52 protein-coding genes (2 of these 52 only partly in view) are annotated in these 57,671 nt (G+C 47.9%); 32 read left to right on the top strand and 20 right to left on the bottom strand.

Translation table 11 applies throughout. From position 1 onward, the window contains the following. Both ACO6UX_RS03970 and ACO6UX_RS03965 read left to right on the top strand, forming a co-directional pair. Window positions 1-128 carry the 3' portion of a DUF3081 family protein gene (locus ACO6UX_RS03970; protein ID WP_163372621.1) on the top strand. 127 nt of this gene lie to the left of the window's left edge, so only the last 128 of its 255 coding nucleotides appear in the window; the start codon falls outside the window, past its left edge; the stop codon is at window positions 126-128. Window positions 129-238: 110 nt separating this feature from the next. Next, a complete protein-coding gene (locus ACO6UX_RS03965; protein ID WP_422445065.1) occupies window positions 239-1,291 on the top strand; it encodes an aldo/keto reductase in 1,053 nt (350 codons plus the stop codon). 616 nt (window positions 1,292-1,907) lie between these two features. Here ACO6UX_RS03965 and ACO6UX_RS03960 read toward each other — a convergent pair. From ACO6UX_RS03960 to ACO6UX_RS03940, 5 genes are all read right to left on the bottom strand, one after another. Further along, window positions 1,908-2,930: an ETS domain-containing protein gene (locus ACO6UX_RS03960; RefSeq protein WP_422445063.1), complete on the bottom strand. Its 1,023-nt coding sequence runs from the start codon at window positions 2,928-2,930 to the stop codon at window positions 1,908-1,910. Window positions 2,931-3,078: 148 nt separating this feature from the next. Continuing rightward, window positions 3,079-3,705, bottom strand: a complete 627-nt coding sequence (locus tag ACO6UX_RS03955; protein WP_422445061.1) for a hypothetical protein — start codon at window positions 3,703-3,705, stop codon at window positions 3,079-3,081. 391 nt (window positions 3,706-4,096) lie between these two features. Beyond that, window positions 4,097-4,666, bottom strand: coding sequence for a hypothetical protein (locus tag ACO6UX_RS03950; protein ID WP_422445059.1), 570 nt, complete (start codon window positions 4,664-4,666; stop codon window positions 4,097-4,099). A gap of 143 nt (window positions 4,667-4,809) precedes the next feature. After that, window positions 4,810-5,562, bottom strand: a complete 753-nt coding sequence (phnP, locus tag ACO6UX_RS03945; protein ID WP_422445057.1) for a phosphonate metabolism protein PhnP — start codon at window positions 5,560-5,562, stop codon at window positions 4,810-4,812. Between the two features lie 20 nt (window positions 5,563-5,582). Next, the gene (locus tag ACO6UX_RS03940) at window positions 5,583-6,062 is read right to left on the bottom strand and encodes an Lrp/AsnC family transcriptional regulator (RefSeq protein ID WP_422445055.1); all 480 of its coding nucleotides are present in this window, start codon (window positions 6,060-6,062) and stop codon (window positions 5,583-5,585) included. A 320-nt stretch (window positions 6,063-6,382) separates the two neighbouring features. Here ACO6UX_RS03940 and hppD point away from each other — a divergent pair, with 320 nt between their 5' ends. The 5 genes from hppD to ACO6UX_RS03915 all read left to right on the top strand — a co-directional run bounded on the left by hppD (window position 6,383) and on the right by ACO6UX_RS03915 (window position 11,489). Then, window positions 6,383-7,462 (top strand): 4-hydroxyphenylpyruvate dioxygenase, encoded by a 1,080-nt coding sequence (gene hppD / locus ACO6UX_RS03935; protein WP_422445053.1) that lies wholly within the window; start codon window positions 6,383-6,385, stop codon window positions 7,460-7,462. 141 nt (window positions 7,463-7,603) lie between these two features. Then, window positions 7,604-8,404, top strand: a complete 801-nt coding sequence (gene phhA / locus ACO6UX_RS03930; RefSeq protein WP_422445051.1) for a phenylalanine 4-monooxygenase — start codon at window positions 7,604-7,606, stop codon at window positions 8,402-8,404. 518 nt (window positions 8,405-8,922) lie between these two features. Then, the gene (locus ACO6UX_RS03925) at window positions 8,923-9,780 is read left to right on the top strand and encodes an alpha/beta fold hydrolase (protein ID WP_422445049.1); all 858 of its coding nucleotides are present in this window, start codon (window positions 8,923-8,925) and stop codon (window positions 9,778-9,780) included. Between the two features lie 41 nt (window positions 9,781-9,821). After that, on the top strand, window positions 9,822-10,739 hold the full coding sequence (locus ACO6UX_RS03920; protein ID WP_422445047.1) for a DUF4892 domain-containing protein: 918 nt from the start codon (window positions 9,822-9,824) through the stop codon (window positions 10,737-10,739). Window positions 10,740-10,946: 207 nt separating this feature from the next. Continuing rightward, window positions 10,947-11,489, top strand: coding sequence for a hypothetical protein (locus ACO6UX_RS03915; RefSeq protein WP_422445045.1), 543 nt, complete (start codon window positions 10,947-10,949; stop codon window positions 11,487-11,489). 312 nt (window positions 11,490-11,801) lie between these two features. Here the strand turns inward: ACO6UX_RS03915 and ACO6UX_RS03910 are convergent, their stop codons facing one another. Next, window positions 11,802-12,041: a YecH family metal-binding protein gene (locus tag ACO6UX_RS03910; protein WP_163372612.1), complete on the bottom strand. Its 240-nt coding sequence runs from the start codon at window positions 12,039-12,041 to the stop codon at window positions 11,802-11,804. 198 nt (window positions 12,042-12,239) lie between these two features. On the opposite strand from ACO6UX_RS03910, the gene ACO6UX_RS03905 reads away from it, so the two are divergent. After that, window positions 12,240-13,295: an ADP-ribosylglycohydrolase family protein gene (locus tag ACO6UX_RS03905; protein ID WP_422445043.1), complete on the top strand. Its 1,056-nt coding sequence runs from the start codon at window positions 12,240-12,242 to the stop codon at window positions 13,293-13,295. A 121-nt stretch (window positions 13,296-13,416) separates the two neighbouring features. Here ACO6UX_RS03905 and ACO6UX_RS03900 read toward each other — a convergent pair whose 3' ends face one another. Next, the gene (locus tag ACO6UX_RS03900; protein WP_422445041.1) at window positions 13,417-14,082 is read right to left on the bottom strand and encodes a potassium channel family protein; all 666 of its coding nucleotides are present in this window, start codon (window positions 14,080-14,082) and stop codon (window positions 13,417-13,419) included. 216 nt (window positions 14,083-14,298) lie between these two features. On the opposite strand from ACO6UX_RS03900, the gene ACO6UX_RS03895 reads away from it, so the two are divergent. The 7 genes from ACO6UX_RS03895 (at window position 14,299) to ACO6UX_RS03865 (ending at window position 25,702) form a co-directional block, all read left to right on the top strand. Then, window positions 14,299-16,722, top strand: a complete 2,424-nt coding sequence (locus ACO6UX_RS03895) for a DNA translocase FtsK (protein ID WP_422445039.1) — start codon at window positions 14,299-14,301, stop codon at window positions 16,720-16,722. 23 nt (window positions 16,723-16,745) lie between these two features. Then, complete coding sequence (gene lolA, locus ACO6UX_RS03890; protein WP_422445037.1) at window positions 16,746-17,465, top strand: outer membrane lipoprotein chaperone LolA; 720 nt, start codon at window positions 16,746-16,748, stop codon at window positions 17,463-17,465. After that, a complete protein-coding gene (locus ACO6UX_RS03885; RefSeq protein WP_422445035.1) occupies window positions 17,462-18,787 on the top strand; it encodes a replication-associated recombination protein A in 1,326 nt (441 codons plus the stop codon). The genes lolA and ACO6UX_RS03885 overlap by 4 nt, the downstream gene beginning before the upstream one ends. Before the next feature lie 161 nt (window positions 18,788-18,948). Continuing rightward, window positions 18,949-19,350 (top strand): fluoride efflux transporter CrcB, encoded by a 402-nt coding sequence (gene crcB / locus ACO6UX_RS03880; RefSeq protein ID WP_422445033.1) that lies wholly within the window; start codon window positions 18,949-18,951, stop codon window positions 19,348-19,350. Between the two features lie 148 nt (window positions 19,351-19,498). After that, entirely contained in the window at window positions 19,499-20,785 is a 1,287-nt protein-coding gene (gene serS, locus ACO6UX_RS03875) for a serine--tRNA ligase (protein WP_422445031.1), read from the top strand. A gap of 112 nt (window positions 20,786-20,897) precedes the next feature. Continuing rightward, window positions 20,898-23,345, top strand: a complete 2,448-nt coding sequence (locus ACO6UX_RS03870; protein WP_422445029.1) for a hypothetical protein — start codon at window positions 20,898-20,900, stop codon at window positions 23,343-23,345. 206 nt (window positions 23,346-23,551) lie between these two features. Next, entirely contained in the window at window positions 23,552-25,702 is a 2,151-nt protein-coding gene (locus ACO6UX_RS03865; protein ID WP_422445027.1) for a hypothetical protein, read from the top strand. A 146-nt stretch (window positions 25,703-25,848) separates the two neighbouring features. Here the strand turns inward: ACO6UX_RS03865 and ACO6UX_RS03860 are convergent, their stop codons facing one another. Continuing rightward, complete coding sequence (locus ACO6UX_RS03860) at window positions 25,849-27,228, bottom strand: MATE family efflux transporter (RefSeq protein WP_422445025.1); 1,380 nt, start codon at window positions 27,226-27,228, stop codon at window positions 25,849-25,851. Window positions 27,229-27,624: 396 nt separating this feature from the next. On the opposite strand from ACO6UX_RS03860, the gene cysG reads away from it, so the two are divergent. Further along, window positions 27,625-28,998, top strand: a complete 1,374-nt coding sequence (gene cysG / locus ACO6UX_RS03855; RefSeq protein WP_422446133.1) for a siroheme synthase CysG — start codon at window positions 27,625-27,627, stop codon at window positions 28,996-28,998. On the opposite strand, the gene ACO6UX_RS03850 is transcribed toward cysG, so the two are convergent. Then, complete coding sequence (locus ACO6UX_RS03850) at window positions 28,984-30,375, bottom strand: hypothetical protein (RefSeq protein WP_422445023.1); 1,392 nt, start codon at window positions 30,373-30,375, stop codon at window positions 28,984-28,986. The two genes, cysG and ACO6UX_RS03850, sit on opposite strands and share 15 nt — an antisense overlap. A 44-nt stretch (window positions 30,376-30,419) precedes the next feature. After that, entirely contained in the window at window positions 30,420-31,235 is an 816-nt protein-coding gene (locus tag ACO6UX_RS03845; RefSeq protein WP_422445021.1) for a hypothetical protein, read from the bottom strand. A 172-nt stretch (window positions 31,236-31,407) separates the two neighbouring features. Here ACO6UX_RS03845 and nfuA point away from each other — a divergent pair, with 172 nt between their 5' ends. The 3 genes from nfuA (at window position 31,408) to ACO6UX_RS03830 (ending at window position 33,122) form a co-directional block, all read left to right on the top strand. Then, window positions 31,408-31,989 (top strand): Fe-S biogenesis protein NfuA, encoded by a 582-nt coding sequence (gene nfuA / locus ACO6UX_RS03840; protein ID WP_422445019.1) that lies wholly within the window; start codon window positions 31,408-31,410, stop codon window positions 31,987-31,989. 90 nt (window positions 31,990-32,079) lie between these two features. Beyond that, on the top strand, window positions 32,080-32,568 hold the full coding sequence (greB, locus tag ACO6UX_RS03835; protein WP_101747351.1) for a transcription elongation factor GreB: 489 nt from the start codon (window positions 32,080-32,082) through the stop codon (window positions 32,566-32,568). A gap of 158 nt (window positions 32,569-32,726) precedes the next feature. Further along, the gene (locus tag ACO6UX_RS03830) at window positions 32,727-33,122 is read left to right on the top strand and encodes a hypothetical protein (protein ID WP_422445017.1); all 396 of its coding nucleotides are present in this window, start codon (window positions 32,727-32,729) and stop codon (window positions 33,120-33,122) included. Between the two features lie 16 nt (window positions 33,123-33,138). Here the strand turns inward: ACO6UX_RS03830 and ACO6UX_RS03825 are convergent, their stop codons facing one another. Together ACO6UX_RS03825 and ACO6UX_RS03820 are read right to left on the bottom strand one after the other, a co-directional pair. Then, complete coding sequence (locus ACO6UX_RS03825) at window positions 33,139-34,209, bottom strand: 3-deoxy-7-phosphoheptulonate synthase (protein WP_422445015.1); 1,071 nt, start codon at window positions 34,207-34,209, stop codon at window positions 33,139-33,141. Between the two features lie 208 nt (window positions 34,210-34,417). Further along, window positions 34,418-35,188 carry a sulfite exporter TauE/SafE family protein gene (locus ACO6UX_RS03820; RefSeq protein ID WP_422445013.1) on the bottom strand — a complete coding sequence of 257 codons (771 nt, stop codon included), beginning with the start codon at window positions 35,186-35,188 and terminating at the stop codon, window positions 34,418-34,420. Window positions 35,189-35,401: 213 nt separating this feature from the next. Here ACO6UX_RS03820 and cysB point away from each other — a divergent pair, with 213 nt between their 5' ends. After that, complete coding sequence (cysB, locus tag ACO6UX_RS03815) at window positions 35,402-36,376, top strand: HTH-type transcriptional regulator CysB (protein ID WP_101747347.1); 975 nt, start codon at window positions 35,402-35,404, stop codon at window positions 36,374-36,376. A 21-nt stretch (window positions 36,377-36,397) separates the two neighbouring features. Here the strand turns inward: cysB and ACO6UX_RS03810 are convergent, their stop codons facing one another. After that, a complete protein-coding gene (locus ACO6UX_RS03810; RefSeq protein ID WP_422445010.1) occupies window positions 36,398-36,676 on the bottom strand; it encodes a hypothetical protein in 279 nt (92 codons plus the stop codon). A gap of 168 nt (window positions 36,677-36,844) precedes the next feature. Between ACO6UX_RS03810 and thrH the strand changes: the two genes are divergently transcribed. Continuing rightward, the gene (gene thrH / locus ACO6UX_RS03805; protein ID WP_269674403.1) at window positions 36,845-37,447 is read left to right on the top strand and encodes a bifunctional phosphoserine phosphatase/homoserine phosphotransferase ThrH; all 603 of its coding nucleotides are present in this window, start codon (window positions 36,845-36,847) and stop codon (window positions 37,445-37,447) included. Between the two features lie 63 nt (window positions 37,448-37,510). Here thrH and ACO6UX_RS03800 read toward each other — a convergent pair whose 3' ends face one another. After that, complete coding sequence (locus ACO6UX_RS03800; protein ID WP_422445008.1) at window positions 37,511-37,720, bottom strand: hypothetical protein; 210 nt, start codon at window positions 37,718-37,720, stop codon at window positions 37,511-37,513. 85 nt (window positions 37,721-37,805) lie between these two features. Here ACO6UX_RS03800 and ACO6UX_RS03795 point away from each other — a divergent pair, with 85 nt between their 5' ends. Next, entirely contained in the window at window positions 37,806-37,964 is a 159-nt protein-coding gene (locus ACO6UX_RS03795; RefSeq protein WP_422446131.1) for an IS66 family transposase, read from the top strand. Window positions 37,965-38,039: 75 nt separating this feature from the next. Here the strand turns inward: ACO6UX_RS03795 and ACO6UX_RS03790 are convergent, their stop codons facing one another. Then, window positions 38,040-39,431 (bottom strand): hypothetical protein, encoded by a 1,392-nt coding sequence (locus tag ACO6UX_RS03790; RefSeq protein ID WP_422445006.1) that lies wholly within the window; start codon window positions 39,429-39,431, stop codon window positions 38,040-38,042. 695 nt (window positions 39,432-40,126) lie between these two features. Here ACO6UX_RS03790 and ACO6UX_RS03785 point away from each other — a divergent pair. Further along, on the top strand, window positions 40,127-42,151 hold the full coding sequence (locus tag ACO6UX_RS03785; protein ID WP_422445004.1) for a 3'-5' exonuclease: 2,025 nt from the start codon (window positions 40,127-40,129) through the stop codon (window positions 42,149-42,151). Here ACO6UX_RS03785 and ACO6UX_RS03780 read toward each other — a convergent pair. Next, a complete protein-coding gene (locus tag ACO6UX_RS03780; RefSeq protein ID WP_422445002.1) occupies window positions 42,148-42,459 on the bottom strand; it encodes a hypothetical protein in 312 nt (103 codons plus the stop codon). The two genes, ACO6UX_RS03785 and ACO6UX_RS03780, sit on opposite strands and share 4 nt — an antisense overlap. A 149-nt stretch (window positions 42,460-42,608) precedes the next feature. Between ACO6UX_RS03780 and ACO6UX_RS03775 the strand changes: the two genes are divergently transcribed. Genes ACO6UX_RS03775 through tnpC form a run of 3 tightly spaced genes read left to right on the top strand, consistent with a single transcriptional unit; the run spans window position 42,609 to window position 44,211 of the window. Then, window positions 42,609-42,881 carry a hypothetical protein gene (locus tag ACO6UX_RS03775; RefSeq protein WP_422445000.1) on the top strand — a complete coding sequence of 91 codons (273 nt, stop codon included), beginning with the start codon at window positions 42,609-42,611 and terminating at the stop codon, window positions 42,879-42,881. Window positions 42,882-42,897: 16 nt separating this feature from the next. Further along, window positions 42,898-43,266: a hypothetical protein gene (locus ACO6UX_RS03770; RefSeq protein WP_422444998.1), complete on the top strand. Its 369-nt coding sequence runs from the start codon at window positions 42,898-42,900 to the stop codon at window positions 43,264-43,266. Window positions 43,267-43,278: 12 nt separating this feature from the next. Continuing rightward, a complete protein-coding gene (gene tnpC / locus ACO6UX_RS03765) occupies window positions 43,279-44,211 on the top strand; it encodes an IS66 family transposase (RefSeq protein ID WP_422446129.1) in 933 nt (310 codons plus the stop codon). 74 nt (window positions 44,212-44,285) lie between these two features. On the opposite strand, the gene ACO6UX_RS03760 is transcribed toward tnpC, so the two are convergent. Next, complete coding sequence (locus ACO6UX_RS03760; RefSeq protein WP_422444996.1) at window positions 44,286-44,474, bottom strand: hypothetical protein; 189 nt, start codon at window positions 44,472-44,474, stop codon at window positions 44,286-44,288. On the opposite strand from ACO6UX_RS03760, the gene ACO6UX_RS03755 reads away from it, so the two are divergent. Further along, complete coding sequence (locus ACO6UX_RS03755; protein ID WP_422444994.1) at window positions 44,469-45,296, top strand: hypothetical protein; 828 nt, start codon at window positions 44,469-44,471, stop codon at window positions 45,294-45,296. The two genes, ACO6UX_RS03760 and ACO6UX_RS03755, sit on opposite strands and share 6 nt — an antisense overlap. A gap of 8 nt (window positions 45,297-45,304) precedes the next feature. Here the strand turns inward: ACO6UX_RS03755 and pabB are convergent, their stop codons facing one another. Beyond that, entirely contained in the window at window positions 45,305-46,705 is a 1,401-nt protein-coding gene (gene pabB / locus ACO6UX_RS03750) for an aminodeoxychorismate synthase component I (protein WP_422444992.1), read from the bottom strand. A 266-nt stretch (window positions 46,706-46,971) separates the two neighbouring features. Here pabB and ACO6UX_RS03745 point away from each other — a divergent pair, with 266 nt between their 5' ends. From ACO6UX_RS03745 to prpF, 5 genes are all read left to right on the top strand, one after another. Continuing rightward, on the top strand, window positions 46,972-47,139 hold the full coding sequence (locus tag ACO6UX_RS03745; RefSeq protein ID WP_422444990.1) for a hypothetical protein: 168 nt from the start codon (window positions 46,972-46,974) through the stop codon (window positions 47,137-47,139). 806 nt (window positions 47,140-47,945) lie between these two features. After that, window positions 47,946-48,785: an isocitrate lyase/PEP mutase family protein gene (locus tag ACO6UX_RS03740; protein ID WP_422444988.1), complete on the top strand. Its 840-nt coding sequence runs from the start codon at window positions 47,946-47,948 to the stop codon at window positions 48,783-48,785. Window positions 48,786-48,813: 28 nt separating this feature from the next. Continuing rightward, the gene (prpC, locus tag ACO6UX_RS03735) at window positions 48,814-49,980 is read left to right on the top strand and encodes a bifunctional 2-methylcitrate synthase/citrate synthase (RefSeq protein WP_422444986.1); all 1,167 of its coding nucleotides are present in this window, start codon (window positions 48,814-48,816) and stop codon (window positions 49,978-49,980) included. Between the two features lie 95 nt (window positions 49,981-50,075). Further along, a complete protein-coding gene (gene acnD / locus ACO6UX_RS03730) occupies window positions 50,076-52,697 on the top strand; it encodes a Fe/S-dependent 2-methylisocitrate dehydratase AcnD (RefSeq protein ID WP_422444984.1) in 2,622 nt (873 codons plus the stop codon). A 66-nt stretch (window positions 52,698-52,763) separates the two neighbouring features. Next, window positions 52,764-53,936 (top strand): 2-methylaconitate cis-trans isomerase PrpF, encoded by a 1,173-nt coding sequence (gene prpF / locus ACO6UX_RS03725; RefSeq protein WP_422444982.1) that lies wholly within the window; start codon window positions 52,764-52,766, stop codon window positions 53,934-53,936. A gap of 46 nt (window positions 53,937-53,982) precedes the next feature. Here the strand turns inward: prpF and ACO6UX_RS03720 are convergent, their stop codons facing one another. Next, window positions 53,983-55,929: a hypothetical protein gene (locus ACO6UX_RS03720; protein WP_422444980.1), complete on the bottom strand. Its 1,947-nt coding sequence runs from the start codon at window positions 55,927-55,929 to the stop codon at window positions 53,983-53,985. 260 nt (window positions 55,930-56,189) lie between these two features. Continuing rightward, window positions 56,190-57,671 carry the end of a hypothetical protein gene (locus ACO6UX_RS03715; protein WP_422444978.1) on the bottom strand. Its footprint extends 1,881 nt past the window's final position, so only the last 1,482 of its 3,363 coding nucleotides appear in the window; its start codon lies beyond the right edge, outside the window — the gene reads right to left on this strand; the stop codon is at window positions 56,190-56,192.

The following is a 57,671-nucleotide window of genomic DNA, read 5'->3' as shown; positions in this document are numbered from 1 at the left end:
CCGTTATGCTGGGCAATAGGGATTGTCAGCTGTCCATCTATTTTCATAATAAATTCGGGATTGAGTCCCCCAGCCAGAAAAGTACAGACGCTTTTATTAAGCTGCTTTATCGCATTGCCGAGCAATAGTTTGCTGTTCACCAGGACCAGTCAGCAGTGTTGATTTGATTATTCTCCTGATTGTGTTTTTCTATTACTGTAATATGCATTAACCCTTAAAAATACCGGGGAGTCGGTCAGTGAAAAAAATTAAACTGGGATGCAGTGAACTGCAGGTGACAGAGGTCTGCCTGGGATCCATGACCTGGGGACAGCAGAACTCTCTGAATGAGGCGTTAGAGCAGATTGACTTCGCGCTGGACCAGGGAATTAACTTTATCGATACGGCCGAGATGTATCCGGTTCCCCCTGATGAGCAGACCAGCGGTGAAACTGAGCGCTGCATTGGTGAATGGATCCGGGCCAATCCGGGCAAGCGTGATGAGGTTGTCATTGCCACGAAAATTGTCGGTGTGGGACTACCGTGGATACGTAATGGCAGCCCAATCAGTGGTCAGCGTATTAAAGAAGCGGTGGAAGGTTCTCTGAAACGCCTGAATACAGACTGTATTGATCTTTACCAGCTGCACTGGCCAAACCGGGTCTCTCCCCATTTTGCCAGACACTGGCCAGGGATGGTTCCCCATACCCAGGTGGATCGAGCGCGGCAGGAAGCGGAAATGGTGGATATTCTTCAAGGGCTGGATGATTGTATTAAAGCGGGGAAGATTCGTTATTGCGGCCTTTCAGATGATACGCCCTGGGGCATTGGTGAGTATGTGCGGCTGAGTGAGAAGTATGATTTGCCCAGGATGGTATCTATCCAGAACGAGTTCAGCTTAATACATGCCAAGGACTCACCCTATGTATTGGAATCCTGTGTATTAAATGATGTCGCTTATCTGCCCTGGTCGCCACTTGGCGGTGGAGTGCTGTCTGGCAAGTACCGAAATGGACAGATTCCGTCGGGTTCCCGTTGGTCTTTTCAGCAGAGAAATGGTCTCTTCCGCAATACCCCAATGACTCACAAGGCGATTGAAGGCTATCATGGGGTAGCTAAGCGCCATGGGTTCTCCCTGGCACAGATGGCACTGGCCTGGGTATATCAAACAGAGGGTGTAACATCGACGATTATCGGAGCCAGTTCACTGACGCAGCTTAAGGAAAATATTGATGCCTGCCAGCTGAAATTATCAAAAGAGGTGCTGGGCGAGATCAATGCTGTATTCCGTCAATACCCGGTACCTTTTTAAAGCAATCGGTCGCTGAGGGTGTTTCTCCCAGCCAACAATGTTCAGATACAGATAAATGCCAGGTCAACTTCATCGGTTTACTCCTTTTCCATTATTTCCATCTGCAGGGAAAGGGTTTCAACCTGATCAAGTTCCTCTGAAGACAATGGGCGATAAAAACGTGGATACTCCCAGCCAAATCCCCCAGCGGAACGGTGTGGGCCATAATGGACTGCCGCCAAACCGAACTCCGGCATACATTACAGCGCCAATCCGGGGATGGCCCGCTTCTCTGAGACACTGTCGCAATGTCTGGTCTGAATGTAATCGGCCTTCTTCGGTGCCGCCCTGGCAGTAAGTAAAATCATGACTAACACAGCAGTGCAACCATTGATCAGGCTGGGATAATGTGCCATTCGGAAACAGGCTGCAGCCATCACTGACAAAGGGTTTTAACTCACTTTGATAATAATTGTTGTTATTTTCATAAATTCGTCTTTGTGGGGTTATAACTCAAGCACTCCAGTGTTGCCGTCACTGGTGGTCAGTGTCAAGGATTCATGGTTTGTCAGGGCAGTTCCATTCCCGGTGAGGCCGTGAGCAAGCCTACGAGTGGGGGCTCCTGGTTTGACTTTACTCAACGCATGAGTCCTATGGTTTTAAAATAATCAGCAACAACAGGATTCGATAGATTAAAGCGATAATGCAGTCTTGGCAGGTGGGTGCCATACTGATCAAATTTAGTAATTATGCCTGCGGTATAATAATTCCTGATTGATCTTGCAATATTTTCAAAGACGACGGGGGTTGTTCTTTGTCTGTGAGTGGTCCATTGCTCTGAAAATTTGTCGAGATCTTTAAATTCAAAGATACCTTGTCTAATATTTACCCAGGCAGTGGAGTTATCTCGATTATGAATAATATTATGTAATATAAATTTCCAGAGAGAATTTACTTTACACAAATTTTTATTTATTTGATCAGATTTTGGCTCACTTAATTGATGCTGATTGCAGAAGGCATATCTTTCCACCGGGGAGTAACCAACTTTCGGGCTATAGTGAGTGTAGGGATAGGGGAGAAGACTCTTTTCCTTTTCAGTGTATTTTGCTCTGGCACCTGAATTTGCAACCACCTGACTCTCCGGATTTTTTTCAGTACCTGTAAAATTATTCGTCATAGCTCCACTTTGCATGAATGAATTTAAAAAAGTATCTGATGAATCAGGATCTGTTTTTGTATAGGTAAACTGAGTATTTCTACTATTAGTTGACATAGAGTTATGTGCCAATTTATCAGATTCTTCATAAAACTGTGGTTGCCTTATTATGCCAGCTTCAGAAAAATAGAGGTGCATAGTTTTAGAGATGTTACTTTTTATCCTTGGGTTGTCATTAGAAGTGTTTTGTAAGCCACAAGGAACACTTAAATGGTTAAAACGTTGATAATTAATCTCCATCTGTCTTTGTGATAAGTTGGTTTGATGTTGTCTTGAGTTGAAGTGGTCGTTTGTAAATATTTGACGTGTGGTGGTATAAGGGGTGTATCTCAGGTGTTTTTCTTTATTCCGTACCGTTGTGGAATATCTTCGGTGAAGTTGATCATCGTTAGGGTTAGCTATTTTATTTAATGTCTTGTTAGCAGATATCGGGTTGCTCATAAAAAATTGACCCTGTATTTTATTGGTCTTTCTCTTTGTCAATGTTATATGGCTAAAAGTTCCATCTTTGAGTCATCTTTTTTGTCAGGTGGAACCACTTTTCAATGTGTTGATACATATTCATTGTCGCTATGTTCAAAAGATAACATTATGATAGTGTTTCCTTCTTGCGCGCCTGATTGCGTTGCCTCTGATACTCCCTTTGGATCTTCCTTCGATACTCTGCATAATCGGGATTATTCTTGTAGCGTTCTCTCTGGTAATTTCTGAAGCGCTCCCTTTGTTTCTCTGCGTAAGCGGGATCTTTGCAGCGCTCCCTGTAGCGTTCCCTTGCGAGTGCCAGGTAAGCAGGATTTCTTTTCCGCGCCCTCTGTTGTTGTGCGTAATTGGGGTCATTCTTGTAGTACTCTTTTTGACGCTCTCTTTTGCGCTGCGCGAACTCGGGATCATTCCGGTAACGCTCCCTCTGGCGCGCCCTTTTACGCTCCTTTTGACGTTCTGCCTCAGCAGGATCTTTACAACATTTCCTGTTGCGCTTCACTGTCAGGGTGGAACTTGCATCCGGGACCTTATCTCTTGACCGGGCTGAATCACCTGATGAACCAATACCTAAAATAGACTGGATCGAAAAACGTTCATTAGCGGGAATATATTTTGGTGCATGATTATGCTTCTTCAGCCCCATTCTGACTGGCAAGTGATGTTCAGGGTTATAAACGATGACTATCGATCTTTTTTCAAACCGGGGATCCTCAAGTGGATTATGAAAATGCACCGTTGGCTGCTGAAGGTAGTTCCCAGGAGTTTCATTAGTGGACACAGCGCATGGAACAGTAGCTGTTTCTGCAACATCACGGGAGAAGGCCTGACAAAATCTGCCCGATTCAGAAAAAGCGGTATCTTGAAAATAAGAGACGTGGTACGAAACTGTATATATTGGCTCGGAAACAGTAGCTATATCCATTGAATTATTGAATTATGGAACTCTAGCTTTCTGACCACTCTTTTTACATAAAGTTCCCCACCTGACACAACTCATTTGAAATCTTTGTTATGGATTGTCTGAATACCCATATGTCATGTCAGGGACTGCGGTGAAGGCAGTCGCTACTGAAGGCAGGATGATTGACGGGGTGATTATGTGTGGGTATTAACGCTTCTCTGCACTATTCGAGATTCTCTTCCCAGTCATCAATCAACCAGTCACCGGCCATCCAGTACTGGTCAATATCCATGCTACGCACTGGGTCATCACCTCGATCAAACATGTCCTTGCCTTCTTTAAAGGCTTCTAAACACTCGTCTGCCAGTACCTGCCCATGAATGTTCAAGCCAGTGGAGAATTCATCCGGAAAGTGCTTGAGGCTTTCAGCCAGTCCCTGGCTTGGGTCAGATGGCCACAATTTTTTCAGCACAGCGCGGGAAGCGCCGTAGGTGATCTCATCAATATGAGTTCCCTGACAGTGAGCCCGGTAGATCGCCATCAGGCTCAGGTCATCGGGCTCAGCAGTGGTGATCATTATCAAGGGCTGTTTCTGCTGGCAGTCAAACTCACTGGCTAACAGGTGAAGCGCCAGCCCTTCCGCAGAATAAAGGGGGCTGATATGGCAGGCATTGCAGGCAGTAATCAGTATCTGTCCAGAGGCATCAAGAATACAGGCTGTATAGGGCGATGCAGGGTTTGCATTGACGCCAAGCTCCAGCAGCTCACCCATCAACTCGGTGTAATCAGACATGTTGATAACTCCAGATCACCGTGATCCCAACAGGCGGTCAAGACTCACAGTCATCGATATTGAGGCATGCTTAAACATAGTTGATGGCCAGCGTTTTGTCTGCCCATAGTCCTAACCCGGATATTTCATAAACATGCTCCTGCCTAAAGGGTGATTACCAACCCATCATGGCCAGCTTCAATATTTTTTGGTAACGGATTGGTATTCATCCAGTTATCAAGCTCATGGCCAATATGGGTAAGAATCGTGCGTGATGGTTGTATCCTCTGGTGCAACTCCATAACATCATTCAGGCTGTTGTGAGCTCCGGGAGACGCTGACATGTCCGGAGGGTAACTACAGTCAATAATCATGACATTGACCGGATTGCTGGTAAAAAAGGTGAGGGTCTCCTCTGGCAGTCCCAGGGTATCCGTCAGGTAGACCAGTGTCCTGCCATTACGGTGAAAAACATAGCCCATGGTTGGGCGTGAGTGACTGAGGGGAACAGGGGTTATCCTGACACCATTGACAGTAAAGGGAGCGAAGGGCGTCACTGTCTGACTGAAATCCAGAATGCCGGAATGTTTCAACAGCTCTTCCGGGGCATCCGAGGTGTCTGGCCCGGTCACGGATATTTTCAGGCCACTTCCCCAGCGCAGGCTGAATAAACCGGCAATATGATCCATATGGTAATGGGTCAGAATAATCTGTTTCAGGGAGCCTGCTGGAAAACGATCTTCAATATCCGTAAGCCCTGCATCAATAAGCATCATTTCATTGTCGGACTCCAGGATGGCGGAAGCCGGGCGGCGAGCGAGAAAAGGGTCCATGATGGCTTTAATGCAGGCGGGGCAGTCACAACCATAAACCGGGCATCCTTTCACGCTGCCTGTGCCGGTCAGGGTAAACTTCATCGGGAACTCCATAAAAGACTCTATAAGCTGAGGGGCAGTACCGTGGTGGATTTAATGGCAGAGAGAGCCAGGGCCGTTTTGATCTGGCTGATACCGGGAATTTTCATCAGTTCTTCCATCAGGAAAAAAGAGAGTGCGTGCTGATTTTTGGCCACCACCTTTAACAGGTAATCGCCATCACTGCCAGTGATGGCATGACACTCCATAACCGGAGACATGTCCAGAATGGCCTCTTTGAAATGGGTTGCAGAGTCCGGGGTATGGTTATCCAGGGAAACCGTGATAAAGGCTTCAACATCCAGGCCAACCGCCTGCGGGTTCAGTAAAGTCACCTGTTTTTGTATATAGCCTTTTGCCTTCAGCCGACTGATACGGCGGGAGCATTGTGATGCAGAGAGGCTGACCAGCTCTGCAAGACATTGCAGGGATAGCGCATCATTCTTCTGGAGTGCAGACAAAAGTCTGATGTCGTAGGTATCCAATACATTTCTGCTCGCCATCCGATCCCTCGCTGTGTTGTTGGCCACACTTCTGATCAATGCAGACAGACCCGGATTAAGCATCTTCTCTAACCGGAATAATGCACTTCTTTCATTAACAACCTCCGGCAATCAGGGCTGCTGCCGAATTTATTGGCAGGATCCCGACATAACTGGCTGCTTTCAGGTAGTGTAAGCCCGGTTTGATGGCTCCGCCAATTCATCTGATGCAAACCTTTTGTATCATCTTGCGTAATGAGGCTGCATATCGCAAGGCTTTTGCATCAGGGCGATCGTATACTTTTTCTATACTGTGGCTGGACTGTAAAAGAGGACGAAGCATGACAACGAACAAAATGTCAAAGATTACCAGCACAAACCCGATGGGAACCGACGGGTTTGAATTTGTCGAATACGCAGCGCCGGATGCGCTGGCACTGGAAAGCCTCTTCAAACAGTTTGGATTTGTTGCGGTAGCGCGCCACCGATCCAAAGAGGTGACACTCTATCGCCAGGGGGGAATTAACTTTATCGTTAACAGCGAGCCTGACTCATTTGCCCAGAAGTTTGCCCGGGAGCATGGCCCTTGTGCCTGTGCATTTGCCATTCGGGTAGAAGATGCGGCGTTTGCCTATGAGAGGGCGCTCAAACTGGGCTGTCAACCCGGGCCAACCCAGAGTGGTTCCATGGAGCTGAATATCCCATCCATTGTGGGCATCGGTGGCTGCCTGATTTATCTGGTTGACCGATATGGCGACAAAGGGTCGATTTATGATGTGGACTTCGTTCCTGTTGAGGGCGTTGATCAGGAACCTGAAGGTGTCGGCCTGACCTTTATCGATCATCTTACCCACAATGTCCAGCGGGGCAATATGGATAAGTGGGCATCTTACTACGAGGATATTTTTAACTTCCGTGAGATTCGATATTTTGATATTGAAGGCAAGTTGACCGGGTTGAAATCCAGGGCAATGACCAGTCCCTGTGGGAAGATCAGAATTCCCATCAATGAATCTTCTGATGACAAGAGCCAGATTGAAGAGTATCTGCACCAATATAATGGCGAGGGTATCCAGCATATCGCGCTGTACTCCAAAGATATCTATCAATCGGTACCGGCGATGCGGGGCAACGGTGCCGCCTTTCTGACCCCGCCACCGGACACCTATTACGAGATGCTCTCTGAAAGGCTGCCCTGGCACCAGGAAGATGTTGATAAGTTGAAAGCCAGTGCCATCCTTATGGACGGTGCACCTACTGAGGAGGGTGGATTGCTGTTACAGATTTTCACTGAAACCGCCATTGGCCCGATTTTCTTTGAGATCATCCAGCGCAAAGGGGATGAAGGGTTTGGTGAGGGTAACTTTACCGCGCTGTTTGAAAGCATGGAAAGGGATCAGATGAGAAGAGGGGTGTTGTAGCTTTTTCTCTGATCTGACTGATCACCAATCCGTCGGGTTTTCTTATGGAACAGGTTCTATTACAGGGCTTTTCAGGGGAATGAACCATCAATCCGGTGGGGTAGTGATTCACTACCTTGCTGCAAGGCCGGGGAGAGTTTTATGAAGTCATCCAAATATCAGGCCAGAAAGCCTGACGAGTCAGGCTTTATTGAATATACAGATGAGGAGCATGAAACCTGGAGTATTCTGTATCACCGACAGATTGAGTTATTGCAAGGTCGGGCATGTGATGAATACATGGACGGCATCGAAGAACTGGCCATGCCGTCAGAGCGCATTCCACAACTGGATGAAATAAACCGTGTGCTTAACGGTAAAACCGGCTGGGGGGTTGCCAGGGTGCCGGCGCTGATCTCCTTTGATCGTTTTTTTAAGCTTTTAGCCGACAAACAATTCCCGGTTGCCACCTTTATCCGCGTCAGAGATGAGCTGGATTATCTGCAGGAACCGGATATTTTTCATGAAATATTTGGTCACTGCCCTCTGCTGACCAATCAGGATTTTGCTGACTTTACGGAAACCTATGGCAGGCTCGGTCTGGCTGCCAGCAAAGAAGAGCGGGTTTACCTTGCCAGGCTTTATTGGATGACGGTTGAGTTTGGCTTATTGAATACCTCCCGGGGGTTGCGTATTTATGGCGGTGGAATTCTCTCCAGCTTCGGTGAAACGGCCTATGCCCTGGAGAGTGATATTCCCGTCAGAACCGCCTTTGACCCACTGACAGCACTGAGAACGCCCTACCGGATCGATATTTTGCAGCCATTGTATTATGTACTGGACGATATTGCGGTCCTTCATCGCCTTGGTGACATGGATATTATGGCGCTGGTCCATCAGGCGATGGCGATGCCTTTGCTTCCCCCAATGTTTGAGCCCAAGTCTGAAGAGGGTGCTGCGTGAGTCAGCATCCTATAACTTATTGGTTTTATATTATCCAATCATAACTGTTATGCTCATTAAGGTCATAAAGAACTGAAAGTAACGGGATGCTTGGAGACATCAGACGTCAAGGCGAAGGACTGAGAGCCTGTTCGTGCAATAATCACGGTTGTGCTTTAAGCGACAATGTTCTTATTTTTTGATCTGGATCAATAAAGTGTGTGCGGGAAATACGTATTCTGTAGTCACTCCTGTAGCGGGTTGCCGAAGTCAGCAGGTCGCAGCAAAAACAAAAAAGGCGGGACCGGATTCCCTGCCGCTAAAGGAAAAAGAATATATACCACTCCAATAACAATTAAAATCGCTCTGTGCTGTCTGACAGTAGTTCCGCCCCGTTTTTACGGGGTTTCTGTTTTTGTTGCTTCCCTGTGTTAACATTCACGATTTCTCTGATAGATTGGCTGTGATTGCAATGGTCAGCCATTCGGCCTTACTTCTTTCCTAAATAAGTCAATACTTTGAATTGCAAGGAGTCTACGATGTATCCAAGGGAGCTGAACATTCAAACACCGCATTTAACATTTGCTGCGTTGGAGTGGGGGGACCCTGAGGGTGTTCCGGTGATCGCACTTCATGGGTGGCTGGATAATGCGGCCAGTTTCACTCCCATGGCCCCAAAGTTAGAGGGCATCAGGCTGATAGCTGTGGACCAGGCGGGCCATGGTCTTTCTCAACATCGTCCCGCGTGGTTCAGTTATGATGTTTGGCACTACGTTGAAGATCTGGTTTATATCGCTGAGTCATTGCAACTTGAACGGTTTGGTTTGCTTGGGCATTCCATGGGCGGTGTGGTCAGTGCGATGGCAGCGGGCTCCGTGCTGAAAGATCAGGTTGCCGGGTTGGTAGCTATTGACGGGCTTTTCCCCTGGCCAAGAAACCCTGAAGATGCTCCTCAAGCACTGGCGAACTATATCAATCAACGCAGAACACCGGTTGATCAGCTGCCAGTGACCCGCTATCGATCGAAGGAGCTGGCCGTTCGGGCCAGGGCCATGGGCCAGTTCAAAGTTTCCAGGCAATCGTCAGAACTGCTGGTGGATCGATCTATTATTCAGGATGGAGATGACTGGATCTGGACGGCAGATCCCCGTTTAAAGCTGGGATCTCCCACCCGTTTTTCCCTTGAGCAGACCCTGGCATTTCCCCGGCAGATAACCTGTAATGCTCATATGGTCTATGTTGACATTGGTCCGATCAGTGACGCTATTAACCAGTATCATCATAAGCTGCCAAATATTCATTTTCACCCGATGAGTGGCAACCATCATCTTCACATGGACGATCAGGTGGAAGCGATTGCCAATATAGTTAACTCTGTTTTAGGCAGTAAATTATGATAGTCTGAAACGTCGTTGGGGGAAGACTTGGATGGTGTTTCATGAATAAAGTGATTGTGGATATCCCGGGTCTACTGAAGACTCTTAAATCTGGCTCTTTAACCATTGCCTGCAAAATAATCAGTACCCTGCTTTGCCTGGTAATTGGCGCTTCAACCTATGCGTCGGGACTTCCAGCGTATCCTAATGCCCGCATAGAGCTTGCCATCGATGAGAACCGACAGAACCACCCGATCATTACCAATCGGATGAAGCGGGTCAACGGCGTTGTTACCTCGGATGGCGCTCAGTGGCTTGACGGGCACCTGATCAGGGACCTCTACTTTCTGCCGCCCGGGCACAGCAGCAATCAGGGCTATGAATTTTATGTCAGCCTGTTGCAAGGGGAGGGTGTTGAGACGCTGTTTGAATGCCGCAGTTTTTCCTGTGGTGCCAGTAATTTCTGGGCTAACGATGTCTTCGATATTTCCACGCTCTATGGTCAGGATAAGGAACAAGCTTTTTATATTGGGAAAAAGCTGAATGCTTTCTATACGGTCTACGCGGTGCGTCGGGGCAATGGACGCATTTATACATTGGTGGATATCTTTAAGCCCCATGACTATGAGATGGAACGTACAATCGAACAGGATGCTGGCAACAATGTCTTCAGGCTGGAACCCGGTAAATCCGGGATTGAAAAAAGTTCTGATCTGGCCTCATTTGTTACAAATATGAACATTGACTCATCAATGAATGCTCTGCTTATCATTCACAGCACGGTACCCGAGACCCTGGCAGAGCTGGATACCTGGCAGAACAAAATGGAAGTACTGCAAGAGAATATTGTTCAGCATTTAAATGAGCAGGGGATCAGCGAGTCACGACTACGCTTCAATATTTCCATTGGCACTGAAGATAATTCGCTGGACCCGGGAACAACACCATCTTTCGGGCTTGAAATTGTGCCTTTAAATTAAAGGTCGAGTGCCATTTTCTTCAAATTGGGCTTATGTTCACGGACTTATCCGCACCTGATGATCTTTATCCGGAACTATGAGTGATTTTACAGGTCGATTTTACAGGTCGAATGTGTTCAAGCAGTGAAATAGCTGCTGATAATCAGCGATTTTAAAAGAACTCGATTTTAAAATAACTATCGTTAACTACTTTCAGATTGATCCAAAATGCAAAGCTTGCCTGCTACACCGTCAGGAGCGAATGGTTACATTAATAATCCTGGCTGTACTTTAGAAAATGATAATTGCCGTTCATCATGCCTCGGCCTGACCTGGGCCGGTGCAACTTCTACCGGTGCGGTGATTGGTTCGTGCTTACCCTTAGAAGGCACCATGGTGGCTAAAGTGTGTTTCGGTGCTCTTGCTGGTTCGGGTGTCGGTATTTTCGCAATCCTTGGAATAGGTGCCTATTTCGATGCTAAATATGGTGGCTGCTGCGGTATAATGTCTCGGGAGGCTGCTCCTGTTCACATTGATCTTTCAATTAGCAGAACAGCCCCGCAACCAGGGAGAGAGTCCATCGTGGCGGTTCAGCCCTTGCCTATGCACAACGATTCAAAGCAGACGGGATCAGACCAGGCATTGACGGTTATCAGCCTGGAGTCTAATCATTTGTTGCCAGAGCCACCTCCATCTTACGTGACGGTTATAAGCTCGCAGTTAGAGCTTCAGCCGCCACCTCCATCTTACAGAGAGATTTTTCCCAGCTAAACCATGAAGCATTAACTCGATAAAAAGTGGAGTTTACCCTGAAGCAATCAGGAGTTTATGCGATGGATGATGTAATATTGATTCAGGTCAATATGTCAGAAAAAACAATACGTATTATGGCTTACGCCTGAAGGGGAAAGAGATGGGGGGATTTCTCCAGAAAAGGCCTTTACGTCGCGGGGGAGGTGACACAAAGGCCACAAAGATGAGACAGGCAACAACAATAAAATTTTGAAACCGGTTCTTGTGACCGGTTTTTTGTTTTCTGCTCAGAAAAACTCAGATTAAAAAAAGCCCGTAAACGGGCTTTTTTTAATGACAATGGCAGTTGCAACCAATGTATTGAATGCCTTCACTGGTTTCAATCAACTTACCTTTCCCAACAAACTGATCAACCAGTTCTGCTGCTGTCAGTTCCTGTGCGGAGCAGGTGTGGTATCGGGCTTCTTCACCAAACTCTGCTGACATTGCTGTGAGGAGCGCCTCTTTACTCAGCGCAGCTTCCTGCTCTCTGATCATATTCAGTACATTGTGACCGTGTACGGATTCCATGGGCTTATTCTCATATAAATAGTGTGGACTTCAGGCAACAATACGCCGACTAATGCAATTAAATAGTCGTATATATTCGTATTAGTTTGGTATCACCATTCTGAATGCCCCTGTGTGAAATGGCAGCGAATACACTGCGGTGGTCGCTAAATTCAGCTATGTTCATGGGGTGTATACGGTTTGCAATGTGGGCTTGCTATGACTTCGACATCGACCATCAGATCATACCCTTCAAACATTGATAAACTGAGCCGGATAAAGGGTGGGGTGGCTGGCCTGCTCATTGGTGATGCCCTGGGCGTCGGCACCCACTGGTATTATGACCTGGATCAACTGGCTCAGGATTATGGCCCCTGGATTGATACTTATCAGGACCCGGCAGTTAATGGCTGCCATGGTTTTGCCAATATCAGTCATTTCCGTTATCAGCAGGGTGTCAGGGCAGGCGACGTTTCCCAGACGGGCCAGGTGATCGTATTGCTGCTTGAGTCTCTGGCCCATTGTGATGGCTTTGTACTGACAGATTTCCTTGCCCGGCTTGATGATTTCTTTGCGCCATTGTCCGGTGAGTCCTTTTCCGGGCGCTATACTGATGAATTGATGGTGGACCTGATCAGGGCACGCCGCACGGGGTTACATTGGGGGGATTCCGGGATTGCTTCGGGTTGTGACACAACCGAGGGAGCACAGTTTGTATCCCTTCTGGCCCTGGCGATTGATGACCCGGTTGAGCTGGTAGACGCTGCTGGTCAACTGCTGCAGACATTCTATCGGGAGCCTTTTATACGGCAGAATACACTGGTATTTGCCCTGGTTGTTCAGGCCATGGTCAACAGCGTTCCGCTGACCAAATTACCGGCCTGTTTAGCGGCTATGGCAAAATGCTCAGATGTGATGTCGGCAATACAGCGTTACGACCATCTACTGACTCCCGGGAATGGACAGGTGGCCTGGCAACCAGAGACCGTTCGTATAGAACCGGCCCTGCATATCAGTCAGGTTTATGGCATGGATTGCCAGCTTGTTCACCTGCTTCCCTGTGCTTACTACCTGATGCACCGCTACCCTGACCAGTTTGAGCAGGGTGTTTTGTCTGCCATTAATGGAGGCGGCAACAATATGGCCAGGGCTGCCTTAACGGGTGTGCTTCTGGGAGCGATGAATGGGCTGGAGGCGGTACCGGAGCGTTTGCTGAATGGGCTCCATAACAGTGACCGCTACTTACAGCTGGCAGACATGATGAGAGCACAGTGATGTTTCGGCAGCTATGTAGAGAATGTTTGCCGGTGAGTTTCCAGCAGAGTCTCATTGAATTTTCCCTCGTATAAGCCCTGTCGATGGCAGTTTATCCGCTGCCACCGAAACCAGGTTTGTCTTATTTCCCAACAAACCGGGCAATCATTACTGTCGGACTCAATACACCCACAATCGCTTCGAGAGATACCAGGCCCTGTGCCAGAGGGCTGAGGGGCAGAATGTCACCATAACCCAGCGTAGTCAGGGTGACAAAACTGAAGTAGAGATAATCCGGCCAGCTGGAAATACCCTGATTGGCAAGATCAAATGCCCCGGGGGTAATCAGGTTCACCAGTAAATAAAGATAACTGAACGTGATGCCCGTCAGTAAATAGAAGTTAATCGCCGCTAATAGTTTCTCGGCCTGTGGCTTAATGCTGAACAGGTGCCCGATAAGCATCAGCATCATGCCCAGGTGGAACAGCATGCTGGCTATTAAGGTGAAGAAGGGGAGCCAGTTTGGCGGGTTTGGGAACTCAACCACCGCCCTGAGTATCACGATAGTGGTGCCGGTGATCTCTAACCAGAGACGGATTTTTGGACTGTTTTCCGTCAGCGATCCGAGGGTCAGAACCAGGCTGGCAATCATCAGGCAGGAAAACAGGGTGACCCCAATGGATTGGTACTCCATGACAATAGGGGAGAACAGGATGCTGCAGGTCAGGGTGATCAACAATAGACCCATTGAAACAGCCGGGTTGCGGCTCATTCGCTGTGAGAAGTCAAGAAAGGATGGTCGAAACATGGGGGATTGGCCTTGAAGGGCGCTGCCTGAAAAGAAACAGCGCTCTAAAATACCCTGCAAGCAGATCCGGGGCTACAAAAACTGTTCATTTTTACCTCATTGGTCGATGTTTGTTCTTTGTATAAGAATGGATGCAGGATTGTCCGCAGTTAAGGGCTCGTGTTATCTTCTCGGGTTAAACTACTGTGTTTATAATCAGTTATCTCAGGGAGCCGAATGGCAGGGTCCGTAAGCAAAAAGAGTCATCAGCCGGATAAGAGTCATCAACCGGATAGTGATCAATCACAAGAGCCTGTTTCCATACGACGGTGCAAGCGTACAATCCGGGGCGCAGCAGCGGCGGAAACGCTCTCATCACGAGTGCGTGAAGGCATTATGTTTGGCTGGCTGGTACTGGCCGCTTTTCTGGCATTGGCACTGGCCAGTTATGATAAGGTCGATCCCGGCTGGTCTCATGTTGGCCCGGTCAGGGATATTGCTAACAGTGCCGGCAGATTCGGGGCATGGTCAGCGGATTTGCTGCTAACCCTGTTTGGGTTTCTGGCTTGGATGGTGCCGGTTATCCTGGTGATCAAGGCGATCCGGGTTTTTCGCTACCGGCATGAAGCGGATGAATGGAATTCCTGGTTACTGCTGATTCGCAGTATGGGTTTTATTCTGTCCATTGCTTCAGGGGCTGCCCTGGCTTCACTCCATTATCATGGGTTGAGTGAACTGTTTCCCTCGTCCAGCGGCGGGATTATTGGTGAGCTGCTTATTCATCTGTTCCTGCCAGCCTTTAATGTCACCGGCAGTACACTGCTGCTGATGGCGCTGTTTCTCCTCGGCGTGACACTTTATACCGATCTTTCCTGGTTTCGTTTGATGGACAGTGTCGGCTATTGGAGCCTGCGCTTCGCCGTTTACTGCAAAGAAAAGTTGATTGCGCTGTATTTTGACTTGCAGGATAAGCTGACCGCCAGAAAGCAGCGTGAGCCTGAGCCTGAGCAAAGCGAGCTGTCACCGGTGCAGGAGCCTGCATTAAAGCTGCAGGAAGACTCTATGCCACCGGCTCCACCGGTGGTTGAGAAGAGAGCCGAAAAGCCAAAGCCGGTAATAGTCCCTCCTCCAGCGAGGGAGAAAACGCCACCTCTGGTGGAACATACCCCGCAGGGAAGTTTACCAACCGTTTCGTTGCTCGATGAAGCCCGCCCCTCCGGCAAGGCCATGAGTCCAGAGTCTCTGGATGCCATGTCCCGGTTGCTGGAACTGAAGTTGAAAGACTTCAGTGTCGATGTCCAAGTGGTTGCTGTCCATCCAGGGCCGGTTATCACCCGTTTTGAGATTCAACCGGCACCCGGTACCAAGGCCAGTAAAATTACCAACCTGGCCAGCGACCTGGCCCGTTCTCTGGCAGTGGTCAGTGTCCGGGTGGTGGAAGTGATTCCCGGAAAGTCAGTAATGGGGATTGAGATTCCCAATGATGACCGAGAAACCGTTTTCTATAGCGAAATTATTTCATCCAGGGCTTTTGATGACGCCCAGTCTCCGGTCAGCCTTGCCCTGGGACATGATATTTCCGGTCAGCCGGTGATTGTTGACCTGGCTAAAATGCCGCACCTTCTGGTGGCCGGTACCACGGGTTCCGGTAAGTCCGTCGGTATCAATGCCATGATCCTGTCCATGCTGTTCAAGTCCAGCCCGGAAGATGTGCGGTTGATCATGATTGACCCGAAAATGCTGGAGTTGTCCATCTATGATGGCATTCCGCATCTTCTGGCACCGGTAGTGACGGACATGAAAGAGGCAGCCAATGCCCTGCGCTGGTGTGTTGCCGAGATGGAGCGTCGTTACAAGCTGATGGCACATCTGGGGGTTCGTAACATTGCCGGTTATAACCGCAAGGTGAAAGATGCCCTGGAAAGAGGGGAGCCGCACCGGGATCCCTTCTATCAGCCGGTATCAGCGGAAGATGTGGCACCAGAGTTAGGCACGCTGCCCTTTATCGTGGTCGTGGTTGATGAATTTGCCGACATGATGATGATTGTTGGTAAAAAGGTTGAAGAGCTGATTGCCCGTATTGCCCAAAAGGCTCGGGCAGCGGGTATTCATCTGATTCTGGCCACGCAGCGCCCATCCGTGGATGTGATTACCGGTCTGATTAAGGCCAACGTTCCTACCCGCATCAGTTTCCAGGTATCCAGCAAGATTGACTCCCGAACCATTATCGACCAGGGTGGCGCTGAGCAGTTACTGGGCCACGGTGACATGCTCTATCTACCCCCGGGAACCAGTGTTCCTGTCCGAATTCACGGGGCTTTTGTTGCTGACGATGAAGTACATCGGGTGGTGGCTGACTGGCAGCTGCGGGGAACGCCGGATTTTGTTGAAGAGATTCTCAATGGTGTCAGTGAGAGTTCTGAAGGCAGTGCATTTTCCGGCGGGCTGGATAACAATGAGCAGGATCCTCTTTACGATGAAGCCGTGGCTTTTGTTACCGAGTCGCGCAGGGCGTCCATTTCTTCGGTTCAAAGGCAGCTGAAGGTAGGTTATAACCGGGCGGCCCGAATGATTGAAGCCATGGAGGCGGCAGGTGTTGTCAGCCCGGCATTGACTAACGGCAATCGTGAAGTGATTGCTTCACCACCGCCCAAGCATTAATTATCCTGATTAAGTTCCTGTTTATGATCAAGAAAACGCCGTTATTGACTGTTTTACCAATGGTTTTTGCCATCAGCATGCCAGTCTGGTCTGCTGAGCAGGCGTCAACTCATTCATCCATGCTGGCCAGGGCACAGAGCAATACGCCGGCCAGTATAAAGCATGATCAGAAAGCCGCTGATGCGCTGGCTAAAAAGCTGCAGGCCATGAATACGGTCAGTGCCAATTTTTCTCAAAGTACCATTGATAAAAGCGGACGCTCCAAAGTTGAGAAGGGGAGTATGCAACTTAAGCGGCCAAATCAGTTCCGCTGGCATATCACTTCACCGTTTAACCAGGAGATTATTGCTAAAGATGGCAAGCTCTGGATGCTTGATCCTGACTTTAAGCAGGTGGTGATTAAAAAGATGGACAATCAGTCAGGACCGACCGCCGTGCAGCTACTGAGCGGCGATGCCAGTGAGTTTCTGATGGAGTACGCGGTGACTCGTATGAACTATGGTCCGGAGGTGGTTTATACCCTGAAACCCGGTAAAGCGTCCGATCTTTTTGAAAGGCTGGAGATCCATTTTTCCAGGGAGGAGATTTCAGCCATCACGATTGTGGACTCTCTCGGTGGTAAGCGACGAATTGACTTTACCCGGGTGAACCTCAATCAACCGGTGGACAATACACTGTTTGAACCTGACCTGCAGACATTAGAGAAGGCCGGTTTTGATATTATTGATGAGAGCAGGGTATGACCTCACTCTTTGATGCCCCTGCTTCCGGTCGCTATGAACCCCTGGCGGCAAGGATGCGCCCCGGAGTCCTCGATGAATACCTGGGCCAGGAACATATTCTTGCCAGAGGCAAGCCCCTGCGGGAAGCGCTGGAGCAGGGTATGCTCCACTCCATGATTTTCTGGGGGCCGCCCGGCGTTGGCAAGACAACGCTGGCAAGACTGATTGCGACAAAAACCGATGCCCATTTTGAAACCCTCTCTGCCGTGCTTTCCGGGGTTAAAGACATAAGGGAAGCGGTAGCAAGGGCAAAGGATGAACAGCGTTTTTACCAGCGGAAAACAGTGCTGTTTGTGGATGAGGTTCACCGGTTTAACAAGTCGCAACAGGATGCATTCCTGCCTCATATAGAAGACGGTACCGTTATTTTTATCGGGGCCACCACCGAAAACCCATCGTTTGAACTTAACAATGCATTGCTCTCAAGGGCCAGGGTCTACGTACTTAAGCCGCTGGGGGAAGAGGCCATTGGCCAACTTGTGGACCAGGCTTTGACCAATGAAGAACGAGGCCTGGGCGGCAAGGGGATTCAGCTGGAGCAAAGCGCCAGGGATATTCTGATTCGCTATTCTGACGGCGATGGTCGCAAGGCGCTCAACACTCTGGAGGTTGCATCGGATCTGGCTGAGAACGGCATTATCACGTCTGAGGCGGTTCAGGCCATTCTTGCCGATACCGGGCGACGTTTCGATAAAGGCGGTGACGCGTTTTACGATACCATTTCAGCCTTTCATAAGTCCGTTCGCGGCTCTAATCCCGATGCCGCACTCTACTGGGCCGCTCGAATTGTTGATGGGGGAGGGGATCCTCTCTACGTGATTCGTCGGCTGGTGGCTATTGCCAGTGAAGATATTGGCAATGCTGACCCGAGAGCACTGGAGATTGTTATTAATGCCTGGCAGGCATTTGAGCGGCTGGGGGCACCGGAAGGACTGTTGGCCATGGCCCATGCAACGGTCTATTGCGCCTGTGCACCAAAAAGTAATGCCGTTTATAAAGCCTGGAAAGCGGCATGGGACGATGTAAAAAGTCATCCATCCTATGAGGTGCCTCATCACCTGCGGAATGCACCGACTCAATTAATGGGCAGCCTTGGCTATGGTGCTGGTTATCGCTATGCCCATGATGAGCCCAATGCCTATGCGGCAGGGGAACGCTATTTTCCCGAAGAGATGGATGTGCCGGACTATTATCAGCCGAATGAGCGCGGGTTGGAAATTAAGATCAAGGAAAAGCTGGCCTGGCTGAAACGGCTTGATGAAGAGAGTACAGTAAAGCGATAGTTTTTATATTATCCAATCATATATTTATAATTTCAAATGGCCCACACAACCTGAATTACTTAACTTGTTGATTTTAGGTTGCCTGGCCTTTTGATATGGTTAGAACCGTTTCATGGCGATGACTTCAAAATTCTCTATCCCTCATCTGAAAGGAAGCTCTGATGCAATACCCGTACTTGCTGAACTACCTTGCTGTAGCAGCCGGTGGAGCCCTTGGGGCACTGGCGCGTTCTCTGGTTTATGAGTGGTATGCAAAATCCGGAAATGATCAGTTGTTTCCACTACCGACCTTAACGGTAAATATTATTGGTTCGTTGCTTATCGGGATTGGCTGGTACTGCCTGGTAGAGAAAAGCCTGCTTCCTGCGATCTGGAAAGATTTTGCCACCGTAGGCTTTCTGGGGGCATTAACCACCTTTTCTACGTTCTCACTGGATATTTTCCGGCTTTTTCAAGCTGATCGGTTGGTTGAGGCAATCGTTTATATGCTGGCCAGTGTGACTCTGTGTCTGGTTGGTACCTGGTTGGGTTATCAGGGCATACGGGTGATCCTGAACGGTTAACGGTCCTGACTTCCTGTTTATTATCTTTATCGAATGTCGCAGAGTCATGGTGTATTATCAGCAGGCTATCCGTGACAAGAATGGTAAACGTTTAAAGCGTCTGCCCGGATAAGAAAACCATCGTCCAATCAGTTAATTTGGTAGGAATATGCTAGACCCCAAAATCGTTCGCAGCAATCCTGAAGCTGTGGCGGAACAGCTGTTGAAGAAGCACTACAAACTGGATATTGAGCGTCTGGTTTCTCTGGAGGAGCGTCGCAAGTCGCTTCAGGTTAAAACTGAGCAGCTGCAGAGCGAACGTAAGTCGGGTTCCAGGGAATTTGGCAAGATCAAGGCCCAGGGCGGTGATGTTTCCGCGCTTAAAGAGCGCATGGATCAGGTGAATGCCGAACTCAAGGAAAATGAGCAGGCCCTGACCGAACTGCAGGAAGCATTGAATAACCTGCTGCTGGAAGTGCCTAACCTGCCAGACAGCTCTGTACCAGAAGGTAAAGACGAAAACGACAACGTACTGGTTCGTACCTGGGGTGAGCCACGACAGTTTGAGTTTGATGTCAAAGATCACGTTGATCTGGGTGAAGTTCTTGGCCTGGATTTCGAAGCGGCTGCTCATATTTCCGGCTCCCGGTTTGCCATGCTGCGTGGCAAAATTGCCCGCCTGCACCGGGCTCTGTCTCAGTTTATGCTGGATGTTCAGACCACTGAGCACGGCTATGAAGAAGTTATTACCCCGCTGCTGGTTCATGATAAAGCCCTGTATGGCACTGGCCAGCTGCCCAAATTCGGGGAAGATCTGTTCAAAACCGCCTGTGATGATGATTCCGGTGCTGACCAGAAGCAGTTTTTCCTGATTCCTACGGCAGAAGTTACCCTGACCAACCTGGTGCGTGAACAGATTGTTGAAGCTGATCAACTGCCCATTCGTCTGACGGCTCACACGTCCTGTTTCCGAAGCGAAGCGGGCAGTTATGGTCGTGATACCCGTGGCCTGATCCGTCAACACCAGTTTGAAAAGGTTGAGATGGTGCAGATCGTCCATCCTGACAAGTCCTATGAAGCGCTGGAAGAGATGACAGGGCATGCAGAAGCCATTCTCCAGAAGCTGGGGCTGCCTTATCGCGTTGTGGCACTGTGCGGTGGCGATATGGGCTTTGGGGCTGCCAAGACCTACGACCTTGAAGTCTGGCTGCCCGCCCAGAATCAGTACCGTGAAATCTCTTCCGTCAGTAACTGTGTTGATTTCCAGGCACGTCGAATGATAGCGCGTTTCCGCAACGAATCAGGCAAGCCTGAGCTGGTTCATACGCTGAATGGTTCAGGTCTTGCCGTGGGTCGTACTCTGGTGGCGGTACTGGAGAATTACCAGGATAAGGATGGGCGTATCCATATTCCTGAAGCACTTCAGAGCTATATGGGAGGAATTAGTATTCTCTAGGAGATCAGCAGGGTGGAACGTTTGATTTCACCCTCTTAATTTACATCTAAAGTATTATCATCGATCAACTTTGTTCAAAAATTACGGTAGTCATGAACAAAAGGAGAGCGTGGTGAATAATCTTTCCGCGAGGGACCCTGTAGAGACAACTATTGATTTGGGCAGCGATGATGAATCTGATGTTTATAATGCCCATGCGGCGGCTGTTTCGAGATATCAGTCATACCTTGTAAGGCCAATTGCCAGTACATCAGGCAATTATTTATCGGGTAACCCGCAGCCTGTTGCTAATACTGATTCCTCTGGTCATGAATATGACCTTCCTTCAGGTTTTCAGAGTCACCAGAATCAGGCGGGGAGTTCTTATCAATTTATCATTAATGGCCAGACTAAAACATTTAAGTCGCTACGGTTACTGCTCCAGATTCAGCCTTTTATGGATAACTTCAGGGCGAGTACCGGAAGATATCTTTCTGATGTCCATATCCCCCCTGAGGATAGCGCACTCAAAACATTGATTCTTGAGAATGCTCGTGTTCAGCAAGTATTCTTGTTGGTGAATGACATAGAAACATTAAATGTATTCACACCAGCGGATCAAACACATGTGACGGAACAGGCAGCAGCCAGTGGATACAGGTCAGATGACTATCGTTTACCGGCAACACACAGTGGCTTGCAGCGAATGGTTGCCCGTGAAAACAGGCGGTTAAATTCAATCAGTGGTCAGATAACACCAGTACAGTATTGCCAGCCTGCTCTATCTTCGGAAAGCTCAAATCCTGCTGCTGACGTTAACAGCACTACCCGGTATTTCGGCCATATTAATGGAGAAGATAAACAATTTGATTCGATTGCTGCGTTATTATCGGAGCGGAAACTGTTACGAAACTTTCGTGATAGTGCTGAGTTATACAATGTAGGTTCAGATATTCCTATTAACAATACTGAACTGAAACACTTTATTATCAATAGAGAGGATCGGTTCAATGCGTTTCTGTTAATTAATGATATTACCGCGATACCAACCACTAATACTGGTTATGGTGCTGATCATGCCGCAGCCCCTGATGCGGGGCTGGTTTCTACAATCTTTAACCCATATATGGTAAACAGTAACGATCGCAGAAACTCTATCGTTCTGCATGGTGCAGTCAGACAAATGAGATTTATACGTGATTTTCCTGCTGGCAATAAGAGTGCTTTTAAAATATCAGATGCTGGATTTTATTTATCACTGCTGGAAAAAAGGCTGTTATGTTTTACCTGTGGAGGTTCAATTAAAGAGTGGCAACAGGAGTGGGGAGTGCGCTCCCTTGATGAGGTTCATGCAAGACTTTACCCTGAGTGCTCTTTTTTGCGGGAAAAAAAAGGTGAAGGGTTTATCGAAGCCTGTCAACAACAATTAACACAAGAGCAACAACGTGTGTTAGCCCGACCTTTGGAAAGTCATCCCCATTTGTATCGCTCACCTTTGGATGTGTATCAATGGCAGCAAGAGCAGGTAGAAGTGGATTATTATAAATTTCTATCCGACTGGCGTGAAGGACGAGCACGATTGGACGGAATGACGTTACATGAATTGGTACGGGCGCAAAATCAAGCTGGCCAAAACAGTAGTAACAGACAGAGTCAGGCAGATGCCACTTCTTCTATCAAACGCAATGTTCAAAGATGTCTGCAGGCATTTCACCGTAGCTTTCTTCCTGGGTCAGCTCTTCACAATGCAATGGACAGGTTGCATGAGAAAGTTAATGCTGCTCAGAACCAAAGCTACGTGCTTAAATTAAAATTATTGCAAATCCTGCAGAATCTACTGGCACTTCGAGAAGATCAGTCGGAAGATGTAGGTGCTGAAATTGCTTCGATTATTGACGCTGCTTACGACCGGGATTGTCAGGATCATACAACAGAAATCATTGATCAAATCCAGACTCGAATGGCTTTGATTGATATCAATCGGGAGCTGGAGTTTGAGTCTGATGTTGTCCACATATTCAACCTGCTGAAGAAATTAAAATTATTTTACAACGAGTCAGTACTGTACAGTGTATTGTCTACTACAAGAGGGTTAACTGGTACTCTACTTATTGCGGGCAGTGAATCCACTGAAACAAGAGGTTACATTAAGAATCTGTTTTCCCAAAGTATCTGCCAATTCCCTGAGAATCAAATTCCACAATGTTACGGCACTGTTGGCAGGCCGCCAGCAATTGTGATGGCGGAAATTAAAAGAAAATTCACCAGCGGTATTATGAATCTGGCCGATTTTCAAAATTATATTATGGACATGTTTAACACGGATCCGGCATTACTTAATCTTTTAATAACGAAAAATGCTGAGTTTTCAGTTTGGCATGGCAAGACAGAGAGTAGCGCTGAGTTATTGATGGAACAGTACAGTCCCGATACACCAGGGCTCTCTGAGCAGGAGATTATTGAAGGTGCCGCTAACGTTGCAGATGCTCGTGCAAGGTTCATGCGTGAAGATCTTTACCAATTCATCAGCGAGAAGCTGGACATGTTCTGGGATAAGATTATTCGAGAAACATCCCGATAGTGAGATACTTCAACAGTGCATTGTCAGCACCCGGTAAAGCAGCAAAATCGCTTTAGACACTTCCTCCATCAGAGCGCAGAACAACACCCAGGCTGGCCATGTTCAAGGTGTCATCCTGAAATTTTTCGGACATCATTAAAATGGTTAGTCAATCTAACCATTTTGATAGCCACATTTGAAATCTAAAACACTATTATTAATTAATTTTGTTCAAATATTTAACGGTCATAATGAACTCAAGGAGAATCATGATGGATCATATCACACCCGGGGAGCTTACACAGAGAACTGTTCATGGGAATGAGGCGATTAATAGTAACCGTCCAGATACTGATGGTTCGAGTTATCGTCTATACGGTGTAAGGTCGATTGCCAGCCCGAACAACTATTTATTATCTGATCAGGGGGCTGTTGGTGGTGCTGATCTCCCTGAGCGCTCATTTCCACGGGATGCAGGTTTTCAGAGTCATCAACACCAGCCGGTAAGAACTTATGCATTTACTATTCATGGCCATGCTCATACATTAACTTCGCTAAGGGCATTGCTCCAAATACAGTCTTTTATGGATAACTTCAGGGGTAGCGCCGAAGTGTATCTTCCTGGTATCGATATTCCCCCTGAGGATGCTGAACTCAGGAAATTGATCCATGTGAATGAATGTATTCAGCAAGTATTTTTGTTGGCTAATGAAATAGAGACATTAAATGTAGCCGCATCATCTGATCAAACGCAATTGGTCGAACAAGCATCAGGCAGCGACTATCATTTACTGGCACCATCAGGTAGCCGACAGCGAACTGTTTCCATTGATAACCATCAAATTAATAATATTGGAACGGTGCCCTCTGACGTGGAGCCGGTTGCTACGATTTATAACCAACGTATGGCATGTGCGACAGAGCGAATGTACTCTTTCGCTAAGCACTATGCATCGAGGTGTGTAGAATTCCTGGATGATTTTCCTCATGGTAATAGAAATGCCCTTAGACTATCCGATGCAGGATTTTATTTGTCACTGGATGAAAAAAAAATATTCTGTTTCTCCTGCGGAGGCTCCATTGGAGAGTGGCAACAGGAGTGGGGAGTTAGTACCATCGATGAGGTTCATGCCAGACTTTACCCGAAATGCTCTTTTTTGCAGGAACACAAGGGCGAACATTTTATTCAAGATTGCCAGCAACAGTTACGACCCGAACAGCAACACCGGTTGGCCCAACCTTTGGAAAGTCATCCGCATTTGTATTCTTTACCCGTGAGTGATCATCAATGGCAACAAGAAGAGGCTGCAAGATCCGAGCGGGAAGCTGTGTTTAACTTGTATAATGGACAAACACTAGTGGATGGAATGACTGTACCTGAAATTCTGCGTCAAAACAGGGTTCATACTCAACGTGCCCAACAGAGTTGGGGCAGGCAAAGTCACTATCAGCCTGGTGCCACCTCTGCGATCGAAAGCAATATTCAAAGATGCCAGCAGGAATTACACAGTAGCTTTCCCGTTGATTCTGAACTTCACCACGCAATAGACAGGCTGCATGGAAAAGTGAATGCAGCCAGAGACCGAAACAATCAGCTTAAATTGAGCTTATTACAAATCCTGGAACATCTGATAACACTCCCGGAAGATCTGCGGGCAGATACCGGTGCTGAAATCACTGAGATGATTGACGCTGCTTATGACCATGATTGTCAGGATCATACTTCGGAAATCATCGATCAAATCAAAACGAGAATGGCTTTCATTAATATCAGGCGGGAGCTGGAGGCAGGGCATGATATTGTTCAGATATTCGACTTGTTGAAGAAGTTAAAATTATTTTTTAATGAGTCAGTACTCTACAAAGCCATGTCTACTACAAGCAAGAGTGATGGAACTCTTCTTGTAGAAGCCAGTGAATCCACTGAGATAAGAGGGCGTATCAAGAATCAATTTTCCCGAAGTATTTGTCAATTCCCGGAGAATCATGTTTTTCAGCGTTTTGGAGAAATTGGTAAACTGAAGCCGGAAGTGATGGATGAACTTGAAATAAAATTCATCAGAGGCATCAGGAATAAAGCCGATTTTCAGAATTATATTGTTGACATGTTTAAAACTGAGCCTCAATTACTTGATCTTTTAAGAAAGGGAAACGCTGAATTTTCAGTTTGGCATGGTAAGACAGAGAGCAACACCGAGTTATTGTTGGAACAGTACAGTCCGGATAACCAGGGACTCTCTGAACAGGAGATTATTGAAGGCGCTGCTGGCGTTGCAGATTCTCGCAGAAGGTTCATGAATGAGGATCTTGAACAATTCATCAGCGAGAAGGTGGACTCTTTTTGGGCGGAGATTCTTCAGAAAACATCCAGACCATGAGCAAGTCGCCCTGGTGCAGAAAAGCGTTAATACCCGTACACCCCGTTCATCCTGAGCTTGTCGAAGGATGGTGCCACCGTACTTCGACAAGCCTCAGACGAATGGTATGGGTAACAACGCTTAGCCTCCTAGCCAGGGCGATTGGTTTAGCATTCAACTGTGAGATTCTTCAACCAGTATTTTGCCAGCACCCGGTAAAGGACCAGAATTGCTTTAGTCACTTCTTCCATCAGAGCGCAGATAAACACCAGATGCAGTGGCCAATGCCAGATATTCACCGCTGCCCAGGTCAGCGGTACACCGACAAACCACATACCAATAATATTGATGGCTGCCGTGGCTTTCACATCGCCGCCGCTGCGCAGTACACCAACAATCCCGGTCAGATTGATGACCCGGATGCATAGGGCAAATCCGGCAATAATGAGCACCTCACTGGCCATTTTCAAGGTGTCACCCTGAAATTTGCCGAACATTCCGACGATCTGCTCATTGAAAATCAGGGTAACAACGCCGATTACCAGGGCGGTGGCCGGGGCGACCAGCATAAAATAACGGCTCTGTTTCCAGGCCAGCTCAAATTCTCCAGCGCCGAGCTCCTTCCCGAGTATGATTGAGGTAGCGATAGCGAACCCGATAAACAGGGAAATCAGCACGCCTTCAACGGAAGAGATGGCGCTCATCACCGCCAGCTCAACAACCCCCATCTGGGCAAACATCAGGTTGTAAAGCACCAGGCCAAATGACCAGAGGCCGTCCTGAATCAGCATGGGAACACAGATGCCGATGTATTTCATCCAGTGTTTACGACTCTTGCATTGCAACAGGTCAGCTTTTACCGGTTTGAGCCCCGGGCGAACCTCAAGGATGTAATAGATAAGCAAGCCCACCTGAATCAACCGGGAAATGGTTGTCCCCCATGCCGAACCGGCAACCCCAAGGGCTGGAAAGCCAAAATGGCCATAGATCAGCATATAATTAAACAGCACATTCATAAGAATGGTGATAAAACCGATGCGTGTCGGTGTTTTTGCGTCGTTATTGGTTCTCAGCAGGGCTTCCAGCGGGATGGTGACCGCTATGCAGAGAAAGGAGGGCGCTGTGATGAATAAATAGCTGCTGCCCAGAGCCTTCAGCGTGAGGTCTTCACTGATCAGGCCCATGATCTGTTCTGGAAAGAGCAGGTAGACAATGGCAAATGGGGTGGTGATGGCCAGTGTGGCAATGATCGTCTGAACCAGCGTCCTACGCAAACCATCCATATTTCGGGCACCGATATACTGCGCCGCCAGAATGCTCATGCCACTGCCCAGGGCAGCGATCAGAATCAGGTTAAAGAAGAAAATCCGGTTGCCCATGCCGACCGCAGCAACTTCTGTTTCACCCAGCATGGAGACCATGAAGATATCGATCAATCCAAGCATTGAGAACATCATGGATTGCAGGGAGATAGGCAGTGCCAATTGCCAGAGATTGCGCAGGAAGTCCCTGTTTGGGGCTGGGTTTTCAATAGTTTGACTGGTCATAAAGCGACTAACAATGATAGGGGCCTGAAGCGCGTTTCAATCCGTGAAAGAGGGGGGTAGTCTCATTCGGATATAAACAGCCATGAACTGTATAGCATTCTCTTTATGGTTATGTCGGAGTGATGCAATAACAGTATAAAAAGCTATATCGTCATATTTACTATCAACTGTACTATTATAGTCGTATAAGTGAGAAGTCAGATTTTTCCCTATCCTCCGTTCAGCTTCCGGCTTTTTATAACTTTTAATAATAAAAGATAAGAAAATATTGTTATCTTTATTCTGTCGTAGGCTGGTAAACTCGGCCCATAGATGGTTCGGCCAGCGAACCGCAGGCTTACATCATTTGTGCCTGCAACCTTATGTCAACAGAGCTATATCAATAACGAGAAAAACATGGACTATCTGCCATTATTTCTACAGGTACGTAACCAGCGTTGTCTGGTGGTGGGTGGTGGCGATATCGCCCTGCGTAAAATCAGGCTTCTCAACGCCTCTGGTGCCAATATTCGAGTGGTGGCCAGAGAGATATCGGCAGAAATTCGTGAGTTTCTTGCCAGCGGTGAGCACCAATTGCTGGAAAAGCCCTTTGAAAACCATGACCTGAACGATGTCTGTCTGGTCATTGCGGCAACGGATGATGAGGGTGTTAACCGCCAGGTAGCCAGGATGGCACAGCAGCGACAGCTGTTTGTTAATGTGGTGGATGACGCACAAGCCGGTAATGCGGTAATGCCGGCGATTGTTGATCGCTCTCCGGTGGTGGTTGCCTTTTCCACCGGTGGTAAAGCACCGGTTCTGGCCCGTCTGCTGCGGCAGAAACTGGAGACGCTGTTGCCCCGGGGATATGGCCGTCTGGCGGCACTGGCAGGTGAGTGTCGCGATATGGTCAAGGCCCGGTTCAGTGAGATCAATGACCGCCGGTATTTCTGGGAGAATGTGTTGGCAGGTCCTGCTGCGGAAAAGGCGCTGACAGGTGATCTGCAGGGAGCCCGGAGTTTGATTGAACAGACCCTGGCCAACACATCGGAGCAGAAAACCGGCGAAGTGTATCTGGTGGGCGGAGGCCCGGGTGATCCAGATCTGCTGACATTTAAAGCACTGCGGTTAATGCAGCAGGCGGATGTTGTGCTGCATGATCGGCTGGTGTCTGAAGATGTTCTGGCACTTTGTCGTCGGGATGCAGATTATATCTACGTTGGTAAAAAGCGGGATCGACACACACGACCCCAGGAAGAGATCAATGCCCTGCTGGTCGCATTGGCCAAAGAGGGCAAGCGGGTTTTGCGGTTGAAGGGTGGCGACCCCTTTATCTTTGGTCGTGGTGGTGAAGAGATTGAAACGCTGGCCAGTGAGGGTATTCCTTTCCAGGTGGTGCCTGGTATTACTGCCGCTTCCGGCTGTGCCAGTTATGCCGGTATTCCCCTGACCCACCGGGATCACGCCCAGTCTGTCCGCTTTGTCACCGGGCATCTGAAAGATGGCAGCTACGCCTTGAACTGGCAGGAAATGCTGGACCCCGGTCAAACGCTGGTGTTCTACATGGGGTTGCTGGGGCTTCCCCGCATCAGCCGGGAGTTAATGGATCATGGAAGGAATCCGCAGACGCCCATAGCCTTGATTCAACAGGGTACTACTAGGAATCAACGGGTCTTTACCGGAACTCTGGCCACCATTAATAAAATTATTGAGTCCGAAAAGGTAAAGGCTCCGACAATAATCATTATTGGCAGTGTGGTTAGCCTTAGAGACAAATTAAGATGGTGTTAGCCTGTTTTTTGAAAGCTTGTATTGAACATGAAATACAGGTGATGAAAAATCCCTGCAAAGTTCATATGGTCGAGCTGATGGCCTGATTAGATAATTGATTCCATCTATGGTTGTGAAGAATTTATAGTTGCTTTGGCAGATCTCCTCCTGGTTCTCTGGTTTACAATTGCTATCCCGGAACTCCCTATTGGTTGCAAAACGATTTCTGGCAGCATAACGATAAATTGGCAGATACAACTTGTCAGAATCAGGATTTACTTCAATGAAATCATGCTTGATATATTCAGGCTGTAACTTAGCTGACATTGGCCGTGGTGTCATCTTATAACCACTGATTTCATCACGGTTAAAAGGCACGTGTAGCTTTGTTAGCAAGCTGTAATCATAAGGGGTAACTTTTCTGATTATTTCTGGCGACTTAATCAATGTATAACCATATCGGGTTTCTGCTGCGGGCATGATATAAAGGCAGTTTTCTATATGGCATTTGTCATGTCTTATATCTTTCATTATTGTTTTCTTAAACATTGGATATTGGTGGTCCAGAAAACAGGAAAATGGACTGTCATTTTCCAGAGACAGGATATTTATATCTGGTTTAATGAATATGGCCAGTATGGTGACTGGGTTTCCTTTATTATAACCTTTATGGAGGTAACCCCTGGCGGCAGCGATACTTGGCGTACTGTATAAGCCAATACCATAGGCCTGACCCTGTTGATTGATAGTTTTAGGGTCAAAAATTTTCTCTTTCAGGATAGAATTTCTGCTGCGGCCCATTTCGTCATTGACACAAGTGAATTTGCCTGCCCGGAAAAAAATATTCGTACCTGCTGTTTTTGGGCAATATTCACTATGTACAAAACTTTTTATTGCCATTTCGGTGGTTATATTAAATTCCGTAAATAATGAGATTGTCCGTAAGTCCTCATTAATATTTCTGAATAACGTATTCTCAAACTTGCGTAGTAGATAATTCGACCTCACTTTAAAGCGTTCAAAAATAAAATTGGATATATCTTCCTGGCTGAGAAGATATATTTTATGGCCTCTCAGGGTTTGGCATTCAATATTTATAATATCGAGCAGGATATTTGCTGCCTGTTCACTTGCCTCAGGTTTAAGAAAAGACCGTATTTGCGACAGTATTATACTGCGTTGCGACAGGTTGCTGCAAAATGGAGTTTCTCTGGTGTCCAGATTCATTGCAGGTTCATTGGAACCTGAACCAGGAATAACATGGCGGTTGCCAAAACATGAACTTTGATCAACGGTTTTGGTGTTGCTGGTTCTGAAGGAAGTGGGCGCTGGGTCAGGATCTAAGGAAAAGGGGTTCATTGGCTTACACTCATCTAAATGGTTTTTGGTATATTCCATCCGCTCAAGGAATATACCATGCCAATTAAATATCCGAAGTAGATCTAGTCAGACAATGCTGTTAATGGATCTGGATAAACAAACTGATAGTTCAGCGCTTTCTTCAATTTATCGCAATTCACCAGGCGATAGGGCATGGGTTTGTCAATAAAAACGGGCGGCTCAATGCCCATGATTTCGCAGGACCGGGTATAGAGTTGACGACGGGTAGGGTGCTCATCCGCTGAGGCGTTAAAGACTTCCCCAAACAGATTTTTAGCAATAATCTGCCCGATGATTTGCAAACAGTCTTCCCGGTGTATCACATTCACCGGATCATCAGCGCCGCCCAGCTCTTTGCCGGAAAAGTAGCGCCCTGGCTGATATTCACCGCCAATAAGGCCTGAGAAGCGAAGCACCGTGGTTTTCAGGTCGTCATAGTCCGTGAACAGCTGCTCAATATCCAGCCAGGCAGTATCAGAGAAGGGGGACTCAATGCGAACGGCATCGTCTTCCGTTACTTCAACGTTATTTTGCGGGTAAACGGAGGTGGCACTGATCAGAATAATTTTTTTAACCCGGGACTGCTCAATACGGCTAAGCAGTGCTTTCATCTGGCGAAGGTAAAAGTGAGGTTGGCCATCGCCTTTTCCGGGTGGAATATTGATAAACAGAATATCGGTATCCAGAAACGAGTCAATATCACCCTCAGGCTCTGGTGAAAGACCGATAATATAAGGCTTCATGCCAACCGCAGAAATAGCTTCCAGCTTTTCCTCACGGGTGGTTGATCCCTTGACTGGATAGCCATCTTTCACCAGTCGTTCGCCCAATGGCATGCCCAGCCAGCCACAACCCAGAATGCTGATGGTTTCTTTCATTATCGGTCTCTTGCTTGTCGAGGAAAAGGACGATGAATTGCAAATGCGAACTATTCTCCCTGATTGTTGCCATAAATGAAACCGTTTTGAATAACCGAGTTGTCAGGTAGGGATTCTCTGAAGCGCCCCAATGGCATAGAATAGCCATGAAGTTAATAGAGGAAGTGTTGCGTTGAACATTACATTCACTGAAGCCGCACAAAAGTATCTTGCCCAATTATTAGAAAAACAGGGGGTTGAGGGGATTGGGGTACGCCTGTTTGTCAGCAACCCCGGCACGCCCCATGCGGAAACCTGCCTGGCCTATTGCAAGCCAGGGGAAGAGAAAGAGGGTGATCTGACGCTGGAGCTTGAGTATTTCAACTGCCATGTTGAAGGCATCAGTGAACCATTTCTTGAAGAAGCGGTGGTTGATTTTGCTGAAGACAAGCTGGGTGGTCAGCTGACCATCAAAGCACCCAACGCCAAGATGCCCAACGTTAATGAAGACAGCCCTCTGGATATGAAGATCAACTACTTCCTGCAAATGGAAGTGAATCCCGGGCTGGCTTCCCACGGTGGCGTGGTATCCTTGGTGGAACTGGATGATGGCATTGCTGTTCTGCAGTTTGGCGGTGGTTGCCAGGGCTGCGCTGCGGTCGATATGACCCTCAAGGATGGTGTTGAAAAAACACTGATGGAGCGTATTCCGGAGCTGAAAGGCGTTCGTGATGTGACGGATCACAGTAATACTGAGAATGCTTTTTACAAATAAGGCAGATCAATAGAGGGAGGTGGCATCCACTTCCTTTCTCCGTTTTTTCAATGTTGTTTCAATTTTACCGTTGGTGTTCGGTGCCACCTTATGAAGTCTCCCCTTATTACCCGTGCCGGGAAAGAAAATCTTGAGCAGGAGCTTCAGTATCTGTGGCGAATTAAGCGCCCTGAAGTCACGCAGGCTGTTTCTGAGGCTGCTGCGCTTGGGGATCGCAGTGAGAATGCGGAATATAAAGAGGGCAAGCGACAGCTTCGGGAAATTGACCGACGCATACGCTACCTGACCAAGCGGCTTGAAATCCTGAAGGTTGTCGATTATTCGCCAGAGCAGGAAGGCAAGGCTTTTTTCGGTGCCTGGGTTGAGCTGGAAAGCGAAGAAGGTGAAATACTCCATTGTCGTATAGTGGGTGCCGATGAGATAGATGTGAAAAACAACCACATTACCATCGATTCCCCCATGGCCAGGGCAATGGTTGGGCGTCAGGTAGACGATGAAGTGGTGGTCAATGCACCGGGTGGACGCAAGATCTGGTTGATCAATAAAATACAATATCAGCCTTTTTCTGATGTTGAATAGGGAAAGCTATGGTTTTTCACGTTTTATTAATGGTATTTTTACCCTCTATTGAAAAAAAGGGTAAAGATACCGGTATAACTCTCTGAAATAATGGTGTATCTTCTCCCGCCTTTTTGAAATCCCAAGCTCATTTACTCACCCGGTAGTCCGACGGAACAGTGAAGCGTTATAAACAGGCCATTTTATCCAATTTTTTTGTCACCGAAGACGGCAGTGCTGTTCGCCATCTGGTTGAGGCAAATCTGGATATTGAGTCAAGAAGTGACCGTACGCTTTGTACCGAAGTCCTGAACAGTGACTGTCGCTACGAGGTGCTGGTTAATGGCCATCTATCCACGGTCTGCATGATCTGCTCAGCGATTCTTGATCGAAGAATCAGTAATATGCCGGTGGAACGTAAAGTCAGTTATGGCAAAAAGCAGACGATGGAGATCTTTACACCACCGGATACCCAGTTATCGCTTCCGGGTGTGGTTGAGCCTGTTCAGGTTGAAGAGGATAACAAGATCAACTCAATAGACGAACAGCCCGAGCAAATCGAGCTGTTTATGTGAGAAAAATCAGGTCTGACTAGCGACGACCCGGCAGAACATCCTTCAATTTATCCCTGATGCTGCGCAGCGTCTTCTCTGTGGTTTTCCAGTCAATACAGGCATCAGTAATAGAAACACCGTATTGCAGGTCGTTCAGGTTGTCAGTCATTTTCTGATTGCCCCAGCCAATATTGCTTTCCACCATCAGACCGACAATGGATTGATTGCCTTCAATGATCTGGTTGGTCACATTCTCCATAACCAGCGGTTGCAGGGCAGGGTCCTTATTGGAGTTGGCGTGGGAACAATCCACCATGATATTTGGCTTGATGCCGGCTTTTTCAAGCGCCTTTTCACACAGTGCAACACTGACAGAATCGTAGTTTGGCTTGCCGTTACCGCCACGCAGAACAATGTGGCCGTAGGGGTTGCCTTTGGTATGGGTAACAGCCACTTGCCCCTGGCCATTCAGCCCGAGAAACCGGTGTGGACTGGAAACAGACTGCAGGGCATTGATCGCGACTTCCAATCCGCCATCGGTGCCATTTTTAAAGCCAACGGCCGAGGACAGGCCGCTGGCCATTTCGCGGTGAGTCTGCGACTCAGTGGTTCTGGCTCCTATTGCAGACCAGGCAACCAGGTCCTGAAGATATTGAGGCGAAATCGGGTCCAGTGCTTCTGTAGAGGCAGGAATGCCCATTTCGGCAACATCCATTAACAGGCGACGACCGATATGCAGGCCTTCTTCAATTTTAAATGAGTCATTCAAATGCGGGTCATTGATCAGGCCTTTCCAGCCCACCGTGGTTCTTGGCTTTTCAAAATAGACACGCATCACCAGATACAATGTGTCTTTCAGCTCTTCACTGAGGGCTTTCAGCCGTTGGGCATAATCTTTCGCCGCAGCAACATCGTGGATTGAGCAGGGGCCTATGACGACAAACAGGCGATGGTCTTTGCCATCGAGAATATCCCTGATTACTTCACGGCTTTCAGAAACCGTTTTTGCTGCTGCCTCAGTCATCGGAATCACAGCCTTAAGGCGTTCCGGACTCAACAGAACTTCCTGAGATTGAATATTAAGGTCTTCAATGGGTAATACAGCCATGTGCGCGGTCCCGTTTTTTTAATAAGACTGGTTTAAAATCTCCTGATCAGTGGCCTGAGCCCCTGATGCCAGATGAAAATATGGCACCCATACTGACAGATAGTCACCTCACCCTGTATAAAGCCCTGGTAATTATGGGTTTTCCATTGGCCTGGTGAGGGTTTTCCACTTTATTCAAACTGACACAGGGCTGCAACCCTGGATAGGGTTAAAAAAGGTATTTCAGGCCCAGTCCGAGCAAAATAATGGCCAATATGATGCGCATGAAGGTATCCGGTAGCTTCATGCCGACACGGGTTCCTACATAGATAGCAGGGATAGAGCCAATCAACAGGCTGCCTAACAGCACAAAATCGACATTACCCAGCCAGATATGGCCAAAGCCTGCCAGCAACGTTAACGGTACTGCGTGAGCCAGGTCGCTACCCACTACCTTGACGGGTTTCAGCAGCGGATAGAGCAGGACAATAGCGGCAGTGCCCAGTGCTCCGGCCCCCACCGATGAAAGTGTGACCAGAACCCCGAGGAATATACCGGCAATAAATGTTAAAGGTGTCTGATATTTCTGTGGAATCATCGAGACACCTGAGAGCTGTCTTCTTTTCAAAAAAGGACTCATAAATAGCGACAGCGCAGTGAGGGTTAACATTATCCCAAGGCATAGTGTAAGGATCGGGCTATAATCAGCGCTTCTGTCAAAAAAAAACTTGAGCAGCACAATTGTCAGGACTGTGGCAGGAAGACTGCCAGCACAGAGCGTTTTGACCAGTGTCCAGTCAATACTTTTCTGACGATGATGGACAATGACTCCGGTTGACTTGGTAATGGCTGCATACATCAGATCCGTTCCAATGGCGATATGAGCCGGAAAGCCAAACATTAACAGCAGTGGTGTCATCAATGAACCACCGCCGATACCTGTCAGGCCAACCGCAAAACCAACGCCGGCACCGGTGGCAATATATGTTAGAAAATCCATAAGCATCCCAAAATCTATGGTCTAAAGTTATAACTAGCCAAGGCGATGTTTGAAAATATTGACTAAAAATTGATGATTCGCTGGTAACTATATTGACTGGCTTGTATTCTGGAAAAGAATTTAATGTCATTCTTTTATGCTTTATAGAACTAACGGATCCTGTTTCAATCTATTCATTTTTGTCAGCACAACCTGCCCGACCGGAGGCCATCAATGAAGCTGCAACAACTGCGCTATATCTGGGAGGTCGCCCACCACGATCTCAACGTATCAGCTACAGCGCAGAGTCTATACACTTCTCAGCCCGGTATAAGCAAACAAATCCGGCTTTTGGAAGATGAACTTGGCGTTGAGGTTTTTGCCCGAAGTGGCAAGCATCTCACCCGCATTACCCCGGCCGGTGAGAAAATCATTGATACAGCCGGTGAGATCCTTAGAAAAGTTGAGTCGATCAAGCAGGTTGCCCAGGAATTCAGTGACGAGCGAAAGGGCAGTCTGTCCATTGCCACAACCCACACGCAGGCTCGCTATGCCCTGCCGGGCATTATCCGGCAGTTTATTGGCCAGTATCCCGATGTTGCCCTTCATATGCATCAGGGCACTCCCATCCAAATTGCCGAAATGGCAGCAGACGGTTCCGTTGACTTTGCTATCGCAACGGAAGCGCTGGATCTGTTCAATGATCTGGTGATGATGCCATGCTATCGCTGGAATCGCTGTGTTCTTGTACCCAGGGATCATCCTCTAACCCAGGTATCTGAATTGAGCCTGAAAGATATTGCCCGTTATGCCCTGGTCACCTACGTTTTCGGATTTACGGGTCGCTCCAAGCTGGATGAAGCCTTTATGAATGAAGGGTTATCACCCAGGGTAGTGTTTACTGCCACTGACGCTGACGTGATCAAAACCTATGTGCGCCTTGGGCTGGGCGTCGGGATCATTGCCAAAATGGCTTATGACCCTGAACTGGATTCTGACCTTGTACCCCTGAATGCTGATCACCTGTTTGAGCCAAGCATTACCAAGATCGGGTTCCGGCGTGGTACTTTCCTGCGTGGATTTATGTACGACTTTATTGAAGAGTTTGCCCCTCACCTGACCAAAGATGTGGTTCAGGAAGCAATCCTTCGTCATAACAAGGCGGAAGTGGATGAACTCTTTTCACATGTTCAGCTACCAAACCAGTAACTACCTTATAAGCGGCTTGGTTCAAGCCGCTTTTTCCAGTACTTCCTTTACCAGCTTAAAATAGATAGTGTAAATCGCTGGCTCGCAGCCTTCTTCTTCAACAATGAAAAAAGGTGCTTTGTCTACCTGGTATAAATTTGCCAGTAAAGTACCTGTGCTGTCCGGGTCGCCATCAACGGCGGTGACGAATTGATCAATGCGATTGATATGACCTGAACTCTCCAGTCTTTCCTGCACTTCCTGGCATTTTTTGCAGAGGTTGCCATCGGCCATTATCTTTTTGACCATGGTGATTTTCATAATCCAGTTCTCCCGGGGGATGGTTTTCATTTGCCGGTGGTGGTTTATTGTAGCAGCAGCTATTTAGCCGATAATAGAATTAATATCTATATTTATAGGTGTTTATGCTATATTCTCAACCAGCCTGTCAGGCCGCAATAAGTCTAACCATCAAAGAGAGAATAACCAATGGATGTCGTCTGTCTTGACCTTGAAGGTGTACTGATTCCGGAAATCTGGATTGAATTTGCTACCCATACCGGTATTGACGAACTCAGGGCAACGACACGTGATATTCCCGATTACGATGAGCTGATGACCATGCGCTTATCCATACTGGATAAACATAAACTCGGGTTGAATGAAATTCAGGCAGTGATTTCCGGAATGAAGCCGCTGGAAGGCGCTGTGGATTTTGTCAACTGGCTGCGCAGTGAATTCCAGTTAATTATCCTGTCGGATACTTTTTATGAGTTTGCCGATCCATTTATGGTTCAGCTGGGTCGTCCGACACTGTTCTGCCATCGCCTGGAGGTAGCAGAATCAGGGAAGGTAACCGGCTATAAGTTAAGGCAGAAAGACCCGAAACGCGCATCGGTAAAAGCACTGAAAAGCCTCAATTACCGGGTTCTTGCTGCAGGTGACTCCTACAATGACACCACCATGCTCTCTGAAGCAGATGCCGGTTTTCTGTTCAAGGCACCCGATAACGTGATTGCGGAGTTTTCTCAATATCCCTCCATCACCAACTACGATGATCTGCGCACAGCTTTGCTTGCGGCACGGGGTTGAGGAATAATGCGCACTTGATCAGGTACTGCTCAACGAGCCTCGGCCTGCAAAACCACAATCTGTTTAAAAAAACCATCCACCTCCTGACTCCAGCTCAGCAATTTCATGGCTAATGGTTTTCTGATCACAGCCCAGCACCTGAGATATATAACCAATACCGGCATGACCGAGCTTAATAGCTTCAATAGTGGCATAATGCCGACGATCCCTTTCATTGAGTGATCGATAGAAAGTTCTCATGCGTTTTTTTACTAATGAGGGGTATGTAGCCATAGTCACCTCCAGCAATGGTTCAAAGTATTGACCATTGTCTGAGAGGCGCAAATCAGGAAGTTATTTTTAGACTATTCCTTAGCCACTGCTTGATGACCTGCACCAGTGGCTACAGAAAAACGTCACCCGGCTGATACCGGATACTCTTACCCATAAGGCCATGAGCTATGCCCTGAACCAGTGGTCAAAACTGGTGGTTTACTGTGAAGACGGACACCTCAACAATAGGCCTGTGCCCATCTGAACCAAACTCTGACTGTCCATATGACTCTGGCGAGATTTCTTCATACATCAGATATAGCCTTGTGTAATTTCATCTTCACCGTTCATCCCACTCCAAATCTTCTGCATAACCAAAATCAGGACTGGCATCAGATAGGTGGTCGTAATATTCCTGGTCACAATGATCGAACTCTGGCCCGAAATATATTGGCCCTGGGTCAAAGTATTCCTCTGCGAGAGTTTCATTTTCTGTATCTGAGCGCTGCGGGTCAGTCTTGTAGTCGGCCCCCTTACTGACGACTGGTGTAGTATTTAAGTCGGACTTGTTACTATCGCTAACTCTACAGAAGCAAGCTCCACATTCACAGATCAGGCCATTGCACTTACTGCACTTAGCATGAGAGTTTGAACTCAATGAAGTCTTGCACGCATAACAGTGCGTTTGACGATGCTTGTTAGATCTTGTTTGCAAGGTACTCTTGAAGCTGCTGCTCACCAGCCCTGCTGGAGTATGGTCGGAGCCATTGTAGTAACTGCTGCCAGTTCGGGTATGCACCTGTTTAGTTCTTGTCTTACTGAGTGAGATTTCCTTTCTGTTATCACGGCTGCTAAAAGATGCTGATATACTGACACTGGTTTTCTTTTTCTGATTTTCTGGCAGGTACCTGTTCTTCGGATCAAACAGGTATTTCAGTTTATTACCAGAAATATCATTTCCCAGTACCATGAATAATTTGTCCTCAATGGACGGAGCCAGCATTATTCTGGTAATCAAACCATCAGCGTGAAAAATATCGGTATTGTGGGTACAGGTTTTTGAAGCGTACAAAACTTCATACAAAGGAGAAGCATTTTCTCTGGTTCTAACCGACTGCAGTTTCCCTGCCCCAAGAGTATCATGATAAACAGCAACCATACCGACAGTCAGCATACTGACAGGAAAATCATTGCCGATATTTTTCAACAACTCTGATTTATAAACAGATGCTTTTGAAACAACAGAAGCAGCCTGTTTGCTTTCTTTTTGACTTGCTTTCTTTGTTGATGGTTTCTCTGATTCAGCTCCATATTCCGAGTTATAAGAGCTTGCAGTCTGCTTTGTCTGATTGGTGGATGTGACTTTTTCAACCTGAGACAAATTCTTATATTTTTCTTTCAGGTATTGGCTGCGAGCCCGACTTTCACGAACGCAACCGGGTATCGAGTCGCTTTCAATATTTACAGGTTTTGCGACTGTCTCAACTGATTCAGGCGCTGCAGTTTTGATTGAGATGCCATCTTTCTCAAGCTCAGTGCTGCTACCTTCAACCATAGTTACAGCTAACGAGTCAAGCTGACCTGCTGTGGCAATCGACTTCTTTTTATAAATATCTTTGTATTTTTCTTTTAGGTATTGGCTACGGGTACGACTTTCCCGAACACAGTCAGGTACAGATTCATCTTCAAAAGACGCAGTTTTTTGTACCGATACCCTCGGTTCAGGTATCACTACCCTGTTTGAAGGAGAACTTTTTCTGGTGACTGATGTTGCTGGTACAGCATCTTTGCTTTTCTGAGCTTCTTTTTTTTGGGGGGGGGGACTGTCGATGCTGATTTTTTCTGCTTGCGAATCCTCTCAAAAATGATGCCGGCACAGAAAACAGCAGTGAAAATTAGAATCTCAAACACTCTGGCAATTACTCCGGATAAAGACCCAACAACCTAGGCCAAAGTGAACAACTTGACGTTTTACACTCATTTTCACTTTTGGCGGGCTTTAATAAAAAAAGAAGAAATCTGACAAAATCACTGCTATTTGTAAGTAAGTATAACGCCTTAATTTACGGAGTTCTGAGTAACCTGTTCATTGTTGGAAAGCAGGGATTTCATCATGGGTAAGTAACAAGGCATTAGTCAAGGTAAGTCTTACGGACTGACACAAGTAATGCTTACTTCTCACATCACTTGCAGCCGTAAATTCCACCATTTTCTTTAAAAGTCGTATGTCGTACAGTACCTGTCTCTATCATGCCCGAGTGTTTTCCCGTCATGGCCTGGCCTATTCTTTTCAATGAACAATACCATCACGATCTGAAAAAAATTCCACCCTCTGAACAGCATAAGGCTCAGCGCCACCTTGATACGATCTGCGCAAACCCATTTGCAAAGAACAATAACCTGAAGACTCTGACAGGTCGAAATGGCATGCACAGGGTTCGTCTGGGCGATTATCGTCTGCCATTCTTCATAAACCAAAAAGACAAAAACATTGTCTTACTGGCCTTCTTTAAGCGTACTGAAAACAGCTATCGAGTACTGGACAGTGTCTCAACTGTACCCGTCGGTGAACTGCCAAAAGAGCAGAAAGACGCAGTTCAACAGCCTCTTCCTGAAGGCCTATCTGTTCCACAGAAACCGCGCAAGAAGGTTTACACCGTTAAGAAGAGTAAGGTACTTCCTCAAACTCAGGTCTCTGAAAAAACACCAGAGGTTGATGATTTCTTCGAGATAGAAAAGTTCGAACTGGATTTGATCCATATTCCGGATGAATACCATCAAATCATTTTGGAAAATTCACGCCATAGTCTCTTTGCATCCGACAAGTTACCGGAAGATATCAATGCTCGGTTGCAGGACTATATAACCGCGCCGCAGCTCAATCATATAGGTAAGCTCTACAGTCTGGGGGCTACCCAGACTCTCAAGGATATAGCCCTACAGCCACTTGAGAACTTTCTTTTAAAACTTGATCGCAGGCAGCAGGAGATCATTGATAAGCCTCTCAATAGTGGATCTTTCAAAGTCACTGGAGGTCCGGGAACAGGAAAAACGCTGATTGCCTTGTATCGAATGAAGAAGCTGGTTGAGGAGCGAGCCACAGAGTTCTTATGGAGTACCGGCCAGAACATAGGGTTTATAACGTATACGCATTCGCTGGTTAAAACGAACAAGTTACTGTTTGATGCTATTCACCCAGGCAATATGGAAGGTATTAATTTATCGTTCACGACCTTTGATCGTAATATTTATGTACTTTTTCAAAGCCTATGTGCCATCAGAAAAGTACGGGAACCTGTTATTCCAAACGGTTTGGTTCATTTTTTTAAAAATAAAATATCTGTCTGTTTTTCTCAAGACCCTAGTCTGGATGTTGCTGTCGTCACCAGCCTGGATGAAACCAAAGGACTGGACTTTGTTTATGACGAAATTGAAGGAGTAATTGAAGCAAACAACCTAAAGACAGAAGCAGAGTATCTGGCTTTTAAGCGCGTGGGCAGGAAAACACCGTTACTCCGATCTGCCAGAGCCAAAATATGGCAGGTTTATGCAGTGTATGAAGAACTACTAAAACAATATAACTACACCTCTTTCAGTCGTAAAAGGCTTGAAGTTCTCAGAGCGTTTGAAGAAGGGCTCAACATTATGCCTGAGAGGTTCAATGCATTATTTATTGATGAAGCGCAGGATCTTTCTGTTGTCAGCTTGCGAATTCTGATGCATATGTTGGATGATCCAGGTTTTGTGATGCTTTGCCTCGATGGGGGGCAATCCATTTATAGCAAATCTCCGGTAGGGACAAATGTGCATAAGAATTTTCGATTCAATAGAGCTAATAGTCACACACTGAAAAACTCTTATCGTATGACTCGCCAGATCCTGACTGCGTTGGCACCGCTGAGAAATGAAACCATGAGTCGCCCAGAGGACAGAACGGGCTTGTCTGACGCAGTTGTTGAAGGTGACAAACCGAGCTTGATCAAGCGACCATTGGAGGAACACCCTGAAGTTGTTGTTGAAATTGTGATGGACCAAGTCACTTCCGGCGTTAACGCCAACCAGATTGGCATTATCACGAAAGACTGGGACTCGGCAGCAAAATACTGCCGACTGTTAAATGCGGAAGGCCTTCAGGCTGAAGTGTTTAATAAACAACAGGGGCTGGTTCTGAGAGATGGATGCGTAAACATTATTACAGCGCACTCTGCCAAAGGGCTTGAGTTTCCCTTTGTCATTGTTCCGGATATTTCAAGTCACAGCTACCCGGACATCCGTAAAATCGATAATGCCAAAGATAAGGGCGACGAAGAAGAAGTACGTTTAATGGAGCAGCGGTTACTCTATGTGGCATTATCCAGAGCCTGCCGAAAGCTCTGGGTCATTGAAGACACTGATAATCCTTGTGAGTTTCTTGCCAGTACACATTCACAGCACTGGCAGGTTGGTGATTAGGTGTTTTTTAATCGGTTGGCCAGAACAGCTAACTGGTCATGCTGTTCTTTAATGCCATAAAGAGCCGATGATCTTATGATCTGGTTTAAGGCTTTCAGTTCTTCCATGATTTTGATGGTGCAGGCTTCAACCTCTGCACCATAGCGTGCAGCACACTCTTTCAACTGCCTGTTTTGAGCTTCCAGCCTTTCATAAGTGATTACCGTTGAGTCATCTGGCTCAGAAATATTGCTCAGGTGATTTTCCCAAGCTTCAGCATCACTGGGACAAACACCCATGGCGTCCATGTAATCAGTTAGATCTGACATAATTTACAACTTCTACGTAACCATTCGCTAAATCAATTATTCAAGCATAAATAGCCCTGCTCAGCTATCCTTGATAGGTTCTTGAAATCATTAAGCCTGAATGCACTTCAGAACAATCCTGTACTCCTTTCAGCCTTGTTCAAGTCACTTTGACTAGGCAGGAGTTCATTGAACTCAAATGGCAGGTCAACCACTACCGGGGTCTGTGGAAACGGACCCGGGTTCGTGAGCAGGAATTACTGGACACCATTGCCTTGATGAAAAAGGATAATAAGGCTGAAGTCGATCAACTCAAGGCGACCATCAAAGAACGCGATTCTCAGCTGAGTCATATGAAACACATGGTCTTTGGCCGTTCTACTGAAAAGAAAAATCGCTCAAAACCCAGTCAGGAAAAGCAAAGCAAAAATACCACACGATAACCGACGACTCGTAAGCGTGGCCAGCAACCTGGTTCCCCAAGCCATGGTCGGAGAAAACATGAGAACGCCGGTGGTTGATCAGGGCGTTGACCTACCCGATAACGAGAAGTGTTGTGCCATCTGTCGCTTGCCCTTCGACCCGTTTCCTGGCTGTGATCATTGTGATGTTGTAGAAATTGAGGTCAGGCCACACAAGAGGCGTTACCATCGCAAGCGATATCGCAAGACTTGCCAATGTCCTGAAACACCCGCAATTATCACCGCCCCATCTCCAGCACGTTTGATTAACAGAGGAACATTGGGAGTTTCTGTCTGGGTTGATTTAATTATCAACAAATATGCTTTTGTTATTCCGGTTAACAGACAGCTTCAGTCGTACAAATAGCATGGGCTCGATCTGGCTGCAGGAACCACTACTTCGGGAATACAAACACTGCCTGCTCTCATAGAACCGGTCGTGGAAGCTTGCAGAGAGCGGGTTTGCCACAGTGATCGAATGCATGCCGATGAAACCCGATGGTTGCAGTGGTGTGATGATTCAGAGGGCAGCCAGAAACATTGGCTCTGGGTATTTGTTTCCGATGAGGCAGCCTACTTCAGCATCAGTAATAGTCGCGCTGTCTCTGTCCCTGAATCAGTTATTGGAGATAGCGAGGGAACCCTTGTCTGCGACCGGTATTCTGCCTACAAGAAACTGGCCAAAGACCATCCATTGATTGTTCTGGCCTTCTGCTGGGCTCATGTCAGGCGAGACTTTATTGCTGCCAGTCGTGGTGACCCGGATTTGGAAAAATGGAGCATTGCCTGGGTAGATAGAATTGCTCGTTTATATTATTTAAACGAGCAACGACTTCTTGTACGGGAAGACCCAAAGCAGTGGCCGACCCGCCAGTTGAGACTGGAAAAACATGTTGAACGCATAGCCTCTCAGCGAGATAAAGAACTGGTACGACCACGGCTGGCTGAAAAAGCGCAAAAGATACTTGAGAGCCTTGTGAACCATTGGGAAGGGCTCTGCCGGTTTATTCAAAATCCGGAAATTCCGATGGATAACAATATTGCTGAACAGACGTTGCGAGGTCTCGTGGTTGGCCGGAAAAACTACTACGGCAGCGGGAGCGACTGGAGTATGGAGCTGGCGGCCTGGTTCTTTACGGTGCTGACAAGCCTGAAGATCTGGAAGATCAATCAGAAGCTGTGGTTGAAGGGCTATCTTGAGGCTTGCATTGCTAATGACCGGAAGCCACCAGAAGATTTAAGCCAGTGGCTACCTTGGCAGATGGATGAAAGTCGTCTCAAAGAATTGCGAATCCATGACCCACCTGGCTGAAAAAAGCTCATCCAAATCCGTAGCCCTTATAAGGCAGGTATTCCTTACCAGTCTGGTAAGCTGGTTTGGTGGGTTCACTGAATAGTTACCGTAAAATTTTGCAGGCTGGGGGCCTCAACGGTGGCACCGTCCAGCATAATTTGGTCAACGGAACCATCGTTGATAACGTTACCACCGTCGGTGGCACCTTCATTCAGCTGAATGGTGTCGTTGATCTCACAACCCACCGTATTATGAATATCCCTATCTGATATTGAATGCATGAAACAAACTTAAGAAATATCGTTTCCGTTCTCGTAGCCTGTTTGATTTTTGGCTGTGAGACTCGCCAGCAAATTCCTGAAGTCAGCCCGGATGCGTTTCGCCAGGGGTTGATTGCCACCATTTATGATCAGTTCTATTGGCCGGTTTACACCCTGGCTCCGTCACAGCCGTTGAGCGACACATTACGCATCTATATTGAAGGGGATGGCCGGGCATGGTTGAGATCTAACCGTCCATCCTTGGATCCTACGCCGACGAATCGACTGGTTCATCACTTGATGCTGAAAGATGCATCACCGGATATTGCTTATCTCGGACAACCTTGCCAGTACAAGATGAATGGCCACTGCAATAGCAGGGTATGGACGTTTGGGCGTTACAGCAAAAAGGTGGTTGAGACTATGAACTCTGTGGTGTCATCCCTTAAAGAAAACGGCGGTTACCGTCAGCTTGAACTGATCGGTTACTCCGGAGGCGGAAGCATTGCTCTACTGCTGGCCGCTAATAGGAACGATGTGATTTCTGTCAGAACCGTAGCGGGTAATCTTGCTCCCCGCTACCTTAATCACTATCACGGTGTTTCAGACATGCCGACAGCTCTGAATCCTGAGTCTTTTAGCAGTCATTTATCCGATATCCCCCAAATTCATTTTGTCGGGTCCAGAGATGATATTGTTCCTGTTGAGGTCAGTCAGCATTATGCCCGGACATTGGCAGATCAATCCTGCATTAATATCCTTCAGATAGAAGCGGATCATCTGATCGGCTGGATCAGGCAGTGGCCAGAACTTTTAAGCACACCGCCTGAGTGTATCCGCTAAGAACTCTGTTACAGAAACCTTTCCAGAGTACTCATCAGATTTTTTACTTTAGTTATGGACTCCTGGTATTCCGATTCACAGTCAGAGTCAGCAACAATCGCCCCACCTCCCCAGCAGTGTAATTCGCCATCTTTGGCCAGAATCGTCCGTATGGTGATACTGGTATCCATATTGCCATCACAGCTGATATAGCCGATGGAGCCACAGTAAACAGTGCGGGCTACCGGTTCCAGCTCCCTGATAATCTCCATGGATCGTATTTTTGGCGCTCCGGTAATCGAACCGCCGGGGAATGTGCTTCCCAGCAGGTCAAATGCATCATAATCGTCCATCAGTTGGCCTTTCACTGTACTGACCAGGTGATGCACGTTGGCATAACTTTCCAAGGCAAATAATCGGGGTACTGACACGGTACCTGTCTTGCAGACCTTACCAAGATCGTTTCTCAGCAGATCGACAATCATCAGGTTTTCCGATTGATCCTTCTGGCTATGTTGTAGCTCCTCAGCAATGGCACGGTCTTCTTCAGGAGAGTGGCCCCTGGGACGGGTACCCTTGATGGGCTTGGTGGCAACATGACCGTTTTTCAGCCGGATAAACTGCTCCGGAGAATGGCTGAGAATGCTCAGGTCAGGACGCGAAATAAACGCAGAGTAGGGCGCTTTGGTGATGGTTCTGAGCTTTTTAAATGCTTCCCAGGAATCGCCGCTATAGGGCGCAGTAAAACGCTGGGTAAGATTCACCTCATAGCAATCTCCCGCCACAATATAGTCCTGAATTTGCTGAAATGCACACTGGTATTCAGCCGGGGTTTGTGTCGGGGTGAACCTGTCGAGCAGTTTGAATGGTGAACGGTCTGACTTCCTGACTTTATGGTCAATAGCTTGCAGAATTTCAGTTTTCAATGATTCGGGTATATCAGGATGAAACACCAGACAGGCCCGTCGTTCCTTATGATCACAGATCAGCGCCCACTGATAGAGCCCGACGGACATCAGCGGTGTTGAACTGTCTCGATGGGCTATTCGGTCCGGCTCAAGGTGTTCACACAGTTCATATCCCCAGTAACCAACCATGCCACCAACAAAAGGCAAGCCGGCATTGTCGACTTTGCTCATGGCATTAAGCCGTTTTGGCAATGGCGAAAAAGGTTCAGCTCCAGAAACAGTTTCTGTTTTTTGTTGAATAAGATCTTCAATCATCAAATCACCTTCCGGGGTGAAGGTGAAGTGCATTTCTGGAGCTGCAGTCATAATGTCATAACGGCTGGAATGATCTTTATAGACTGCCTGCTTTCCATCGAATACCGAGCTATCCAGAAAACAGGGATAAGGGAGGTGAATAAAATGTTCAAAGTAGAGACTGGTATCGTCTTTATATTCCAGTTCCAGAATTGTCAGCGTCTTCATACAGGTGTCCGAACAAAACAGTCGGCATTTTAACTGGAGCCGGGGCACTATGCCATCGTCTACAATCCACGAACCAGCCATCAAGTGCTAATTATCATCAGATATTGCGATCGCGATGGTTAGCTGTATAACTTCCCTGAGAACAATTGCACTTAAAACCGTAGATAGTATCTCAACTGATAAAGTAACCATCAACCCCGGCAGCCTTGATGTAGTAGCAGTAACATCAAAGCCGATGGGGACATCATCTCATCTCTCAGTCGGGAGTGTTTGAAGATGTAGAATTAGGATTAGAAGATGTTGGCACTATAGTAGTTGATGGAGATAGCGAGAGAGATTGTTTAGTACTTGCCAAGGGTTTATGGGGGATTGTTGTGCTGGCGGAAGGCTGCTGGGGGGCGTTGTTGGAAGTTGTAGGTGGTGTTGTTCCCTGAGGATAAGTGCGTGCTGGCGACGTAGCTGTTTGAGGTGCCCAGGGAGTGCTTGGAGTAGTTACTTCGGTATTAGGGGGGCATGATATGCATCTGGTTATAAATGACTCGGGGGTGCTGCTGACAGTTCTAGTTGGAGCCCCACGGGTATCGAAACCCTGAGTATTTCCAAGTCCAGACACGGACGTACTGGCACTTAATTGCTTACCGCCCGTCAATCGAAGCCCTAGCCCTAATGCCACGCCTCCGATAATGACCACACCGAGACCAATAACGCAACACCTTCCATTGCTGGTATTAACAGATCCTTCTGTATTTTCACTTGATGCTTTTTGATCCTCGTTTAGAGGTTGCATAGGTATTGATGCATAAGATGCATTTTTTATCGTTGTATCCAAGATATGACTCCTTAGCGTTAATTAGAGTTAATTAGAGTTAACTTCAGTTCCGTGCGATCAACAAGGAACACTCAAACAGTTTTCAGTCTGACTCTTCTCGCCGTTACCGGCCATCAAGAGCAGAGTGTGTTGAAACTCTCCTGCGGCGCAAGCATAGCCTTTTATTTCAACACAATGCAGCTTTTCTGAGATGTTTTTTGAATAAGCGATTGTGATCTATATGTCACTGATTTAGTTATATGTTGTTTTCAATGCAGGTAGAAGTGCTGAGTAAAGTTCGGTATAAATATCTCGGTTTAAAATATTGTCAAACATGTTCTTTGGTGTCTATGACGTCGACAGGGTCCGCAACATAGATAATGCTGTTGTTAACACTCTTTATATCAAGAATTAAGAATCAGAGGTAACGCCATGAATCAAAAGAATAATGCCTTGAGTCGATTGATCGCTGAGCAGGGCATTGTCACCGCTCCCGGTGTTTACGATGGTATTTCGGCCCGGCTCGGTGAAGAAGCCGGTTTCTCAGCGTTATACGCCAGTGGTGGTGCCATTGCCCGCAGCACCGGTGTGCCTGATATTGGTCTGCTGACACTGACGGAAGTGGTTGACCGGGTTCGTCAGATCGTGGCAGCCACCTCTCTGCCAGTCATTGCGGATGCGGATACCGGTTTTGGCAATGAGGTGAATGTCAAACGCACTGTGGAGCTTTTTGCCAATGCGGGCGTCAGTGCTTTTCATCTGGAAGACCAGGAGTTTCCCAAGCGCTGCGGGCATCTGGACGGCAAGTCTCTGGTATCTGTTGACGAGATGTGTAAGAAAGTCTCGGTGGCCAGAAAGTATGCCGACGATGTCACCGTGATTGCCCGTACTGATGCTATTGCCGTTACCGGTTTTGACGATGCTTTGGATCGTGCCAGGGCTTATGTCGAAGCAGGGGCGGATATGCTGTTTGTTGAGGCACCACAGACCATTGGGCAGATTGAAGCCATTGCCAAACAGGCTCCCGGTCCCAAGCTGATTAATATGTTCTACAGCGGTAAAACACCACTGGTACCTACTGAAGACCTGAAAGCGATGGGCTATCAGCTGATCATTATTCCTTCTGACCTGCAGCGGGCTGCAGTGACCGCGATGCGGGAAGTATTGGAGGTGATCAGGCGTGACGGTAACAGTGGCGCTATCGCCGATGGCATGATGACCTTCCAGGAGCGTGAACAGCTGGTGAGAACCAAAGAGTTCCTTAACCCATAAAACGAAATAAAAAAAACGGAGAAGTATTATGTCGACGAACTCTGGGACAGAAAAAAAATCGAACTCTGGGGCTGAAAAAAAAATAAGTGGTGCTGGTCTGCGTGGTCAGTCAGCCGGTGAAACCGCGCTCTGTACCGTTGGCAAAACCGGTTCGGGCCTCACTTACCGTGGTTACGATATCAAAGAGCTGGCCGACAATGCCCAGTTTGAAGAAGTCGCGTATCTTCTGCTTTATGGCAAACTGCCAAACCAGGCTGAACTGGACGCCTACAAAACCAGACTGAAAGGCCTTCGCTCTCTGCCCGATGCTCTGAAAACGGTACTCGAACAGATTCCTGCGGAAGCTCACCCAATGGATGTAATGCGTACCGGTTGTTCAATGCTGGGTAACCTGGAAACCGAACAGGATTTCTCACAGCAGAACGATCATATTGACCGCATGCTGGCCATTTTCCCCGGCATGATCAACTACTGGTACAACTTCAGCCACAACGGTGTTCGGGTCGATGTTGATACCGATGCTGACTCCATCGCCGAGCAGTTTCTCTGGACTCTGCACAACAAAAAGCCTGAGCCACTCCATGTTCAGGTGATGCACGCTTCCCTGGTGCTTTATGCCGAGCATGAGTTCAATGCTTCAACCTTTACCGGTCGTGTTTGTGCTTCCACCCTTTCTGATATTCACAGCTGTGTGACCGGTGCCATCGGTTCATTGCGTGGCCCGCTCCACGGCGGCGCTAACGAAGCGGCTATGGCAATGATCGAGAACTGGCGCTCCCCAGAGGAGGCCGAAGAGAAGATCATGGGCATGCTGGCCCGCAAGGATAAGATTATGGGCTTTGGCCATGCCATTTATCGTGAGTCTGATCCCCGTAATGCCATCATCAAACAGTGGTCGCGGAAGTTGTCTGAGCAGGTGGGCGATCAGTATCTTTATGCCGTTTCCGAGCGTGTTGAGGCGGTCATGTGGCGGGAGAAAAAGTTGTTCTGTAATGCCGACTTCTTCCACGCTTCGGCCTACAACTTTATGGGTATTCCTACCAGGTTGTTTACCCCGATCTTTGTTTGTTCGCGGGTGGCTGGCTGGACCGCTCACGTTATGGAGCAGCGTGCTAACAACCGCATTATCCGACCATCTGCCGACTACACCGGACCGGAAAGCGCAGAATGGGTGGCTATTGAAGATCGCGATTAACCACAAAGACCACCAGAGAAAAAAGCTGTCTTTGTGTTCTTTGTGGTCTGCGTAGTTTATAAAAACAAATTATTTGCCCGGTGGACGTTCGACGTATGAACACTGATTTTCGTAAACCCTTACCCGGCACCCAGCTGGACTATTATGATACCCGTGCAGCCGTGGAAGCGATTCAGCCGGGCACCTATAACACCTTACCCTATACCGCCAGAGTGCTGGCCGAGCAGCTGGTTCGCCGCTGTGACCCGGCTACTCTGACTGACTCCCTGAAGCAGATCATTGAGCGTAAGCGTGACCTGGATTTCCCCTGGTATCCGGCCCGTGTTGTCTGCCATGACATTCTTGGCCAGACCGCCCTGGTGGATCTTGCCGGATTGCGAGACGCTATTGCCGGGCAGGGCGGTGATCCTGCCAGGGTTAACCCGGTTGTGCCAACCCAGTTGATTGTTGACCACTCTCTGGCCGTTGAATATGGCGGTTTTGATCCGGAGGCATTGGCAAAGAACCGGGCTATTGAAGATCGTCGCAATGAAGACCGTTTCCACTTTATCGAGTGGAGCAAAACCGCCTTTGAGAATGTTGATGTGATTCCTGCGGGTAATGGCATCATGCATCAGATCAACCTGGAGAAAATGTCTCCGGTTATCCAGGCCCGCGATGGTGTCGCCTATCCTGATACCTGTGTCGGTACCGACAGCCATACGCCCCATGTCGATGCCCTTGGCGTTATCGCAATTGGTGTTGGTGGCCTGGAAGCGGAAACGGTGATGCTGGGTCGTCCTTCCATGATGCGCCTTCCTGATATTGTCGGTGTTGAGCTGACAGGGCAGCGTCAGCCGGGCATTACCGCCACCGACATTGTGTTGGCCCTGACTGAATTCCTGAGAAATGAGCGTGTGGTTTCGTCTTACCTGGAGTTCTTTGGCGAAGGGGCAGCCAATCTTACCATTGGTGATCGTGCCACCATTGCCAATATGACCCCGGAGTTTGGTGCTTCCGCCGGGATGTTCTATATCGATGAACAGACCATTGATTATCTTAAGTTGACCGGTCGGGAGCCTGAACAGGTGGCCCTGGTGGAGAATTACGCCAAAACCACCGGACTGTGGGCTGATGATCTGAAAACCGCTGACTATGAGCGAGTGCTGACCTTTGATCTCTCTGCGGTTTGCCGGAATATGGCAGGGCCATCCAACCCACACCGTCGTTTGCCGACCTCTGAGCTGGCAAGTCGTGGCATTGCAGGGCCCTATAAAAAAGCAGGGCCTTATAAAAAAGAAGATGAGCAAGAAGGCTTAATGCCCGATGGTGCCATCATCATTGCGGCTATCACCAGCTGTACCAATACCAGTAACCCCCGTAACGTGGTTGCCGCCGGTCTGGTGGCCCAAAAGGCTAACGAGCTGGGGCTGGTGCGGAAACCTTGGGTGAAGTCATCTTTCGCACCAGGTTCCAAAGTCGCAAGGCTCTATCTTGAAGAAGCAGGTCTTCTTTCTGAAATGGAGAAACTGGGCTTTGGCATTGTCGCCTACGCCTGTACCACCTGTAACGGTATGAGTGGGGCTCTTGATCCAGAAATTCAACAGGAAGTCATAGATCGGGATCTTTATGCAACGGCCGTTCTCTCTGGCAACCGTAACTTTGATGGACGGATTCATCCCTACGCCAGGCAGGCCTTCCTCGCCTCGCCACCGTTGGTGGTGGCTTATGCTATTGCCGGTACGGTGCGCTTTGATATTGAAAAGGATGCATTGGGCACTGATCAGGATGGCAACCCCATCACCTTGAAAGACATCTGGCCCAGCGATGAAGAGATTGATGCCATTGTTGCTGAATCCGTAAAACCAGAGCAGTTTAACCAGGTTTATATTCCCATGTTTGATCTGGGCAAGGCGGAGCAGGCCGAAAGTCCTCTCTACCACTGGCGCTCCATGAGTACCTACATTCGCCGTCCTCCCTATTGGGAAGGGGCTCTGGCTGGTGAGCGCACCCTGAAAGGCATGCGCCCTCTGGCGATTCTGGGCGATAACATCACCACCGATCACCTGTCACCGTCCAATGCGATTCTTGCCACCAGTGCTGCGGGTGAATATCTGGCGAAAATGGGGCTGCCGGAAGAAGATTTTAACTCCTATGCCACCCACCGTGGTGACCATCTGACCGCGCAACGGGCCACCTTTGCCAATCCAAAGCTGCTCAATGAGATGTGTCTGGATGCTAATGGCGAAGTCAGGCAGGGCTCTCTGGCCAGAATTGAGCCCGAAGGCAAAGAAACACGGATGTGGGAAGCCATTGAGACCTATATGGAGCGTCGCCAGCCGCTGATTATTGTTGCCGGTGCGGACTATGGTCAGGGGTCATCCCGTGACTGGGCTGCCAAAGGGGTTCGGCTTGCCGGTGTTGAGGCCATTGTGGCAGAAGGGTTTGAGCGTATTCACCGGACCAACCTGGTGGGTATGGGTGTCCTGCCTCTGGAATTCAAGGCTGGTACAACCCGTAAGACATTGGGGCTTGATGGCACCGAAACCTACGATGTTATCGGTGAGCGAAGGCCAGGCACAACACTGGCCCTGTTGATTCACCGTGCCAACGGAGAAACCGTTAATGTACCGGTAACCTGCCGCCTGGATACCGCTGAAGAAGTATCCGTATACGATGCCGGTGGTGTACTGCAACGTTTTGCCAGGGACTTCCTGGAATCTGAAGCTGCTGCCTGACGGCTCTCACGCTGGCCCTTGATCAGGGCCAGCACAACAATCCTATAACAGAAGGAGCTGTTCCCCATGGCTCATCCTCCACAAATCAAGGTTCCCGCTACCTATATGCGGGGCGGAACCAGCAAGGGTGTTTTTTTCAATCTCACCGATTTGCCACCAGCTGCACAGGTTCCGGGTAAGGCCCGTGATGCTCTGCTTCTTCGAGTGATTGGCAGTCCGGACCCCTACGGTAAGCAGATTGATGGTATGGGTGGTGCCACGTCCAGTACCAGCAAAACGGTGATCCTGTCGCAAAGCAGTCAGCCTGATCATGATGTCGATTATCTCTTTGGTCAGGTAGCCATTGATCAACCTGTCGTGGACTGGAGTGGTAACTGCGGCAACCTGACTGCAGCTGTCGGGGCCTTTGCCATCAGCAGCGGTCTGGTTGATAAGCAACGGATACCCGACAATGGCATCGCAACGGTAAGGATCTGGCAGGCCAATATCAAAAAAACCATTATTGCCCATGTGCCAATGACCAATGGTGCGGTTCAGGAAACGGGTGATTTTGTCCTGGACGGTGTGACTTTCCCGGCGGCCGAGGTTCAGGTTGAGTTTCTCGATCCTGCTGATGGTGAAGGTGCCATGTTCCCGACAGGCCACCTGGTGGATGATCTTGAAGTACCCGGCGTTGGGACGTTAAAGGCAACCCTGATCAATGCCGGCATTCCCACCATTTTTATCAATGCAGCAGACATTGGTTACCAGGGGACTGAACTACAGGAAGTGATCAACGGCGATAAGCAGGCACTGGCCATGTTTGAGAACATTCGGGCTTATGGCGCACTGCAGATGGGGTTGATCAGCAGCCTGGAAGAAGCCGCAACCCAACAGCATACGCCGAAAGTTGCTTTTGTTGCTGAACCGAAAAGTTACCTCTCATCCAGCGGCAAGGAGGTCTCTGAAGATGAGATCGACCTGCTGGTCAGGGCACTCTCCATGGGTAAACTTCATCATGCCATGATGGGTACCGCTGCCGTGGCCATTGGTACTGCGGCCGCCATTCCAGGCACCCTGGTTAACCTCGCTGCCGGTGGTGGTGAACGAAACGCGGTCCGTTTTGGCCACCCCTCGGGTACCTTGAAAGTGGGGGCAGAAGCAGTGCTGAATAATGGGCAATGGTCAGTGACCAAAGCCATTATGAGCCGCAGTGCCAGGGTTTTGATGGAGGGTTGGGTTTGTTTGCCCGTCGAATGAAACTGCGGGGAAATCTTAGGGGGACCATCCCATAAGCCCGAGAACGTTAACCTTGATCCGGGACGATCCTCAAGAAAGTAAAAAAACTTTGTATTCTCACACCATTGCCACCGCGATCACTTTCGATCTGTATGCTGCGGCTGCATGGGCTAAAGCAAAATGCATGAATTCTGTTTTCTGATGGCAACCGGTCCTTTTCCTGCCAGATCCCGTCTGCATTCACCCCCAGCAAAATCAGGTGGTCGGTTTCGGTTTCAAGGGGTGGGACAACGGCAAGCAGGCAGCTCTCATTATTAAAACACCCATCCCTGATGGAAAATTCGATACGTTGACTGATCCACTCACCAGAAGGTTGGCGTTGGTGGATATCGGTATGGCCTGACGGTTCATTACAGACAATGGTACCACCGTCAGGACTGACTCTGGTCAGAGATCCAGCCGAAAATGTTTGGGATTTGCCCCAGGTTCCGGACACCGCCTTGCGCCAGACTGATATTTTACGCCCGTTTATGCTGATAAATTCATCCGGGTGCACAGAAAAATGAACACTGCCTTTACCGCCATGGGGCTGCTCCTGAGCAGCGGGAAGCCATTGATCCTCACTGTTTAATTCCCAGATTTCAACACCGTCATCGGTGGCGATAATCAGATGCCGACCATCGGGACCAAAAGCAGGTTCCAGGGGGTAATACGTTGTCGGAGGCTCACAGGTTTTGACAATTCTCTGCTTTTCACGCCATTTTCCGTCCGGACCAAGGGACGCGATGACGACAAAGAAATTATCTCGATGAACATCAACGCCAGCAATATCAAACCATGTGACAAAATGCTGATTATCCGGGCTGAATAGTACTTCAAGTTCAAACTCATCATCCGACTCACTACCAGCACCGGTTATAAAGTTCATGTCAATATCAGTGTCTGTAACAATGATTTTACCGGTTTCTGACCAGGCCCCATCGTCTGACTTGCCCATTAGCGTGAGGCATGAACCATACCAAAGCGCGACATGACGGCTGTCATCACTGAACAACAAGTTACGAATACGGGTTGTAATGCTGCCTTTATTAACCCACTGACCTTCCGCTTCCCGGCCCAGAATGGCAACTTCACGCCAATCGTACGTACAGACCAGTGCGCTGGCATCCGGTGACAGATAGAAGTCATTCATAGGATACAGATAAGCGTCATCCTTCAATATTGTCCTGATTTGAGGAAACACCTCACTGATGGTCAATTGCTGTTGCTCAACCCAGGAGTTATCGTGACATTCATAAACGGACAATAAGTGGTCTTTGCCGATGTATTTGTAGTGCGGTGGTTCTCCCACCAGGCTTTTCGACACCTTCTGTGGGATAAATAAAATATGGTTAGCACGCTGCTGATCAAAATTGCAAATTTCATTGTATTTGATTTCAGCGGACCGGCACCAGTGACCATGACGATCCGGAGTCAGAATATCAATGAACCCCTTCACCCTGATTGCGGCAATCATGCTCAGCTCAAGATCATGATAATGCCCGCTATAGCTATCCAAATACAAGCTCCCAACGGGCTTCAGGGTAAGTGCCGTTGCATCAATAATCTGCTGGCGCGAATGCCGGGTGTAACAGGCATAAAAGGCCGGGCTCAGCTGCACAGGGAAGTGGCGCCTGGAAAATATCGATAACGTCCTGAGGTACTGAAGGAGTTGCCGGTTAGAATGAATGATTGTCTGACACGAATTCTGTTTGTCCTTTGGTAAGGAGAGGAAGTAGCGGACTTCTTCCAGTCCGCAGGCCACCAATCGGCTGGCCACTGCCTTGCATGTTTGGGCGAACGCGCTTATATCTTCAATTGATAAATAGCTGGTGATGTTCTCGAATGGTAACGTCGGCAAGGTAACCCACCAGCGATGGAAGCAGACAGGATCCCGGACTATTTCAGGCCTGATTTCATTACCCACTGCCTGAGTAACAGCAGTCTCAGTATTTAACGGTTTGGCAAGCGGCAATTAATCCCCTCCCATATCCGGGCAAGAGGCCGTATTTATCCTGGCGCATATTGCCCGTTTAGAAGCCTGGTCCGGGAGCTGGCGAATACATCAATGATGACGCATTGACCGATCTCGTTCGGAAGACTGCAAATTGTTGTCAGTTCCGCACCCGGATATACCTTCGATCCGAAGTATAGAGGGTGAATTATGTCTCGCAGTAACAATTCCCGGCCGCAAGAGATGATAAATGCCAACAAAGCGATCATGAGAGATTTAACTCACAAAGAGGTCAGGGCTCCTAAGGCCAGTAGCTTGACGATCACGGCATTCAGAGCAACCAATGGATTTACGCCATATTGAACGCCAAGGTCTGGCTGGTTATCCCATGTAACAAAACCAACGTTGGGAATCAGCTCACGACGTTTCAATATACTGAAATCAGCAATATTGGTACTTTCTGAACAACCCGGATATATGGATTTCGGAATTATGTTTTGTTTTATATCGTTAATGAATCTGGCGTCATGACCACACCAGTAGATGACCTCTCTGACAGCCTGTGACAGCAGCTCATTTTCATCCATGGCCTGATTCACGCACTCTTCTGTGAATTGGGGAAAGGCCTTGTGAAACAGCGTGGTCAGAATTGTCTTTATTTTACGCTCATGATTCAGCATGGACTCCCTGTCGTCAGGATCGAACTGTTGTTGAAAACAGCGGGCATATTGCAATACCAGTCCCTGGGCATTGTTGGCCAGTTCTGAAAATGCCACCTTGGCCCGGTCCTCTGATTGTTCAAAATCAAGAAACTTCTGACATCTTTTGGAGAAAAAGTAATCTTCACCCAGCTCAATCATACTTTTCGTATCACCCGCATTTCGTATGCCTGCGGGACCTGCACTGGGATGTTCTGACGCTTTTTTCCACTGAAGCATCATCCCCTCGAAAGGGGCATCCACATAAGATGAAAGGACATGGTGTTTTCTGCTAGTCATGGAATCACGGTCTGCTGTTATTACTGCTGGAGCATACAATCCGCAACTGAATAAAACACCGCAATCATGGGCAAAGTTACAGAGTCCCGCGAAAATCTGATCCGCCTGTGTTACGGGATCGAGATCGCAGGGGTATAAATGAAAAGGTGAATCTTTGGTTGATTTCAGGTGAAGGCAATAACCTGCCTTGCCTTCAATATCGCGACACTTCTCCCCGGATTTTGACCTTTTGGCTGGAGGCGTAACTGTTGTCGAATCAATTGGCGCATTGCTCCAGTGATATCTGCCGACAACTTGGGGAATCGAGCTTTTCAAGCCATACTGACTGGCTATGGATGCCAACAGGCTGATTTTATTACCCGTTTTTGCCAGCTCTTCCGGTTTTTCCGTATCGCTGAGAAACTCCAGGTAATCCCAGCCATCATCCGTACGCTGAATGGCAAACGTACGTCCGTGCACCTCGGTATATTCTCCCGTTAATGATACTGTCGGGGGCGGCGCTGTCCACTGTTGCGGATTGCCCGGTTTTTTCCAGTCATTATCAAACTGATTTTCCGGTGGTTGATAATCTTTATCCAGTGATAGCAACAACTGCCAAATGTTAGGACTTTCCAAATTATTAAGGGGGTAAACAGTCTGGCGAAATAAGGTTTCCCGCTGTTTTGCACAATCAGGATCAGTTAACCAGTGATTCAGCACATGTATTCGATGGCCGGGAGGGGCAAGGCGTAGAAATGATTCAATGATGTCAAAATGTAATGTTGT

This window comes from Endozoicomonas sp. ALB091, assembly GCF_049310265.1.
GTDB lineage: Bacteria > Pseudomonadota > Gammaproteobacteria > Pseudomonadales > Endozoicomonadaceae > Endozoicomonas.
The sequence above is the reverse complement of the archived record's forward strand: the minus strand, read 5'-3'. Positions and strand labels throughout refer to the sequence as shown.

Excerpts from the sequence above, each read along its gene's own strand:
- ACO6UX_RS03860 (WP_422445025.1), bottom strand. The coding sequence starts at position 27,228 with ATGACCAGTCAAACTATTGAAAACCCAGCCCCAAACAGGGACTTCCTG.
- ACO6UX_RS03920 (WP_422445047.1), top strand. The coding sequence starts at position 9,822 with ATGAATAAAGTGATTGTGGATATCCCGGGTCTACTGAAGACTCTTAAA.
- ACO6UX_RS03740 (WP_422444988.1), top strand. The coding sequence starts at position 47,946 with ATGAATCAAAAGAATAATGCCTTGAGTCGATTGATCGCTGAGCAGGGC.
- ACO6UX_RS03825 (WP_422445015.1), bottom strand. The coding sequence starts at position 34,209 with ATGGCTGTATTACCCATTGAAGACCTTAATATTCAATCTCAGGAAGTT.
- ACO6UX_RS03785 (WP_422445004.1), top strand. The coding sequence starts at position 40,127 with ATGCACAGGGTTCGTCTGGGCGATTATCGTCTGCCATTCTTCATAAAC.
- ACO6UX_RS03940 (WP_422445055.1), bottom strand. The coding sequence starts at position 6,062 with ATGGCGAGCAGAAATGTATTGGATACCTACGACATCAGACTTTTGTCT.
- ACO6UX_RS03760 (WP_422444996.1), bottom strand. The coding sequence starts at position 44,474 with ATGCATTCAATATCAGATAGGGATATTCATAATACGGTGGGTTGTGAG.
- ACO6UX_RS03820 (WP_422445013.1), bottom strand. The coding sequence starts at position 35,188 with ATGGATTTTCTAACATATATTGCCACCGGTGCCGGCGTTGGTTTTGCG.
- phnP (WP_422445057.1), bottom strand. The coding sequence starts at position 5,562 with ATGAAGTTTACCCTGACCGGCACAGGCAGCGTGAAAGGATGCCCGGTT.
- ACO6UX_RS03885 (WP_422445035.1), top strand. The coding sequence starts at position 17,462 with ATGACCTCACTCTTTGATGCCCCTGCTTCCGGTCGCTATGAACCCCTG.
- prpC (WP_422444986.1), top strand. The coding sequence starts at position 48,814 with ATGTCGACGAACTCTGGGACAGAAAAAAAATCGAACTCTGGGGCTGAA.
- ACO6UX_RS03755 (WP_422444994.1), top strand. The coding sequence starts at position 44,469 with ATGCATGAAACAAACTTAAGAAATATCGTTTCCGTTCTCGTAGCCTGT.
- ACO6UX_RS03850 (WP_422445023.1), bottom strand. The coding sequence starts at position 30,375 with ATGGAATATACCAAAAACCATTTAGATGAGTGTAAGCCAATGAACCCC.
- ACO6UX_RS03780 (WP_422445002.1), bottom strand. The coding sequence starts at position 42,459 with ATGTCAGATCTAACTGATTACATGGACGCCATGGGTGTTTGTCCCAGT.
- greB (WP_101747351.1), top strand. The coding sequence starts at position 32,080 with ATGAAGTCTCCCCTTATTACCCGTGCCGGGAAAGAAAATCTTGAGCAG.
- pabB (WP_422444992.1), bottom strand. The coding sequence starts at position 46,705 with ATGAAGACGCTGACAATTCTGGAACTGGAATATAAAGACGATACCAGT.
- cysG (WP_422446133.1), top strand. The coding sequence starts at position 27,625 with ATGGACTATCTGCCATTATTTCTACAGGTACGTAACCAGCGTTGTCTG.
- serS (WP_422445031.1), top strand. The coding sequence starts at position 19,499 with ATGCTAGACCCCAAAATCGTTCGCAGCAATCCTGAAGCTGTGGCGGAA.
- ACO6UX_RS03800 (WP_422445008.1), bottom strand. The coding sequence starts at position 37,720 with ATGGCTACATACCCCTCATTAGTAAAAAAACGCATGAGAACTTTCTAT.
- thrH (WP_269674403.1), top strand. The coding sequence starts at position 36,845 with ATGGATGTCGTCTGTCTTGACCTTGAAGGTGTACTGATTCCGGAAATC.
- prpF (WP_422444982.1), top strand. The coding sequence starts at position 52,764 with ATGGCTCATCCTCCACAAATCAAGGTTCCCGCTACCTATATGCGGGGC.
- ACO6UX_RS03895 (WP_422445039.1), top strand. The coding sequence starts at position 14,299 with ATGGCAGGGTCCGTAAGCAAAAAGAGTCATCAGCCGGATAAGAGTCAT.
- ACO6UX_RS03900 (WP_422445041.1), bottom strand. The coding sequence starts at position 14,082 with ATGTTTCGACCATCCTTTCTTGACTTCTCACAGCGAATGAGCCGCAAC.
- phhA (WP_422445051.1), top strand. The coding sequence starts at position 7,604 with ATGAAGTCATCCAAATATCAGGCCAGAAAGCCTGACGAGTCAGGCTTT.
- ACO6UX_RS03810 (WP_422445010.1), bottom strand. The coding sequence starts at position 36,676 with ATGAAAATCACCATGGTCAAAAAGATAATGGCCGATGGCAACCTCTGC.
- ACO6UX_RS03915 (WP_422445045.1), top strand. The coding sequence starts at position 10,947 with ATGCAAAGCTTGCCTGCTACACCGTCAGGAGCGAATGGTTACATTAAT.
- ACO6UX_RS03910 (WP_163372612.1), bottom strand. The coding sequence starts at position 12,041 with ATGGAATCCGTACACGGTCACAATGTACTGAATATGATCAGAGAGCAG.
- ACO6UX_RS03845 (WP_422445021.1), bottom strand. The coding sequence starts at position 31,235 with ATGAAAGAAACCATCAGCATTCTGGGTTGTGGCTGGCTGGGCATGCCA.
- ACO6UX_RS03905 (WP_422445043.1), top strand. The coding sequence starts at position 12,240 with ATGACTTCGACATCGACCATCAGATCATACCCTTCAAACATTGATAAA.
- cysB (WP_101747347.1), top strand. The coding sequence starts at position 35,402 with ATGAAGCTGCAACAACTGCGCTATATCTGGGAGGTCGCCCACCACGAT.
- ACO6UX_RS03925 (WP_422445049.1), top strand. The coding sequence starts at position 8,923 with ATGTATCCAAGGGAGCTGAACATTCAAACACCGCATTTAACATTTGCT.
- acnD (WP_422444984.1), top strand. The coding sequence starts at position 50,076 with ATGAACACTGATTTTCGTAAACCCTTACCCGGCACCCAGCTGGACTAT.
- ACO6UX_RS03950 (WP_422445059.1), bottom strand. The coding sequence starts at position 4,666 with ATGTCTGATTACACCGAGTTGATGGGTGAGCTGCTGGAGCTTGGCGTC.
- hppD (WP_422445053.1), top strand. The coding sequence starts at position 6,383 with ATGACAACGAACAAAATGTCAAAGATTACCAGCACAAACCCGATGGGA.
- lolA (WP_422445037.1), top strand. The coding sequence starts at position 16,746 with ATGATCAAGAAAACGCCGTTATTGACTGTTTTACCAATGGTTTTTGCC.
- ACO6UX_RS03960 (WP_422445063.1), bottom strand. The coding sequence starts at position 2,930 with ATGAGCAACCCGATATCTGCTAACAAGACATTAAATAAAATAGCTAAC.
- crcB (WP_422445033.1), top strand. The coding sequence starts at position 18,949 with ATGCAATACCCGTACTTGCTGAACTACCTTGCTGTAGCAGCCGGTGGA.